Source organism: Pectobacterium sp. HCp5_1 (genome assembly GCF_032905925.1).
In the GTDB taxonomy this organism is placed as follows: domain Bacteria; phylum Pseudomonadota; class Gammaproteobacteria; order Enterobacterales; family Enterobacteriaceae; genus Pectobacterium; species Pectobacterium brasiliense_A.
Genome location: NZ_JAUMIO010000016.1, coordinates 57,672 through 105,156 on the forward strand (window position 1 = coordinate 57,672; position 47,485 = coordinate 105,156).

The following is a 47,485-nucleotide window of genomic DNA, read 5'->3' on the forward strand; positions in this document are numbered from 1 at the left end:
TGGTTTACATGCTGTATTCATCACCCCGAATAAAGAGATGCGCCTGCTGCGCGACCATACCCGCTCGGCGATTGTTGTTCATCGGCGCGGTCAGGATTCGAACATGGCCTCGCTGAGCTGGGAAGAGCTTGAACAGCACTACCAGCGAAGGGAGAACGTGTAGAATGTATTCTCCTGATGAGCTGCGTAAAAAGCTTGCCCGACAGTGGGACAATGCAAAACTCCGGACTGAACGCTTACTTCCACCCGGTAGCTGGCCGCTCTGTCTGTCCATTGGTAAACCTTCCGCCAGGCTATTCGCAGAGCAAACTCAGTGCGTTTTGCAGCATGTGCAGTTATGGCGGCAAGTCGTGGTTGGGCGCGTGGATTGGGAAGATGTCAGTTATCGGGCGAGCGACAGAGCGGTATCACTGCCGTTACGCTGGATCTTGAATAGCCCTTCTGAGTGGATCAAGGCGGCGGCGGAGCCGGCGGTGAGCCGGGAGTTTCGCTTGCTGGAGGAAATTATCGAACATGTCGATCCCATTTTTCATCCGCTGTTAGTCAGTCATCGTTCTTTCTGGCGGCATAAAGATCCGCAGGACATCATCAGTGCTGCCAGGCTGGCCTGCCGATTAACACCTGGCTGTGCAAAAGGGCTGCCGTTAAGGCTACTTTCCGGACAAGGAGTGGATACCAAATTTATCGAGAATAATATTTCGTTATTAACCCGACTGTTGGACGTGCGTTTTTCAGGCGAAGCCAGCGAGCAGGGATTAACGACCTTTCTTGGTGCTTTCGATGAGTCCAGCCACTGGGTTCTGGTCGTGCCGCTATCGCCCGGCTTGCTTCCTTTTAAAAAATGCCGGGTGACGACGGCCGAACTGGCGGAAACGATATTGACCGCGTCACGTGTACTGGTGATTGAAAATGAGCAGTGCCTGCATCAACTCCCTGTGTTATCTGACACTATCGCAATTTTAGGGTGCGGTCTTGACGTGCAATGGTTATCTAGCTCGGCTCTGGATGAAAAACATATTGCTTACTGGGGGGATATGGATAGCTGGGGGCTGCTGATGCTGGCGAGAGCCAGACGCTGCCGTCCGACGCTTGATGCTCTGCTTATGAACCGTGAACTGTTTGAGCAATATGCCAGCCATAGTGCAGTTACGGAACTGGTAAAAGCACAGGAAGCAATACCTGATGGCTTGCTTAATGAAGAGGCCGATTTTTATCGCTACTTAACCCGCCTACCGCGTGGTCGTCTGGAACAGGAATTTTTGCCTGCGGGGATAGTTGAAGAGGCGCTGGTCATGTGGCGGAAAGGATTATAAATAAGGTTGAAAGATCCGTCAGTACCCTTAGCAACCTACCGGATATTTGGTAAATGCAGTATCATATAGCCGAATATTTCTCAGCCAGAGGAACCCCTATGCCTTTGCAAATAAAGGACATTATAGATCTGCAAACCCTTGTTGAATCGGAACAGGTAGAGTTCAAGCTGGCAGGGGGGAAAGACGGCAAAGGCGAGTTACCGAAAGACTTCTGGCCTACCTATTCTGCAATGGCGAATGGTCGGGGCGGCTGGGTGGTTCTGGGCGTAAAAGAGCAGGCAGGCAAGTTCACTCCCGTTGGCGTTATCGATCCTGACAAGATAAAAACTGATCTGTTTAATCAGTTAAACGATCGAGATCGGGTCAGTGCGAATGTGCTGAGATCAGAAAACGATGTGCAACAGGTCTCTTTGCTGGGAACGGACGTTCTGGCGATCCATATTCCACAGGCGATGCGCAAACAAAAGCCGGTTCACCTGAAAAAGTCCCCATTTGGTAACACCTATCAACGTCTGCACGAAGGCGATCGCGTTTGTGATGATATGACAGTCAAGCGGATGCTTGCAGAGCAGATCCACGACAGCCGCGATAATGAAGTGCTTTCCGAACACTATACTTTTCAGGATGATATCGATCCGGACAGCCTGAAAGTCTATCGTAATCTGCTATCGGCAAATAACCCGCAGCATCCTTATCTGGCCTGTGAGCCGTTTGAACTATTTAAAATGGTTGGTGGATGGCGTAAAGACAGGGAAACTGGAAAAGAGGGCATCACGCTGGCTGGCGTTCTCATGTTTGGTAAATGGGATGCGATTATTGCCGCAGCGCCCAACTACATGGTGGATTACCAGGAGCGCCCCGAGGCTAAAACGGAGCTGCGTTGGGTTGATCGGGTATGTCCGGACGGAACATGGTCAGGGAACTTGTTTGATTTTTATCGCAAGGTATACCAAAAGCTGGTCGCCGATCTGAAAGTCCCGTTTACCCTTGAAGGGGGTCAGCGCAAAACGGATACGCCAGTACATATCGCGCTGCGTGAAGCGCTGGTCAACACGCTGGTCCATGCTGATTTTACCGATCGGGTTTCTATTCTGATCGTCAAACGTCCCGACATGTTTGGCTTTCGCAATCCTGGCTCGATGCGTCTGCCGCTGGAGGATGTGATTGCGGGCGGCGTCAGTGATTGCCGCAACAGGTTGCTACACCAGATGTTTTTGCTGATTGGTCTGGGTGAGAAAGCAGGTTCAGGGATGCCGAAGATTTTCAGCGGCTGGAAATCGGCTAACTGGCGAACTCCCAAGCTTTGGGAAAAAACATTTCCTGCACAGACGCTATTAGAGCTTTCTACGGCCAGCCTGATCCCGCAGCATGTTCTGGATGATTTGCATCAGCGGTTTGGTGAAACCTTCGATCAGCTTGGTGATTTTGAACAGGTGATTGTTGCAACGGCGGCGATTGAAGGCTGGGTCAACCATGAACGCGCTTGCCAGTTAACAACACTGCACTCCCGCGAAGTCACGCTGACACTTCCCCGACTGGAAAGTAAAGGTTTTCTGGCCGCTGGGGGTGAGCAGAAAAGCAAATATTATACCTTGCCCGGCGTATCGGTCATGACGCCGGATGAAGTTTTCTCGTTGGGTGCGGTTGTGAGCTCCACACATAACGAGAGGAACTCCGCATATAACGAGCAGAGGTCCACACATAACGAGGGTAACCCCACACATAACGAGCAGAGGTCCACACATAACGAGGGTAACTCCACATATAACGAGAAGAGGTCCACACATAACGAGAATAGCTCCACATATAACGCCGGGGACGATCAGCCCGCGTCCCGGGATGAGTATGGACGTTTGCTCAACCGTTTTATCGATCGACCTTATATTGATGATGTTGAAAATCTTACTGATGCTTTCCGGGATTCGTTGTTTGCTCTGGCTGCGGTTCCCCGTGAAAGGCTGCGTCTGGGGGATAAAGCGCTGATGAAGAGTGTGATCCTGAATGTGTGTCAGGGGCAGTATATTTCCGTTGCTGCGCTGGGACAGATCCTTAGCCGTAACCCTAACGCGCTGCGTCAGCAATACTTGAAACCGCTGGTGGATCAAGGGGAACTGAAACTGGCGTTTCCGCAGTATAAGAATGATCCGAAGCAGGGGTATAGTGCTGTTTGAAAAATTGATATGTAATGCCTTTAATAAGAGCTTATGGATATGGGTGAATTTGATTACGCAAAACAGGCTTAGCATTTGGTGATGACTTAAAAGCGTTATTTCGAAAAGATATCCTCTTTTGAGGAAACGCTTATGACAGTCACTATCGACGTTTCCTGCCGATATTGCTAACAAACAGAACTCGTTCGTAAGCATGGAACAGGAAAAGCAGGATTCCCCGATACTACTGCCAACATTGCCGCCGTACCTTTCAGATTAACTACTGCTACAACGCCCATAAGCCTGGAACAAAAGAAAAGATTGTCGATATGGCGATGAATGGCTCCGGAGTTAGAGACACCGGACGAGTGCTGAAAATTAGTATGAACACCGTCATGAGCACATTAAAAAACTCACGCTGAAACAAGTAACAAGCAGAGCCATCGTCTATGGCGATCTTACTCTGATTTGTGAACTGGATGAACAATGGTCATTTTTGGGGAATAAAAAAATAGCAGCACTGGCTTTGGTATGCATTTGATACAAAAAAGAAAACGGGTTGTTACTCATGCACTTGGCCCTCGCACGGATGAGACGTGCCGTAAGCTTCTCGATTTGTTGGCCCCTTTTCATATTGGCTTTTTCACCACTGATGATTGGGGCAGTTACGCATGAGAAATAGAGTCAGAGAAACACCTGACAGGTAAGGTATTCACACAGCGAATTGAACGGCATAACCTTAATTTACGAATTCATATTAAACGTCTGGCGAGGAAAACAACCTGCTTTTCACGCTCATTTGAAATACATGAAAAAGTCATCGGAACTTACATTGAAAAACATCATTACAACGCATTTGCGTCATGACCCATTTGCCATATTATTAGTTTGATTTTCAAAATTATTATATGGATTGATTTATTTTCCAAAATGAACTATTTCGCCGTTATGCAATTTTAAAATTATTTCAGCAAAATCATCATCAACCGTATAAAAATAACATTCCGGCACATTAAGCACCTTAGCAAACGCGCACATCATCTCAAATGTTGGGCGGTGTATACCGCTTTCATATTGGGATATTCGTGATCGTGCGGTGGCTTCTTCAATGCCAGCCAGTACGCCTAGCTTTTCTTGAGTGAGATTTGCTCGTAGGCGAGCAGTTTTAAGGCGAATGGGCAGCATAATGACACCATCAATAAGGATATTGATAGCATGTTTAGCACTACTTTACATGTGGATTGCTTAGACTTCCTGAACAATAGAGGAGGCGATTTATTTGCATTCGTTAAGAATGACCCTGATGTTTAAGGTAAAGAGCTAGCACCATCTCAGCAAAATCATCGTTAACGGTGTAAAAGTAGCATTCCGGCACATTAAGCACCTTTGCAAATGCGCACATCATTTCAAACGTCGGACGATGTATTCCTCCTTCATACTGAGACACGCGAGAACGCGCAGTTTCTTCCTCAATGCCTGCAAGAACTCCTAATTTTTCCTGAGTTAGGTGAGCACGTAGTCGCGCTGTTTTGAGACGAGCAGGAAGCATTCATTACACCATCAATGATCATACATTGACTTAGTGTTTAGCATTACTTAACATTGTGGTTGTTTAGAGTTGCTGAACAAAGCGTATTTAATGTGAAGCCATAGAATAAGGATCATGGAGATGATTGATAAGGATTGGCATCCAGCAGACATTATTGCTGGCTTGAGGAAGAAAGGCACAACGCTGGCGGCGGTTTCAAGGGCATCAGGACTCGCGTCTTCAACACTTGCTAACGCGTTGACAAGACATTGGCCGAAAGGTGAGAGATTAATTGCTTGTGCATTGGGAAAGCAGCCGGAGGAGATCTGGCCGTCACGCTATCAAGGTATGAACCCGAATCATGGGGAAGGAGAGGCTGGATAGCACGCTCGCAGAGAACCGAACCCCGTTCAGAACCCAATCCCCAAAAGCAAAAAACCAGCCGTTAGGCTGGTTTCTTTAAATTAGTGGTGCCCGGACTCGGAATCGAACCAAGGACACGAGGATTTTCAATCCTCTGCTCTACCGACTGAGCTATCCGGGCAACGGGGCGCATTAAACCTTAATCCCGTATGATCGTCAACCCTATTTAGGGAAAAGCTGTTCAACTGCTTAACTTTACGGCAATCTGATCGGGTAGGCGTCGATTTTGCACAAATCTTCCAGAATTGATGCCTATGAACGGGTAATGCTGATAGCGAAAAGAGGGGAGCGAGATGGCGAACGACTGGCTTGAGCTACGTCAGCATGCAGATACGGGAATTGAGACGATCAAGGCGCATTTTGAGGGGCACGCCTACGATCCGCACTGGCACGACAGCTACCTCGTGGGAGTGACGCTTTCCGGTACGCAGCAGTTTCACTGTCGCCGTGAGCGACACCGGAGTCGTCCGGGGGACGCTTTCTTGCTGGAGCCGGGTGAAATCCACGATGGTGATGCGCCGGTAGATGGCGGGTTTACCTATCTGACGTTTTACCTCGACGAGAAATGGCTGACCAATGCGTTGCACGGCTTATATGCTTCCACGCCAGGAAGTTACTCGCTTCATTTTGCGCAGACACTCACGCGTGATCCACAGCTGGTTCGTTCTATTGGCGACACGTTCGCCACGCTTCACAACGATGAAATGAAAATTGTGCAGCAGAGCGCCATGGATAACCTGCTCTCACAGATCACTGCACATTGTCACTGGCGAAAAAGGTTACCCTCGCAGCTGCAAAGCACGGCGGTGGCCCATCGCGCACGCGATTATCTTTATGCGCATCTGGGCGAAAATATCGGTCTGTCTGACCTCGCGCGGGAGACGGGCACCGATCGCTTCACGCTGACACGTTGCTTTAAACGTGAATTTCATCTGGCACCGCACGCTTGGTTGATCCAACTGCGTTTGGCGAAAGCGCGGCAGCGATTGGCATGCGGCGATCAGCCTGCCGACGTGGCTGCGAGCTTAGGTTTCTCCGATCAAAGCCATCTTGGCCGTTGGTTTCAACGGGCGTATCGGATCTCGCCCGCCCATTACCGTCGGTTGTGCACAAACCTTCCAGACGTTTCCAGAAAATAGCGGCACAGTCAGGGCTCTTAAAAAAGGAGTGACCTGTGAGTTTGATGCCGTTTCTGTTGTTTGCATTTGTCGCCTCGATAACGCCGGGGCCAACGAATATCCTGATTTTAACCAACAGCCAGCGCCATGGCGTGAGAAACACGCTACCTGCGGTGGTTGGCGCCTGCGTGGCAGCAAGCGCCATCGTCCTGATTTCCGGTGCCGGCGCAGGGGAGATGCTGCGTCAGTATCCGGTGGTTCGTCAGGTGATGAGCTGGGCGGGTGTGCTGTGGCTAAGCTGGATGAGCTGGCAGTTATTCAGGGCACCTGCGGCTAATCTCTCTGGTGAATCGCACAACCGTTTTACGGCTCGCGCAGCGGCGTTGTTACAGGTGATTAACCCGAAAACGTGGATGATGGCATTGGCCGTCGTGAGCTTGTTCGCCCCTGCGGGGGAGCATGCGTTGCGGGATATATCGATAATGGCGCTGTGGTTTTTGATTATCTCGATGGCCTGTCTGGTGTGCTGGGCAGGGCTGGGGAAGGCCGTGAACAGGGTGTTTCGCACCACCGTTGCAATGGTGCGCTTTCAGCGCCTGATGGCGCTGTGTCTGTTCGTTTCCGCTTGGGCAGGTATGTTCGCTTAGGTCAACGCGCCGTTTTTGCGGCACAGCGCAAAGCGTAAAACATCTTCTGCCAGCCGCTGCGCGGTGGCGATGCTGGCGGCCTGATGCTTGACCAGCAGGTTGCTCAGGCAGCCTTCCAGAATCAATTCCATCTGCTGTGCCACCATCTCAGGATCGTCGGTTTCCAGCTCTTCCAGCAAATCGCGGGTGTACTGGTAAGACGCCAGCTTCTGCTGTTCCGCAATCTGGTGGATAGGGTGATTGATATCAGGAAAGAAGCTGCACGCCGCAATAAACAAGCAGCCCGGATAACGCTGTTTGTTCACCGACTCGTGCAGTACCTGATAGCGTGCCAGCAGCTTTTGCTCGATGCTTTTCTCGTCGTCCAAGAGAAGCTGACGACGCCAGGTATCGACCTGCTGGCTATGGTGACGTAGGCCGTCGTACAGCAGTGCTTCCCGATCCGGCCAGAATGGCGTCAGTTCCTCTACCGGAACGCCTAGCCTCTCCGCCAGCATATCCAGCGTCGTCATGGCAAAGCCGTGCTGCTCCAGCAGAGTAAGCGCATGTTCAAGAACATCTTCCCGTTGCATTAGGTCTCCTCCAGAAGCACATATAACGTGTCGTTTATGGGCTGAACTTCTGTAAATGTGCCTGAAATTGTTCAGCATTCATAAAACCGGTGACGCGCGAACCGGGGATCTCTTTCCCCTGAGCGTCAAAGAATACGATGGTCGGCAGCCCTAAAACCTGTAGCTTTTTCAGCAGCGCGTTTTGTTCTTCGCGGTTAGCGGTGACGTCCGCCTGTAGCAGCGTGATGCGCGACAGATGGTGCTGCACCGCCGGGTCGCTGAACGTGTATTTCTCGAACTCTTTGCAGGCAACGCACCAGTCAGCGTAAAGATCGAGCATAACAGGCTGAGCGCTCTTTGCCAGCGAACTGTTGAGCTCGGCAATATTGGCGACAGGGGCGAAGTTCAGTGCTGAGGTATGAGCTTGCGCCACGCCAGCCGGAGGAAATACCCAGTCTTGCAGCGGCTTGGCGCTGATCACCACCCCTGCCAGCAGCAGTAGCTGTACGCCACGCATCCAACCTTTGCTGCTGCGCAGCGTCAGCATGAGCGCCCAGCCAAAGAAGGCGATACCCAGTGCGCTCCACAGCCGCATTCCCCACGTCTCGCCCAGAATGCGTTCAAGCAGGAAGACGGGGAGCGCCAGAATAATGAAACCAAACGCTTCCTTAACGTACTGCATCCACGGGCCGCTGCGCGGCAGCAGTTTGTTGCCGAACAGCGTGACCAGAATGAGCGGTAAACCCATGCCCAGCGCGTAGAGATAAAGCGTGCCGCCGCCTGCCAGCATGTTGCCGCTCTGGGCGATGTAAAGCAGGATGGCGCTGAGCGGCGCGGTGGTACAGGGGGAACAAATTAACCCAGCCAGTGCGCCCATGCAGAATACGCCAGTGACGGAACCACCTTGCTGACGGTTGCTCCACTCTGTCAGTCGGGTTTGTACTGAGGACGGGAGCTGGAGCGTATACAGGCCAAACATGGACAGCGCGAGTGCGGCAAACATCACCGACAGGCCAATCAGAATGTAGGGATGTTGGAGCGCTGCCTGAAAGCGTAATCCGGCGGCGGCGACAACCAGCCCGAGCAGCGTGTAGGTCAGCGCCATGCCCTGAACGTAGGTCATTGACAGCAGTAGCGTTCGACGCGGCGTCAGCTGTTCTTTTCTGCCCAGCACCAGGCTGGCAATCAGTGGGTACATCGGCAGGACGCAAGGTGTGAAGGCGACGCCGATACCAATCAACAGCGCCCACCACGGCGAGAACGGCATCGGCGTAGTCTGTGGCGGTGGCGTTTGGGCTGATGCGGTATTCGATGTGTCTGTGCCTGCGTTAGCCAGCACCTGACTGAGAGGAACGACGCGCGTTTCCGGCGGATAGCAGAAACCCGCATCGGCGCAGCCTTGATAGGTGACTTTAACGGTCGCGCCGCTCTCGGCTTGTTGAATGGGAACCGTTAGCGCCAGCCGATCCCGCAGGATAAAGACCTGACCGAAGAACTCGTCGTTATGGCTTTCGCCCTGTGGCAGCTCCACCTTGCCAAGCGTGGCACCGTTCCCTTCGATCTTGATTTGTGCGCGGTACAGGTAGTAATCGGGATGGATATCCCAGCGCAGATTGAGCTGGTTATCCTGCTGCTGAAACTCAAAGGCGAAAGCGCCATCGACTGGCAGAAAGCGTGACGTCGTGCTGTTGCCAAACAGTTTCTGACCGAAAGAAGAGGCGGCTACACTGGGTGTGCCGAAAGCCGTCCATAACAGGAAAATCAGCGTAAAGATGCGTTGAGCCATGTCAGATAATCGCTATCGCCCCCGGATACCGGCAGAACTAATAGCTCCGGCGTATCGTAAGGGTGTTGTTGTTTCAGGTGAGTCAGCAGGGCTTGCTGATGTGAGGTATCGCTTTTTATCAGCATTTGTACTTCTGATTGCTGTTCGAGCTTGCCTTCCCAGTAGTAGAGCGAACGTGCGCCGGGCAGCAGAGTGACGCAGGCGGCGAGCCGCGTTTCCAACAGCGAGTCGGCAAGCCGTTGCGCGCAGGCGTCGTCAGGTGCGGTACACAATATGACGACAGCATCGCAAAGCGGGCGGTCAGACATCACATCCTCCGTGTCAGATGAACAAATTCCAGACAACCAGAGCCACACTATACCTTGCTTTATTGTTTGAAGGGAATGTGGCGGATCGACGAGTTAAGCCGATCCGCGAGGGCTGCCTGAAAGGCAAGCTTTAGATCAGGATGCTGCCGAGGATGAAACCAAATATCACCGACAGCGTAATCGCCATCACGCCCGGAATCAGGAAGGAGTGGTTAAACACAAACTTGCCGATGCGCGTTGAGCCGGTGTCGTCCATCTCCACGGCGGCTAACAGCGTCGGGTAGGTTGGTAGTACGAACAGGGCGGAAACGGCAGCAAAAGATGCCACGGCCGTGACCGGAGAGACGCCCAGCAGCAGCGCAGCAGGCATCAGTGCTTTTGCCGTTGCCGCCTGCGAGTAAAGCAGCGTGGCGGCGAAGAACAGCACGACGGCCAGCATCCACGGGTAGCTTTGCAGCAGTGCACCAGCGGTATCCTGAATATCGGAAATGTGCGCTTTAACAAAGGTATCGCCCAGCCAGGCCACGCCCATCACGCAGATACAGGCGCTCATGCCGGACTTAAACGTGCTGGCAGAGAGGATGCGCGCGGTGTCGATTTTGCAGGTGATGCAAATCAGCGTGGCGATCGTCAGCATAAAGACCACAATCGCTTCGTTACGTGGCAGAACCGGATTCTGAATCAGCCCAACCGTGCCGCTGATCGCCGTGGCATACAGCACGACAGCGACGATGCCGATCAGAAACAGCATCACGGAAAGTTTGGCACCCGGTTTGATCTCATGCTGGCTATTACCGCGCAGCGTGGTTTCGCCTTTTTTCAGACGTTCCTGATAAATCGGATCGTCTTTCAGCTCTTTGCCCAGGAAGTTGGTCACAATTGCCGTCAGCAGGATTGCGGCGAGCGTGGTCGGAATACAAATACCCAACAGCAGCAGATAGCTGACGCCGTGTGGCTCAAGAATACCGGCGACAAACACCACCGCCGCCGAGATCGGCGACGCGGTAATCGCGATTTGCGAGGCAACGACGGCGATAGAGAGCGGACGAGAAGGACGAATGCCCTGCTCTTTGGCGACTTCGGCGATAACCGGCAGGGTGGAAAACGCGGTGTGTCCGGTTCCGGCCAGAATCGTCATGAAGTAGGTGACCAGCGGCGCGAGAAAGGTGACGTATTTCGGATGCTTACGCAGCAGTTTCTCCGCCAGACTGACCAGATAATCCATTCCGCCCGCCACCTGCATTGCGGCGATGGCGGCGATAACGGCCATGATAATTTCAATGACATCAAAAGGGATTACGCCGGGCTTTATCTGAAACCCCAGCGTAAGAACAAGCACTCCCAGGCCACCGGCGAAACCAATGCCGATGCCTCCCAGTCGTGCCCCCAAATAGATGGCGAGCAGAACGATCAGTAACTCAAGACCAAGCATGACTATGCTCCTTAATTAATAATAAAAATTTCATAACTTATTCTTATGGCTGTATGCAGCAAAAAATAAAGGCACGGCGTTCTTCGTGAACGGACGTGCCTGTGGGTATTAGATGCCGGTGTTAGGGAAGCTCGTTTTCATCGGTGTAGCGTTTGGCTTTGTACGCCGGATGCATCAGGTTCTGGATGGAGAAAATGTCATCCAGTTCGGCTTCCGTCAGCAGGCCGCGCTCCAGGACAACTTCACGCACGCTTTTCCCCGTTTCCGCGCAGATTCTGCCGACGATATCACCGTTGTGGTGGCCTATGAACGGGTTCAGGTACGTTACAATTCCGATGGAATTGAAGACATAGGCTTCACAGACGCTCTTATTGGCGGTGATGCCGTTGACGCATTTCTCCAGCAGGTTGTAGCAGGCGTTGGTCAGAATGTGGGTCGATTCAAACATCGCCTGACCGATGACCGGCTCCATCACGTTTAGCTGTAATTGCCCGGCTTCTGACGCCATCGTGACGCAGGTGTCGTTACCGATGACCTTGAAGCACACCTGATTGACGACTTCCGGCACGACCGGATTCACTTTGGCGGGCATAATCGAGGAACCCGCTTGTAGCTCCGGCAGATTGATTTCATTCAGGCCTGCACGAGGGCCGGAAGAGAGCAGACGCAGGTCATTACAGATCTTTGACAGCTTCACGGCCAGACGCTTCAGCGAACTGTGTACCATCACATAGGCACCGCAGTCTGACGTGGCTTCGATTAAATCTTCTGCTGGCACACAGGGCAGGCCGCTGACTTCCGCCAGACGCTGCACCGCCAGTTGCTGATAGCCGTCTGGCGTGTTCAGGCGCGTACCGATTGCGGTCGCGCCCAGATTGACTTCAAGCAGCAGTTCCGACGTGCGCAGCAGGTTTTTGATTTCTTCCTGCAACAGCACGTTAAACGCATGAAATTCCTGGCCGAGCGTCATCGGTACGGCGTCCTGCAACTGGGTGCGGCCCATTTTCAGCACGTCTTCAAATTCTTTGGCTTTGCGCTCGAACCCATCGCTCAACTTCGCTATCGCCTCCGTCAGCTTCAGGACGGACGCGTAGACTGCGATACGAAATCCAGTAGGGTAGGCGTCATTGGTGGACTGGCATTTGTTCAGGTGATCGTTGGGGTTCAGGTACTGGTATTCGCCTTTCTGGTGGCCCATCAGCTCCAGACCAATATTGGCTAATACTTCGTTGGTATTCATATTGACCGACGTGCCAGCGCCCCCTTGATAGACATCGACCGGGAACTGATCCATGCATTTGCCGTTATTCAGCACTTCATCACAGGCGCGGATGATGACGTCGGCGATTTTTTTCGGGATAGTTTGCAGCTCTCTGTTCGCTAGCGCTGCGGCTTTCTTCACCATGACCATACCGCGCACGAACTCGGGTATGTCGCTGATTTTATTGTTACTGATATAGAAGTTTTCGACAGCGCGCAGCGTGTGAACGCCATAATACGCGTCTGCGGGAACTTCTCGGGTGCCTAACAGGTCTTCTTCAATACGGATGTTTTCTGACATGAGCGTGCCTATCCTGTTGTGCGACTAGTGATGCAATTAGACGTTGTGGGCTGGTGTGTCGGGCGGCGTTATCTCGAAAAGCCAAAAGCCATTATCTCGAAAAACAATGTGGTCTCGGATAAAGCGTCTTATCGCGGCAATAGTCTCGGGATGTTTGACCAACCAGGAATCCATTGCCGTGAGGATATGTCGTTACGACAGCGAAAAACAGGTGTTTAGATCACTATACTGGCGTTCTCTACCACGACGGTAAATGAACTGTGACTGTAGTCACGAGTCACTATTTTAGAACAATAATCGTAGGGCGGCGGCTTGAAAATGCGCAAAGCCGTACCCATTTCAGTAAATCATGATGTGTCGGATCGCAGAGCAGGCGCGCATTTTACCTAATCCATTGGTAGTAAATCCGATGGGTGGTAAAGCGTACTGGGTTTTCAATAGCGATGGCTTAACACGTTCTTATTAACAGACGTTTTTATTAAAACAGTACGCGTAAAACACACAGGAGTACCGGGTGCGCTGGTTACCGTTATTACTTATTTTTCTTTTGGCTTACATCGAGATATCGCTGTTTATTCAGGTGGCTGAGGTGCTTGGCGTCGCCATGACGCTGCTGCTGGTTGTCTTCACGTCCTGCGTGGGCGTCTCGTTGGTGCGTAATCAGGGGATGAAAACGCTGGTGCAGATGCAGCAGAAAATGGCGGCAGGTGAAAGCCCTGCGGCCGAGATGGTAAAAAGCGTTTCACTGGTGCTGGCGGGCTTCCTGCTCCTGATTCCGGGCTTCCTGACTGACTTTCTGGGGCTGCTGTTACTCCTGCCGCCGGTACAGAAAAGGCTGACGCTCAAGCTGATGCCTCACTTGCATGTCTGGCGTTCTGGTTCTGGATCGGGCCCCGGTGCGTCGTCTTCCGGCGGTAACACCTTTGAAGGTGAATATCAGCGCAAGGATGGCGGGCGCGCAAATATTGAACACCGTGACGATAGTGACAACCGTTAACGTCAAGACGAATTGAAAAGCAGGTAAGGATTATCATATTGATAATCCTTATTTTTTATCAGATGTCAGCGACAGGCCGACACCTAACGCAAAAAAAATGAATTTTTTCCCTTGAAGGGCGGTGAAACGCCCCCACTTAGAACACCACAAGGCCGATTATGAAAAGCATAATCGTTATGAAACATAGTTGTTATGAAGACATAGTCGGCGTTTATCCTAAACCGATATGGACTTTCTCAAAGGAGAGCTATCAATGAATATTCGTCCATTGCATGACCGCGTGATCGTCAAGCGCAAAGAAGTTGAGTCAAAATCTGCTGGCGGTATCGTACTGACTGGTTCCGCTGCTGGTAAATCTACCCGCGGTGAAGTGCTGGCCGTAGGTCACGGACGTATCCTGGAAAATGGCGAAGTGAAGCCGCTGGATGTGAAAGTTGGCGACATCGTTATTTTCAATGATGGCTATGGCGTGAAAGCAGAGAAGATTGATAACGAAGAAGTGTTGATCATGTCTGAAAGCGACATTCTGGCAATTGTTGAAGCGTAATTGCGCGTAATCATCTGAACTGAAAGAATTTGAGGGAAATAGACCATGGCAGCTAAAGACGTAAAATTCGGTAATGACGCTCGCGTGAAAATGCTGCGCGGCGTAAATGTACTGGCTGATGCAGTGAAGGTTACCCTGGGCCCGAAAGGCCGTAATGTCGTGTTGGATAAATCCTTCGGTGCACCGACCATTACTAAAGACGGCGTATCTGTTGCGCGTGAAATCGAGCTGGAAGACAAGTTCGAGAACATGGGGGCACAGATGGTGAAAGAAGTTGCCTCTAAAGCGAATGACGCAGCAGGCGACGGCACCACGACCGCAACCGTATTGGCGCAGGCTATCATCACTGAAGGCCTGAAAGCTGTTGCAGCGGGCATGAACCCGATGGATCTGAAGCGCGGTATCGATAAAGCCGTTATCGCCGCTGTTGAAGAGCTGAAAGCACTGTCTGTACCGTGCTCTGACTCTAAAGCTATCGCTCAGGTTGGTACCATCTCTGCTAACTCCGACGAAACCGTAGGCAAAATGATTGCCGAAGCCATGGACAAAGTCGGTAAAGAAGGTGTGATCACCGTTGAAGAAGGTACCGGTCTGCAAGACGAGCTGGACGTGGTTGAAGGTATGCAGTTCGACCGTGGCTACCTGTCTCCGTACTTCATCAACAAGCCGGAAACCGGTGCTGTAGAACTGGAAAGCCCGTTCATCCTGCTTGCTGACAAAAAAATCTCCAACATCCGCGAAATGCTGCCAGTACTGGAAGCGGTAGCGAAAGCCGGCAAACCGCTGGTTATCGTTGCTGAAGATGTTGAAGGCGAAGCGCTGGCAACGCTGGTGGTTAACACCATGCGTGGCATCGTTAAAGTGGCTGCGGTGAAAGCGCCGGGCTTCGGCGACCGTCGTAAAGCAATGCTGCAAGATATCGCGACGCTGACTGGCGGTACCGTTATCTCTGAAGAGATCGGTCTGGAGCTGGAAAAAGCGACGCTGGAAGATCTGGGTCAGGCAAAACGCGTTGTGATCAACAAAGACACCACTACCATCATCGATGGCACGGGTGAAGAAGCTGCGATCCAGGGCCGTGTTGCTCAGATCCGTCAGCAGGTTGAAGAAGCAACGTCTGATTACGACAAAGAAAAACTGCAAGAGCGTGTGGCTAAACTGGCTGGCGGCGTAGCCGTTATCAAAGTTGGCGCAGCAACTGAAGTTGAAATGAAAGAGAAGAAAGCACGCGTTGAAGATGCCCTGGCTGCGACTCGCGCCGCGGTAGAAGAAGGCGTGGTTGCGGGTGGTGGTGTTGCGCTGGTTCGCGTTGCAGCTAAACTGGCTTCTCTGACTGCTCAAAACGAAGACCAGAACGTGGGTATCAAAGTTGCGCTGCGCGCGATGGAAGCGCCACTGCGTCAGATCGTTTCCAACGCTGGCGAAGAGCCATCTGTGGTTGCGAACAGCGTTAAAGCAGGCGAAGGTAACTACGGTTACAACGCAGCAACTGAAGAATACGGCAACATGATCGACTTCGGTATCCTGGATCCAACCAAAGTCACCCGTTCTGCGCTGCAGTTCGCGGCTTCCGTTGCTGGTCTGATGATCACCACCGAATGTATGGTTACCGACCTGCCGAAAAGCGATGCACCTGACTTAGGTGGCGCTGGTGGTATGGGCGGCATGGGTGGTATGGGCGGCATGATGTAATGTGACATCTTGTTGCCGGAAGCCATTTTCTGGTGACAGGAGTCAGGTTACAGAAGCTCGTCTTTCTGTCCTTCAAAGAGCACTATCTGGTCGCGAGACTGGGTGGTGCTTTTTTTATGCGCTGCATTGCTGAAATGTTGCCGTATCGTTGATGAATGCGTTTATCGCGTGTTATCGGGGGAAGCATTCTGCGCTACAATGGCGAAGTTACTTTATTTACGAATACCTTTTTATTCAAAACAACCCTGTTCGGAGTAGGGACAATGTCTGACGATGCGTCTACGCTTCTGCGCTCTATTTCCTGGTTTACTGAGCCCCCTTCGGTATTACCTGAGCACATTGGTGACTGGCTGATGGAAACCGGCTCCATGACGCGGCGACTTGAAAAATATTGTGCCCAACTGAAGACCATCCTGTGCAGTGAGAAATTCATTACGCCACAGGCGCTGGGCGAAGAACGCGAACAGCTGCCGTACAGTGAACGTTACTGGCTGCGTGAAGTGGTGCTGTATGGTGACGATCGTCCCTGGCTTTTTGGCCGTACCATTGTTCCGCAACAGACGCTCGACGGCACGGATTCAGCCCTGACGAAAATAGGCAATCAGCCGCTAGGCCGCTACCTGTTTGGGCAAAAGGCGCTGACGCGTGACTATATTCATACCGGATGCAGTGAAGGCTTATGGGCGCGGCGTTCCCGCCTGTGTGTCTCGTGTTATCCGTTACTGTTGACCGAGCTTTTCTTACCGGAATCACCGATTTATTTCAGCCGGTGATGAAGGTTGGCAGGTAATTTGAGGAGATAAATCCTTGGAAAGAAGTGTTACAGCAGGGAAATGGCTGGCTTATTGTCGCTTGATGCGAATTGATAAACCGATAGGTTCTCTGTTGCTGCTGTGGCCAACGCTATGGGCGCTGTGGCTAGCGGGAGGTGGGGCACCTGCACCGTGGACGCTGTTTGTTTTTGTCGCTGGCGTTTTCTTGATGCGTGCGGCGGGCTGCGTCATCAATGATTATGCCGATCGCCATTTTGACGGCCATGTAAAACGTACCGCTTCTCGCCCATTGCCCAGCGGTGAGGTGAGTGAACGAGCGGCCAAAATATTGTTTGTCGTGCTGGTCTTGCTGGCGTTTGGCTTGGTGCTGACACTGAATAAGATGACGATCTGGCTGTCCGTTGCGGGGCTGGTTCTGGCGTGGGTCTACCCGTTCATGAAACGGGTCAGCCATCTTCCTCAGTTTGTGCTGGGCGCGGCGTTTGGCTGGTCAATCCCGATGGCTTACGCGGCGGTGAGTGAAAGCCTGCCAGCGAGCTGCTGGATGATGTTTGTCGCGTATATTTGCTGGACGGTCGCCTACGATACCCAATATGCGATGGTGGATCGTGATGACGACCTGAAGATCGGCGTGAAATCTACCGCGATCCTATTTGGCCGGTTTGACAATATCATCATTGGGTTGCTGCAGTTCAGTATGCTGGCGTTGCTGCTGATTTTAGGAAAGATCAGCGGATTGGGAACCCCCTACTACATTTCGCTGCTGGTGGCTGCGGGGATGTTTGTTTACCAGCAAATCCTGACCGCTGGGCGCGAGCGTGATGCCTGTTTCAAAGCCTTTCACAATAATAAATACGCGGGTATGGCGATATTTATTGGCGTACTGTTTGGCCTATAGGGCTAACCGACAGAGACAAAAAAAAGCAGCGATTTCTCGCTGCTTTTTTTATGGTGGAATGCTCAGAAGTGTTTGTCATGCCATATGTATTCACGGCTTGATGGCGGTATGTTATCCGCCATTTTCCCGTGACTGTCCGGTTAATCCTGCTTTGTTTCTTCGACCTTTTCTACCGGCTGACTACTGGTTTCCACCTGACTATTGGTTTCAACCCGACTGGCGGCTTCCATCTCAGCGGATGAGCTGGCGCTTTCAATGGTCAACCGAACTTCCGGGGTGATCAGATCGCCGAGGATATTGTAGATTGCCACGATATCGCCTTGTGCCGCTTCCGCACTGTCGGTGATATATCCTTCTGTACGTAAGGTCGCGACCAGCGTTGAGAACACCGCTTTATCAAAGAATTCCGGCGCGTTGATACCGTGCAGGACGGACAGACGCTGTGCCATGTTCCGGCTTTCTTTCTCCAGCGTTCCACGGTTGATCCCTGGGTTCGCACACAGTAAAGACAGCGTGATTGCATAGCGTTGCAGCGTTTCACGCACGCCTGCTGACAGCAGTTGCAGCGTACGGATGCGTGGCGGATTGATGGCTAATTGACCGTCACGGCTGCACAGCAGCTCTTGTCGAATCAGTTCATTAGCCAGCGTCTCCAGCACGTCCGGCAACTGCTCTTTGGAATAGTGCAGGAACAGCTCGGCTTGTAGCAGCGGATAGATCAGCGCGATCTGTCGTACTACTTCGGCAAGCGTAATCCGGCGATGGTGGATGACGATGCTGGCGATCAGCGACGGCAAGACCAACAGGTGCTGGATGTTATTGCGGTAGTACGTCATCAGTACCGCCTGCTCGCGCGGCAGAATGATGATATCGCCAATGCTATCCTTCTCGACTTCAAACTTGTTCATGCCCAGCGCGTGTTCCAGCAGTTCATCCGCTGTCTTCTTCGGTGCCGTAATATCTTTGTGATAAGGCACCTGGCGCAGCAACTGGAGGTAGCAATCCAGCTGTTCGTGCATTTGTTCACGCGTCAGCGAGCGCTGGCGCGAGGCTAATAAAGCCGTAGAGCACAGGTTCATCGCGTTTGCTGCCGCAGAATTGTTGATGCGCACCATGATATCCATAGAGATATCCTGCACCGTCGGCGTTAGCCAACTCGGGCGCTGTGCCTCGATGGGATCGATCGCGTCACGCCACTGCGGAACATGCTGGTTCAGGTAGGTTGTCAGCGGGAGGGGCTCACCGAAGTTCACGTACCCTTGGCCGAGATTACGCAGTTTGCGTAAACCGCGCACCATCTGCATAAAGCCTTCTTTTTCCTTCACCGCACCGCGCAGCTCTTTCGCATAGGTGCCGACTTCCATCACATGCTCGTAACCGACATAAATCGGTACCAGCGTGATAGGGCGTGTGCCGCCTCTCAGCATGGCCTGAATGGTCATCGCCAGCGTACCGGTTTTCGGCTCTAACAGACGGCCCGTGCGTGAACGTCCGCCTTCCATAAAGTATTCAACCGAATAACCGCGGGCAAACAGCTCACCCAGATATTCACGGAAAATCGTGGAATACAGTTTGTTGCCTTTGAAGGTACGGCGAATAAAGAACGCGCCAAGACGGCGGAAGATCGGTCCTGCTGGCCAGAAATTCAGGTTGATGCCGGCGGCGATGTGTGGAGGCACTAAGCCTTGATGGTACAGGACGTAGGATAGCAGCAGATAATCCATGTGGCTGCGGTGGCAGGGCACATAGACAATACCGTGACCATCCTGCGCCAGTTGGCGAACGCGTTCGGCGTTGTGGACGTTAATCCCTTGATAAAGGCGGTTCCACGTCCAGCTTAATACGCGATCCGACAGACGCACGGCTTCGTAGGAGAAGTCAGCGGCGATTTCTTCCATCAGCGCAATAGCGTTCTGCTGCGCTTTCTCAGTAGAAATCTTCTTACTGCGCGCCTCATCGTCCACGGCTTTCTTGATCGCTTTGGAATCCAGCAGCTTGTTAAATAGCTCCTGACGCACCGGCAAACGTGGTCCAACTGCCGCCAAACGTTGGCGGGAGAAGTGCATACGTGCGACACGCGCCAGTTTGTGGGCTATGGTTTTGTCAGTACCATGCTCGGTCGCCATATAGCGTAGCGACACCGGGCTGGAGAAGCGGACAAAGCTGTCGCGGCCTAGCCACAGGACGGCGAAGAATTTCTCGATACCGTTGAGCAAGCGCAGGTGTGGTGCGGCCTGAGCGTGGCCTTCCCGACCCGGAGAACGCCCAAACATCACAGAAACCGGCACCATCTGTACGTCTAAATCTGGATTGGCACGATGCAAATCCAGGTAGTCGTGGAACAGCTTGACGGATTTCTGTTTGGGAACGTAATAGCGGAAGACGCGCGGCCCGTCATTAATAAAGACGTGGCTAGGCAGTTCGACGCCATTGAATTCGAACGACTGCGAGGGATCGGGTAGCCCCAATGCCAGGCATTTCGCTCGTAGCGTCAAGAGATCCGCCTGAGAGTTATAAGGCAGAACATAGAGTATAGGACGTGAGGGATCTAACCCCAGCTCGACCACCGGATCTGCGGGAATAACTTTGCTCTTCACCAGCAGTTTCAGTGGGAGATTCAATAATTTATAGTAAATTTTACGCCAACCTGACATAACAACATGGAGCCTCTTGTTAGCAATGCGCCGCAAGGATACCAGAAACTGCGCCGGAGATCTGTGGTGATGAGACAACGTAAGCGCGTTAAAATGCGAACTATTTTGCGTAATAATGGAGGATAAATGAATAAAGCAACGGGGATGACCCGGATTATTAAGGCGACCGGTTATTCCTTTAAGGGGCTGAAGCAGGCGTGGCAGCATGAGGCGGCATTTCGTCAGGAAACGATACTGACCCTTGTCGGCGTCATTATCGCGTGTTTACTGCCGGTTACACTGGTCGAAAAACTGCTGCTGATTGGGTCTGTGGTACTGATTATGCTGTTTGAGCTGGCCAATAGCGCCATTGAAGCCGTGGTCGATCGCATTGGTCTCGAGCACCACGAATTATCCGGTCGGGCGAAAGATATTGGCTCGGCGGCTGTCTTTGTTGCCATCTTGTTAGCCGCTGTCGTCTGGGGCAGCATCCTCTGGCAACATTTTGCCTGACGGCGCGCATAAATGAGTAAAAGTCAGGAGCTTTACCGATATCTCCATTCCCAATTGTGGCTTACCTGTATATACTCACAGCAAGACTGTATAAACAACCAGGGGGCGGAATGAAAGTATTAACAGCAAGGCAGCAGCAGGTTTATGACCTGATCCGCGATCATATTGCGCAGACCGGAATGCCGCCAACGCGCGCGGAAATTGCTCAACAGCTGGGGTTTCGCTCTCCCAATGCGGCTGAAGAACATCTGAAAGCGCTGGCGCGTAAAGGCGTGATTGAGATTGTATCGGGCGCGTCTCGCGGTATTCGTCTACTGATGGAAGAAGAGACGGGTATTCCTTTGGTTGGTCGCGTGGCCGCAGGTGAACCGCTGTTGGCACAGGAACATATCGAGTGTCACTATCAGGTTGACCCTGCGATGTTCAAACCCAGCGCTGATTTCTTGCTGCGGGTGAGCGGTATGTCGATGAAAGATATCGGTATTATGGATGGTGATTTACTGGCCGTGCATAAAACAGAAGATGTGCGTAACGGTCAGATTGTCGTCGCGCGTATTGACGATGAAGTGACGGTGAAGCGCTTGAAAAAGCAGGGCAATACGGTACACCTCCTCGCTGAAAATGAAGAGTTTGCCCCGATTGTTGTCGATTTACGTCAGCAAAGCTTTTCGATAGAAGGCTTGGCGGTTGGCGTGATTCGTAACAGCGACTGGAGCTAACCATTCGCAGAGATGCACTGCTCGTCTGTCTGGGTCAGTGCATCATGTTCAGTCTGTTAATCTGCCAACCATATATATTTAGTTACATTTCGCGCGCGTTTTCTACGATCCCCATTACCCTTCTGTTTTTTCACTGCTTTTTTGGGTGATATTCCCTTTCTCAACGTTCATTCCAGTCACAGATTCCTGATTTTCCATGTTAAATGAAATATTCGACTATAATTTTTATCAAGGTAAGCATTTTTATCTTGATTGATCGTTTGCCGATTGATCATTAGCCATCACATTTAGATAGCCCGGTAATCAAGGGAGACAGTGGCGAAGAGCACCGTCATGGTTCACATAGTTATGATGCTGCTTACTGAATAAAACTATTTATCTAAAACTGACGCATGAGTCGTTAGTCACGATTCGTTTATGCGCAATGCACCTAAGGTACGGAGATTCTTATGAATAAAGACCAAGCCAGCGGTAACTGGAAACAGTTTAAAGGTAAAGCGAAAGAGCAATGGGGCAAATTAACGGATGACGATCTGACGGTCATCGAAGGTAAACGTGACCAACTGGTGGGGAGAATCCAGGAGCGCTACGGGTACGCAAAAGAAGCGGCAGAGAAAGAAGTGAAACACTGGGAAGAGCACCACAAATATCACTGGTAGCTATCACGGGTAACAAAGGTGATGTCTCTCTCCACAGAAAAAACGATAGCCCTTGGGCTATCGTTTTTTAATCGGGACGCTATGGTCGTGATCGCAATGATCCGGCTGCTTGCATGATGCAACTTCCTGACAGCCTCCGCATAACCCGTGTGCTTCCACCACGCTGTGACGCAGCGTAAATCCCGACTGTTGCGCCAGACTACGAAGCGTTTCTTCCACACCTTCGGTTTGACGTTCTGTGACTTGCCCACAGCGGTCGCAGATGAAAAGGGCGGACGTGTGGCTGTGGTCTTCGATATGGTGACACAGCACATAGCTGTTGTTGGATTCGACGCGATGAATGAAGCCTTGTTCCAGCAGAAAATCCAGCGCGCGATAGACAGTCGGTGGTTTCGCCTGAGGTTCAGAAACGCGCAGCAGATCCAGCAGGTCATAAGCGCTGATAGCACCGGACTGCTGTGCCATAAGGCGTAAAACCTCTAACCGCTGCGGCGTGAGACGCACAGCGCGCTGCTGACAAATCTGTTCAGCCTGGGCAAGAAGTTTGTCCTGTTTGGTTGAATCCATTGTCATATCACCCTGACGCATTGAGGAACAAGACGGATATCTTACCACGACTGAATAAAAACGCCGAACTGGCGGCGTTTTCCTGCGAAAACCACTTCATGTAAAAACAACGAACAGAAGTCCCTGCAAAAACAACGAACAGAAGCGTTACACGACCAGATCGATGAGCAGTGCCCGCAAAGGCGACTCTGCCTGTAGCGTCAACGCTGTTTCTTCCTTAATAAAGGCTCCGTCGCCGCAGTGCAGTGTTTCACTGTTCTGATTGCCTTTTACCGCCATTGAACCGTGAATTAGCTGGAGGTATGCCTGATTCCCCTGTAGCGCGATCGTGCTTTGCTCATTCTGCTGGAGATCGACATGATGAACCCAAACCTGCTGGCGCAGTTGCAGGCTGTTGTGTTCACCTTCCGGTGAGGCAAGCAGTGTATGGTTTACTGAACTCAACCCCATGCGCTGCAATGGGCTGTTCTCGCGAGTCTGGCAGGCATTCAGCCATAATTGCAGCCGTGTCAGCGGCTTGTTGGCATTGGTATTATGTTCGCTATAGCTGACGTTTGGCTGTGTGGAGAGCAGCAGCACATCTCCGGCTTTGGCCCGAATGTGGCCGCCGTTGCTGTCGCGGTATTCCGCCTCGCCCTGAAGAATAATGTTCAGAATATCAACCCGTGGGTAGGTTCGCGGCTGGAATGATGCCCCCGGTGCCAATACTTCCTGATTGAGCACGCGCAGAGACGCGTAGCCCAGCAGCTGTGGGTCAAAATAGTGACCAAAAGAGAAGGTATAGCGCGCCTGCAACCAGCCATAGTCGGCCTGACCGCATTGCCCTGCTGCTCTTCGTGTGATCATAATTGTTATCCCCCCAGAGAATTATTTATTGAACTGATAGTAATTGTGTGGACGTTGGATTGTTAGCTAGTTAATCTGGTGGGTATGTTCAAAATTCCTGAATGAGTACGAAGATGGCGAAAGAACGAGCATTGACGCTGGAAGCTTTGAGGGTGATGGATGCGATCGATCGCCGTGGCAGCTTTGCCGCTGCGGCAGACGAGTTGGGTAGGGTGCCTTCGGCACTGAGTTATACCATGCAGAAACTGGAAGAAGAGTTAGATGTGGTGCTGTTCGATCGTTCTGGACATCGTACTAAATTCACGAATGTCGGGCGGATGCTGCTGGAACGCGGACGTATCCTGCTGGAAGCTGCAGATAAACTCACGACGGATGCAGAAGCGCTGGCGCGCGGTTGGGAAACGCATCTGACGATTGTGACGGAAGCGCTAATTCCTACTCAGCGACTTTTCCCGTTAATCGATAAACTGGCGCTTAAAGCCAATACGCAGGTATCGATTCTGACGGAAGTGCTGGCAGGGGCGTGGGAGCGTCTTGAGCAAGGGCGCGCCGATATTGTGATTGCGCCAGACATGCATTTTCGTGCGTCTTCCGAAATGAATACCCGCAAACTGTACACGATGAATAATGTTTATGTCGCCAGCCCAGATCATCCGATTCATCAAGAGCCTGAACCGCTGTCGGATGCCACTCGGGTGAAATACCGTGGGATTGCGATGGCAGATACCGCGCGTGAACGCCCGGTACTGACCGTGCAACTGTTGGATAAACAGCAACGTCTGACGGTGAGTTCACTGGATGATAAACGGCGTGCGCTGCTGGCGGGATTAGGCGTCGCGACCATGCCTTATCCGATGGTTGCGCAAGATATTGCCGAAGGGCGTTTGCTGGTGATCGGGCCTGAGCACCAGATGGAAAGCCAGATCATTATGGCCTGGCGGCGAGACAGCATGGGCGAGGCAAAGTCCTGGTTCCTGCGTGAAATTCCGAAACTGTTGAACCAGCCCTAAATCCCGCACTTTTTGCGGCAAGGTGTGGTTCCGCACCTTGCCGCTCTATTTCGCTACTGCTTAGCGAAACTCGACAAAACCCTAGTATAAATCGACAAACGTCTTATCGCGCTGGTGAGGTTGGTTCAGATCTTGCTCTGGACCCAGCGAAATCACGCCATGTGGATTAATCGTGCCGTGGCTACGATAGTAGTGGTGACGAATGTGCGCCATATCGACGGTATCAGCGATGCCAGGCATCTGATAAATATCACGCAGAAAACCGAACAGATTTGGATAATCGCTCAGGCGATATTTATCGCATTTAAAATGCGTGTGATAGACCGGATCGAAACGAATCAACGTCGTCCACAGCCGCAGGTCGGCTTCGGTTAACTGCTCACCCGTCAGATAGCGCTGTTTTGCCAGAATGCTTTCCAGATCGGAGAGCGCAGCGAAAACGGCGGTGGCAGATTCATCATAGGCTGACTGGCTTGTCGCAAAACCGGCTTTGTACACACCGTTATTGACCTTGTCGTAAATCCAGCCGTTCAATTCGTCAATCTGAGCACGTAGCGCTTCTGGGTAATAATCTCCCGCCGTTGCTCCCACGCCATCAAAAGCGCTATTCAGCATGCGGATGATATCGGCAGATTCGTTACTGACAATGGTGTGCTGCTCAGTATCCCACAGGACAGGTACGGTCACTCGACCGCTGTAGTCTGGCATGGCGTGCAGGTAGAGCTGGTAGAGGAATTCGTGCTGATAGAGTGAGTCACCCGTCGCGGCTTCAAAATCGGTACCGAACGTCCAGCCATGATCGAGCATGAGGGGATGAACCACCGAAACGGCGATGTGATCTTCTAACCCTTTCAACTGTCGCATGAGCAGCGTGCGGTGCGCCCACGGGCAGGCAAGCGAAACATAGAGATGATAACGGCCGGACTGGGCAGGAAAGCCACCTTTGCCGGTTAGGCCGGGTGCGCCATCGGGCGTTACCCAGTTGCGGAATGCGGACTCTGAACGCTTAAAATGGCCGCCGGTAGATTTGGTTTCATACCAGGTATCGTGCCATACGCCGTCAACCAGTTGTCCCATAAATCCTCCCGTTAGTGCGTGATGATAAAACAACGGCAAGCCTTGTATGCTTGCCGTCTCATTCGGTATTCGACTATTAAGTGTAGTACAGGCCGGAAAAGGCTCGTCTTACCACTTTTTGCCCAGCAGGCGGTCGATACTGAATGCGCCTGGGCCTGTTACAGCCAGCAGGAGGTAGCCGCCAGCGATGGTCAGGTTTTTCATGAACATCAGTTGGTTCATGCCTTCCGCAAAGTTAGAGTGGAAAATCAGTGCAGTCAGCAGCGTAAAGCCCGCAGTGAACAGCGCGACGGTACGCGTCAGCAGACCGAACAGAACTGCCAGACCACCACCCAGTTCCAGCAGAATGGTCAGCGGCAGCAGGAAGGACGGCACGCCCATCGCCTGCATATATTGTTGTGTGCCTGCATAGGCATCACCCAGCTTACCGTAACCTGCAACGATAAACAGAATTGGCATTAAGATACGTGCAACCAGCAGTGCAGTACTTTCTAAATTTTTCATCATCTCTCCAATTAATTTTGTTGTGGGCTATGTTGCCCTGTTTTGTTTGTTGTAGCAGGTGTGGTCTGAAAACTTGGCCCGCCATCAGGTTATGGGCAGATAGTATAGAGAGATGATTTGCGCTTCCAGCGAGTATAATTGTTGCTTTATTTCAGAAAAATTGATGTTCAGTGAACTATGCAAGAACGCGCGGTAATGACATGAGCGCGTTAGGTAACAGTCAGATGAAAAATGTCTTATAGATAAGGCAGATAAGCCGAGGCAACAGGAAGGATTACGGACGTGGTTCAAACGTTTTGCGGACGAGTCTGATTGTGCCCCACAGCCCGACGAGGCGGCGTCCCCAGCGAATCATGCGGCTGGGATGGCGCACGCCATAGAGCGCCACGAGGCTGGAACCCACGATCCAGTATTTACGCCACTGCATCAGGCTTTGCCAGCCGCGATCGTAACGGGCGGTGGTATCCAGCCAGTGCTTCTTACCTGCCGATAAATCCAGCCGCTGCTGCTGTATCTGGCGCAGTAGCTGGGTTTTTTCTCTGTCTCGCTGTTGACGCTGGTTCATTTGGAATCGTCCTCCAGCAGCGATCTGTCGGTCGCCAGCTCCTTACGCGTCGCTTTGAGCAAACTGGAACGACGTACCTTCACGAGTGTCCATATACCGCCTATCAGTGCCAGCCCGAGCAATGTGGCGGTAATACACCCCAGCGCAAAGAGGCGATATTGCGGATCGATGCCCCAGATGAGCAGCGCGATCAGGCTCATCATGCCAAAAGCGGCAAAAAGCAGCGTCAGGCCGACCATAATCAGCAACTGAATTAGATTGGCTTTCTCTTCCTCTAATTCAATGACGGCCAGTCGAACGCGGCTTTCCACCATACTGACAATAATGGAGATGATGCGCTGAGCAGAAGCCATGACCCCGCTTGCGGGGCCTTGTTGTGATTTATCCGTCATAGCAATCCGCTAATTAGCGACGAGACAGCAGGACGCCAAGCACGACACCGACTGCTGCGCCAATGCCGACACCGGTCCACGGATTCTGGCGTACATAATCGTCCGCAGATTCAACCGCTTCTTTGGTTTGGGAAGCGATGCGCTCACCGGTATCGCTCAGGCGACTGCGGGTTTCTTTCAGCGCGCTTTCTGCCTTATTGCGCAGCTTGTCGAGTTCCGCTTTAGATTTATCGCTGGAGGTGCTTAATACTTCTTCCAGCGTGTCCGCTAGTGATTTCAATTCGGCGCGTAGGTACTCAGAATTTTGATCTTTAGCCATATTAATAACCCTTCATGTTATAAACCTGAACGTTAACTATAGCTTAAGCTGAGATTTATGCTGCCCTAAACGGTACGGACAATTCTGATAACTCGCTGTAAATTTTAGCGATTTGGTTTTTGAATACAAAATGAACAGTGGACGTGTGTTTTTTAGGGCACTGTGGTGATGGGCTATTGCGATGTACCACGTTCTGCGGCGCGCAATTCCTGCTCGGCTTCAGCGAGCTTTCTTTCGCGCTTGAGGATCTTCTCGGCGTCATCCCCTTTCTGGCGGCTTTCGTTCAGTTCCTGCTGCCGTTCAGCGACGTCTTTGCGTTTTTCCGCAATGGCTTCCTGACGTTTCTCTGCTAATCCGGCATCCGTGCAGTGGGTTTTCACGCCGTCCAATGCCTTCTCTAACCCGTTGATGCGATTCTGATTGCCATGCTTACGCGCTTCATCGATTTGGCGCTGAATCTCTTGCGCTTTCTGCTGACAGGTCTCTACCTGGTTGGCGGTATTCGCCAATGCATGGCCGGAAAGCAGGACGGATAAGGCAATAATGGATGGAGATAGTTTCATCTTCGTTACCCCAGTTTGGATTGTTTCTGTGTCAGTTTCTGCTGCCAGAACGGTGTCGGGGTTGTCACTTGCTGCGCGGTTATCGTGACTTTAGGTAGAGACAAACGCAGGACATCTCTGGCAGCGATACTCTGTTCTGGCGAGGCAAGACGGACGATCAGGCTATCTTGCTCTGGTGTAATGCTTTTGATCGCAATCCCTTTTTCATTGAGACGCTGATACACGTAAAAGCCATCTGGCAACGCTGCACCATCATAAGGCTTGATGTGTAGCATCGCATCGTCCTGGGAGCGGCGTAGTGACTGGGACTGCGTCAATGCAATCATCGGTAGAGCAAGCAATAGCAGTATGCGACCTGCTTTCCTGGAGAAGAGCTTAGAGAATAACCCGCTGATTGACACGGTTAGCTCCCTTTTTCAGCGTTATCTGCTTTAGCGTCACGTTTTTTACGCCACAGGACAAAAAGCGATCCAAACAGGCCGATAAACAGCAGCACCAGCGGCAACATCATCAGGCAGAACATCAGCTCGTCTTCATATTTCAGGAAGACCGTTGTTTTTCCTAAGGCGAAGCCCAGCGTAACCAGAATAAATACCCACAGGAACCCGCTCATCCAGTTAAAGAACTGAAAGCGCGCGTTATTCAGGCCAGACAAGCCTGCGATGGTAGGGAGTAACGTTCTGACAAAAGCCAGAAAACGGCCAACTAAAAGTGCGGACAAACCATGACGGTGGAAGAGTTGGTGGGCGCGTTGGTGATAGTGCGCGGGCAAATGTGATAGCCAGCCCTGAACCACTCCCGTATTGCCAAGCCACCTCCCTTGAATATAGCTGGCCCAACAGCCGAGGCTGGCGGCCGTCGTCAGGAGAAATATCGTAAAAGGGTAATTCATTGTGCCTTTGGCAACGAGGACGCCGACTAAAATGAGCAGGCTATCGCCGGGCAGGAAAGCTGCGGGGAGCAGGCCATTTTCCAGAAAGATAATCAGAAACAGTAATATGTAGATGGTCCATACCAGCTTCGGGTCGGCTAAAATATCGAAATCCTGATGCCAGAGTGCGTTTAACAGTTCTTTGATTAATTCCATCCGGTATTCCTAATACTGCTGTTGCATTTTAGCCTTGGCGACAATCACGCTTCTGGACATGATAAGAGTGAATACAGTGTTAATCCCGTCATACGTCAAGTTGCCTGAAACTCGACGTATTTAGGGTATATCAGGGCACAGGATTATGATTTTTTGATGATCTCTGTTTTTCTGCCTGATAGTGGAGCTGGCGTCTGACTTGATGCTCGCTTTTCGCTGCGAACTCGATAAACAGGCTGCTTGGGGATTGTTTGGTCTTGGCAGACTTTGCATCCAAAGCGACGAATTAAGCGTAAGAAAGACGCGTTAACTGTAACAAAATAGGTGTTACTGAGACAGAAAAATATTACGACAACTGGGGCGGTTTGGGGGGATTTTTCGAAGAAGAGTCGGGATTTCTGCGATATTTTACACTCGCTGACAGAAATCAACGTTTTCTGACTTTTTCCCTTTGGTTCAAAATTTTCCCCCTTCGCTAAAAACAAGGGGGAGGATGCCTATTTAGGGCTTGCCCGTGTGGATCTGGTCAAGGTGGACGACCGGATTCTCGGCGAACATATAGCGGTCGACGTTAAACTCGAAATCATCCGTCGTGGCGCGAAATAGCATCTGTTTGGTATTTTCCAGATGTTGCCACATCGCGAGTTTGGCCGCGTAAGGATCTTTGCGAATCAGTGCCTTAAGGATGCGATCGTGTTCTTCGCACCAGCTTTCAATCGACTTGTCGTCAATGTGCTCATGCAGTTTGCGCCAGTAAGGATTATGAATCCGTTGGCTCCACATTTTCTCGACGATGGTTGCCATCGCGGAGTTCTGTGTTGCCAGCGCGACCTGAACGTGGAATTTGAGATCCCACTGAGAATCACGAAAGCGATCTTCTTGCCGCGCGTATTCCTGAATTTCCATCAGTTGGATGATGTCCTGACGGGTCACCTGCGTGGCCGCAAATTCGGCAATGTTGCTTTCAATAAGCTGGCGGGCCTGAAGCAGCTCAAATGGACCCGCCGCGACAAATTCACTATCGCCGCTATTAATGAACGGATTCTTCTGCTGGTTGGAAATAACGTGAATGCCTGAACCCTTGCGTACTTCAACGTACCCTTCGACTTCCAGCATAATAATCGCTTCACGTACCACGGTGCGGCTGACGTTCATTTCTTCTGAAATATAGCGTTCTGCCGGTAATTTTTCGCCAACCTGGTACATACCGCTTTCGATGCGTTGTTTTAATTCTGCGGCTAACTGCTGGTATAGCCGGCGGGGTTCAGTGAGTGCCATGATGATGTCTACTCTCGATAGATGACGGTCCATGTGCCACGTCAGGGCCTGAGTGTCTATCTCGTTAATCTTTCAGGGATGATTTGTTATACCACTTAATCATAGCAGCAACCAATGTTGTGGTCACAGTTATCGCGGTGTGTTATCGGAGGGAGGTGGCTCACCCAGTCGCAGATCATACCGGATGAGCCAGGATAATGCAGGGATTTATCAGTGCTGGTTGGCTTCTTTCAGCGTTTCCGCCGCGGCGGCGACTTCTGAGGCAGGTTGGTTTTTCAACACTGTCCAGATGACGATAGCACCTAGCAGATCGAAGACGGCCAGTGCAGCAAACAGCGGGCTGAAGCCCAGCGTATCGGCCAGCGCACCGACAACCAGTGCAAACATGGTACTTGCCATCCAGGCTGCCATCCCGGTTAAACCGTTCGCGGTAGCCACTTCATTACGACCAAATACGTCAGATGACAGGGTAATCAGCGCGCCGGACAACGACTGGTGCGCGAAACCGCCGACGCACAGCAGGGCGATGGCGACGTAAGGGCTAGAGAACAGCCCGATCATGCCCGGTGCGATCATCAGTACTGCGCCCATCGTGACCACCAGCTTGCGGGAGACGATCAGGTTCACTTTGAAATATTTCTGGAACAGCATCGGCAGATAACCACCCAGAATGCAGCCGATATCGGCGAACAGCATCGGCATCCAGGCGAACATGGCGATTTCTTTCAGGTTAAAGCCGTAGGCTTTAAACATGAACAGCGGGATCCACGCATTGAATGTTCCCCAGGCAGGTTCAGCCAGAAAACGCGGCAGCGCGATGCCCCAAAACTGACGGTTACGCAGGATCTGCCAGGCGGACATTTTCTTCGCGTTATTGGTTTGGTGCTGCGCTTCTTGCCCGCTAAGAATGTAGTCACGCTCTTCGTCGCTGAGTTTCTTCTGATCTTTCGGGTGCTTATAGAAGATAAGCCAGCAGATGGCCCAGGTCATGCTCAGCGCACCGGTAATGATAAAAGCCATTTCCCAGCTGTGTGCCACTATCGCCCACACGACCAGCGGTGGTGCGATCATGGCGCCGATGGATGACCCCACGTTAAAGTAACCCACTGCAACAGAACGCTCTTTTGCCGGGAACCATTCGCTACTGGCTTTCAGGCCAGCAGGGATCATGGCCGCTTCTGCCATACCGACCGCGCCACGGGCGATCGCCAACCCCCCCCAGCTATTTGCCAGCGCGGTGCCCATACAGAAGATCGCCCACAGAATGGCGAACATGGCATAGCCAATTTTTGTGCCAAGCAAATCCAATACATAGCCGGCGATGGGCTGCATAATGGTATAACAAGCTGAGTAGGCAGCAACGATGTAAGAATACTGCTGTGTAGTGATGTGCAACTGATCCTGTAGCGTCGGTGCGGCGACAGAAATTGCATTACGCGTCAGATATCCCAGCACGGTGCCAATGGTCACCAGGCCGATCATATACCAGCGTAATCCTTTGATTTTACGCATTTACTTTCTCTCCGAGTCAATAAAAACACAGTGATGGCTCTTGAGTGGCGTCACGGTGTGATGTGTCTTGTGATGTTGTGCGACACGTTTTGTTGTTGTGCTGAACAGGAAAACCCTTCTCTTTGTGAGATAGCGATTGAATCCCTGCTTAAGGCAGCGCTACAATAATTTGTCATACAACTTTAAAAGTTGAGTGATATCACAAAACCATTATTTTTATATGGAATAGCGGATTCCTCGCTTAAACCGAGAGAGACAGGCCTTTTACGGCGATAAATGCTGAGTTATTGTACGGTTTGTTACATTTTTGCGATCATGACCTCACAAATACTGTGAGATATCGAGCATAATTGGTGTGATATCTTTTAACGGTCAACTAATTTGGTGCACAAGAAGCACGGTAAGGAAGAGAACATGCCCCAGTTTCTGAGTGAAGATTTTCTGTTAGACAGTGAATTTGCCCGTCGTCTTTATCATGAGTATGCCGTCGACCAACCGATATTTGACTATCACTGCCATTTGCCGCCTGAGCAGATCGCGGAAAACTATCGCTTCAAAAATTTGTATGACATCTGGCTGAAAGGCGATCACTACAAGTGGCGTGCGATGCGCACCAACGGCGTGCCTGAGCGTTTGTGTACCGGTGATGCCAGCGATTGGGAAAAATTTGAAGCCTGGGCTGCTACCGTGCCGCACACTATCGGCAACCCGCTCTACCACTGGACACATCTGGAACTGCGTCGTCCATTCGGCATCACCGGCACGCTGTTGTCGCCGAGCACGGCAAAAGACATTTGGGATCGCTGTAATGCCATGCTGGAGCGCGATGACTTTACCGCGCGCGGCATCATGCAGCAGATGAACGTGAAAATGGTGGGGACGACAGACGATCCGATTGACGATCTGCGCCATCATAAAACCGTTGCTCAGGATTCAAGCTTCTCTATCAAAGTGTTGCCGAGCTGGCGTCCGGATAAAGCGTTCAACATTGAGCTGGCAACCTTCAACGACTACATGGCGAAACTGGGTGAAGTCTCCGATACCGACATTCGTCGTTTCAGCGATCTGCAAACGGCGCTGACCAAGCGTCTGGATCACTTCGCCGCGCACGGCTGTAAAGTGTCTGACCACGCGCTGGATGTGGTGATGTTTGCCGAAGCGGATGACGCCACGCTGGATAGCATTCTGGCGCGTCGCCTTGCTGGCGAAACGCTGAGTGAACATGAAGTGGCACAGTTCAAGACCGGCGTACTGGTCTGGCTGGGGGCGGAATATGCGCGTCGCGGCTGGGTTCAGCAGTACCACATTGGCGCACTGCGCAACAACAACCTGCGTCAGTTCAAACTGCTGGGGCCGGATGTAGGCTTCGATTCCATCAATGACCGTCCGCTGGCGCAGGAACTGTCTCGTCTGCTCAGCAAGCAGAATGAAGAAAACCTGCTGCCGAAAACCATCCTTTACTGCCTGAATCCGCGCGATAACGAAGTGCTCGGCACCATGATCGGTAACTTCCAGGGCGAAGGGATGCCGGGCAAGATGCAATTCGGTTCCGGCTGGTGGTTCAACGATCAGAAGGACGGCATGCAACGTCAAATGACTCAGCTCGCACAGCTTGGTCTGCTGAGCCGCTTCGTCGGTATGCTGACCGATAGCCGTAGCTTCCTGTCTTACACCCGCCATGAATATTTCCGCCGCATTCTGTGCCAGATGATTGGCCGCTGGGTGGAAGATGGCGAAGCGCCAGCCGACCTGCCGTTGCTGGGCGAAATGGTGAAAAACATCTGTTTCGATAACGCTAAAAACTATTTTGCCATCGAGCTGTAATTCCACCGCATCGGTGTGAGTTGCACGAGGGACGCGGCAGTAAGATTCCTAAAGGGGATTACGCCGCGGCTCTCGGTGTCTCGGTCTTTTGTCATCGGCACCGGTGGTGATTCGGTGCGGGTGAATATGAATATAGGGCAAGGATGACGGTGATCGGTCGTGCCCTAAATGTGAGATTCGTCCTAAGGTAGCCTGTTAATGCAAACGTTAAATCGTCGTAACTTCCCCGGTCGTCAACACCCGGATCGGGTCATCCAGTTTGGTGAAGGTAACTTCCTGCGTGCCTTCGTTGACTGGCAGTTGGATTTGCTGAATGAGCACACCGATCTGGATGCGGGGATTGTCGTGGTTCGCCCGATTGATTCCGATTTCCCGCCCGCGCTGGACACGCAGGATGGGCTGTACACCACGATTATCCGTGGCCTGAACGAGCAGGGTGAGGCGGTTCGCGAACCCCGTCTGATTCGTTCGGTAAACCGTGAAATTAATGTGTACCGTCAGTTCGATGAGTATCTGGCGCTGGCGCACGATCCGAATATCCGCTTCGTTTTCTCTAATACCACCGAAGCCGGTATCAGCTATCACGCAGAAGATCGCCTCAGCGACGCACCGCCTGTCAGCTTCCCGGCGAAATTAACCCGTCTGCTGTATGAGCGCTTCTGTCACTTTGACGGCGCAGCGGATAAAGGCTGGGTGCTGTTGCCGTGCGAGCTGATTGATTACAACGGCGTGGCGCTGAAAGAGCTGGTGCTGCGCTATGCCGCACAGTGGAAACTGACGCCAACGTTTACCGCCTGGCTGAACGATCACAACACCTTCTGCTCGACGCTGGTGGACCGCATTGTGACGGGTTACCCGCGTGCCGAAGTGGAAGCGCTACAGCAGGAAATGGGCTATCAGGATACGTTTTGGGATACGGCGGAACACTTCTACCTGTTCGTGATTCAAGGGCCACAGTGGCTGGCGGAAGAATTGCGTCTGAACAAGCTGGATCTGAACGTTCGTATCGTTGATGACATCAAGCCGTACAAAGAACGTAAAGTCGCCATTCTCAACGGTGCCCATACCGCGCTGGTGCCGGTGGCATTCCTGGCGGGTCTGGATACCGTTGGCGAATCGATGAATGATGCCCTGATTGGCAAATTCGTAGAAAAGACCATTGCTGAAGAGATTGTGCCGGTATTGGATTTGCCGCATGACGAATTGACGTCGTTTGCTCAGGCCGTGCTCAGCCGCTTCCGTAACCCGTTCATTCAGCATCAGCTGTTATCTATCTCGCTGAATGGCATGACCAAATTCCGCACCCGTATTCTGCCGCAGTTGCTGACCTACCGTGAGCGTCACGGTGAACTGCCTGCTCGCTTGACGTTTGCGCTGGCGGCCTTGATTGCCTTCTATCGCGGCGAGCGCGGCGGTGAAGGCGATGCGTTACAAACCTATCCATTGCAGGACGATGCACACTGGCTGGAGCGTTATTCCACGCTGTGGGCGGGCGTAAAAGAGAACACCGTCAGCCTGGCTGAGCTGGTGAATGTTGTGCTGCGCGATGCCGATCACTGGGAACAGGATTTAACACAGGTTCCTGGCCTGGCTGCGCAGGTGACTGAACAGTTACAAACCATCGTTGAGCGCGGTATGCGCGCAGCTGTGGAAGGTTATTGCTAATCAGCAAGAAGGGTTATCCATGCAAAGTATTATAAAAATTCATTCTCTGGACAATGTGGCTGTCGCCCTGCGTGATGTTGAGCAAGGCGAAACGGTGTCGGTGGATAGCCATACGGTGACACTTCAGCAACCTGTCGTGCGCGGACATAAGTTCGCGCTGGAAACCATCGCACCGGGAGAAATGATTACCAAGTATGGCCTGCCGATCGGCCATGCGTTGGTGTCTATTGCTCCCGGAGAACACATCCATTCTCAGAATGCGAAAACCAATCTGAGCGATCTGGATGAATATCAGTATCAACCTGAGTTCCTCGAACTGCCGCCACAGATGGGCGATCGGGATGTGCAGCTCTATCGTCGCAAAAATGGCGATGTGGGTATCCGTAATGAGCTGTGGATCCTGCCAACCGTTGGCTGCGTGAATGGGATTGCACGTCAGATTCAGCAGCGTTTCCTGAAAGAAACTAACGATGCGGAAGGGATCGACGGCGTTTACTTGTTCAGCCATACCTTTGGCTGCTCACAGCTCGGTCAGGATCACGAGAACACCCGTACAATGCTGCAAAACATGGTGCGTCATCCGAATGCGGGGGCGGTTCTGGTGATCGGTCTGGGCTGTGAGAACAATCAGGTTGATGCATTCCGCACGACGCTGGGTGATTTTGATTCCGATCGCGTGACGTTCATGGTGTGCCAGCAGCAGGATGATGAAGTTGAAGCGGGTCTGGAACGGTTGCATACGCTGTATGAGGCGATGCGCCATGACAAACGCGAGCCAGGTAAGCTGAGCGAGCTGAAGTTTGGTCTGGAATGCGGCGGTTCCGATGGGCTGTCTGGTATTACTGCCAACCCGCTGTTAGGTCGTTTCTCTGACTATCTGATCGCTAACGGCGGCACCACTGTGCTGACCGAAGTGCCGGAAATGTTCGGTGCGGAACGTATTCTGATGAGCCGCTGCCGTGACGAAGCCACGTTTGAGAAAACCGTCCACATGGTGAACGACTTCAAACAGTACTTCATCGCACATGACCAGCCGATTTACGAGAACCCCTCGCCGGGTAACAAGGCGGGCGGGATCACCACGCTGGAAGAGAAATCACTGGGCTGTACGCAAAAGGCCGGACAGAGCAAAGTGGTGGACGTGCTGAAATATGGTGAGCGCTTACATACCCCAGGGCTCAACCTGCTCAGCGCACCGGGGAATGATGCCGTCGCAACCAGCGCGCTGGCGGGTGCCGGTTGCCATATGGTGCTGTTCAGTACCGGACGCGGCACACCTTACGGCGGATTTGTTCCTACCGTAAAACTGGCGACCAACAGCGAGCTGGCGAAGAAGAAACCGCACTGGATTGATTTCGATGCGGGGCGTCTGATTCACGACATGCCGATGGACGAACTGCTGAGCCAGTTTGTCGAGCTGATTGTCGAGATTGCTGACGGCAAGCCGACGAAGAATGAAGTGAACGACTTCCGCGAATTAGCCATATTTAAGAGCGGCGTGACGTTGTAAATATTATTCATTCCAATTAAAATAAAACGGTGTTTCATTATTTATAATGACGCCGTTTTTTTTCGCCACAACTTTTTAGAGGCAGGGATCATGACACATTATTGGATTGCCCAGTCTGTTGGTGTACTGGCATTTCTGGTCGGTATCACTATGTTTTTCAACCGTAACGATCAAAAATTCAAAATACAGCTCTCGGCATACAGCGCCGTTATTGGCCTACATTTCTTCCTGATGGGGGCAAATGCGGCAGGTGCCAGCGCATTGTTGAACTCGGCACGTACGCTAATCTCATTGAAAACGCACAACATCCTCGTGATGTTTGTCTTTATCTCACTGACGCTGCTCTTTGGTTTGTCGGGCATGAACCATGCAATGGAACTGCTGCCGATAGCGGGCACGGTCGCCAGTACCTGGGCGTTGTTCCGTACGTCTGGGTTGACGACGCGCTGCGTGATGTGGTGCTCAACCGCCTGCTGGGTCGCGCATAATATTTGGCTGGGCTCGATTGGTGGGTCGCTGATTGAAGGCAGTTTCCTGCTGATGAACGGCTTTAACATCATCCGCTTCTGGCGCATGCAGCAGCGCGGCATCGACCCTTTCAGCGTAGAGAATAAAGCGTAATTTCAGGCGTTTCTCCTAATCTAACGCCGTTCGTTTTGACGCGAACGGCGTTAGAGGAAAGAGGATAATTAATCCCTAATCCGTTACAGCAGATTCAAACGTTCTTTTTCCGCCAGTTTGGCATCTTCTGCCTGACAGACCGCAGCGGTAAAAATCACGTCCGTCGACGAGTTTAATGCCGTTTCTGCGGAGTCCTGCAATACGCCGATGATGAAGCCAACCGCAACCACCTGCATGGCGATATCGTTGGAGATACCGAACATGCTGCACGCCAGTGGAATCAATAGCAGTGAACCACCCGCCACACCCGATGCGCCACAGGCACAGATAGATGCCACCACGCTCAGTAATAATGCGGTAGCGATATCCACTTCAATCCCTAGTGTATGAACGGCTGCCAGCGCCAGTACCGTAATGGTAATCGCCGCGCCGGCCATATTGATGGTAGCGCCCAACGGTATAGCCACGGAATAGCTATCTTCATTTAGGTTCAGCTTACGACACAGTTCCATATTGACCGGAATATTGGCGGCGGAGCTGCGGGTAAAGAAGGCGGTTACGCCGCTCTCGCGCAGGCAGCGCAGCACCAGCGGATAAGGGTTGCTGCGAATCTTCCAGTAGACGATCAGTGGGTTGATCACCAGGGCAACCAGCAACATACCACCGATCAACACCATCAGCAGGTGGGCGTAGCCCCACAGTGCACCGAAGCCGGTTTCCGCCAACGTTGAGGCGACCAGACCAAAGATCCCCAACGGTGCGAAGCGGATCACGACACGCACGATAGCTGTTACTGCATGAGATGCATCGCTGATCAGGTTCTTTGTGGAAGCTGACCCATGACGGAAAGCTAACCCCAGACCTACAGCCCACACCAGAATACCGATGTAGTTGGCATTGAGCAGAGCGTGAATCGGGTTAGCGACAACACTCATCAACAGGCCTTTTAATACTTCGACAATCCCTGACGGTGGCGTGATGTCAGTAGCTTGCGCACTCAGTGCTAGCGTAGAGGGAAACGTGATACTCAACACGACGGCAATGAAGGCCGCAGAGAAGGTGCCAATGAGGTAAAGAACCAGAATGGGACGGATATTGGTTTTCTGCCCTTGTTGGTGGTTGGCGATAGATGCCATGACCAGCATGAATACCAGAATGGGGGCGACGGCTTTCAATGCGCCGACGAACAGCGTTCCCAATAAGCCAGCCGCCAGTGCAGCCTGCGTAGACAGCGAAGCCAGAATAATACCAGCCGCAAGCCCCAGAAGAATCTGTTTAACCAGGCTGCCGTGGGTAATGTACTGCAAAAAACGAGAGTGTTGAGTTGCCATAATTTTGACGGGATAACCGTTCCGCTAAGTGGTTGTTTGTACGGAGTTGGCACCTCTGACGTGTGTCGGGTGACTTTTTCTTTCCGTAACGATATGTGTTTGCGCGTATCAGTATATGAAAATTTGTTCTTGAGAAAAGCAATGATGTGGTTTTTTATGACGGATATCCTTGTCCGTCACCCTTCGGGCCGTTGCTACGCCGTAAAAAAACGCCGGGAGCGTTTTTTTACGGCGTAACGCTGATTTTTGCGTAGTGCACGTGCAGGAATGATTGAATGAAGAAAGGGTGGGACGAGATGAGGAAGTCCTCTCCGCACAGCCGAAGCCGTGCAGAGAGGTGAAAAGCAGGATTAACGCTCGGCGCGTTTGTTCACCCAGACGTTGATTAGCATGGTGATGACCAGAATGCTGGCAACGACGCTCAGAGAAACGGCCACCGGAATATGGAAAATGTCGATGAGCATCATCTTAGTACCGATGAAGATCAGGATGACGGCCAGACCATATTTCAACAGCGAGAAGCGTTCAGCCACGCCAGCCAGCAGGAAGTACATCGCACGCAGGCCCAGAATAGCGAACAGGTTCGACGTCAGCACGATAAAGGGATCGGTCGTGACGGCGAAAATAGCTGGGATACTGTCTACGGCGAAAATCACGTCGCTGATTTCAACCATAATCAGCACTAGAAACAGCGGCGTGGCATACAGGATGCCATTGCGACGGACGAAGAATTTTTCATTCTCGATGCTATCCGTCATGCGCAGACGACTGCGTAGCCAGCGCACCAGCGGCTTGTCGCCGATCGCTCCGCCATCTTCTTTCGCCAGCGCCATTTTAAGGCCGGTGAACAGCAGGAATGCACCGAACACGTAGAGCAGCCACTGGAACTGCGTGACCAGCCAACTGCCGCCAAACACCATCAGCGTTCTGAGAACGATGGCACCCAGCACGCCGTAAATCAGCACGCGACGTTGGTATTGCGGGGGAACGGTGAAGTAGCCGAAAAGCATCAGCCAGACGAAGACGTTATCGACGGCAAGCGCTTTCTCGATCAAATAACCGGTCAGGAAGGCCAGCGACTGGGCGTTGGCCACCTCGCGACCCATCGTGCCATCCAGATACCACCAGAAACCGGCGTTGAACAGCAGAGAGAGTGTGACCCAGATGATAGACCAGACGGCAGCCTGTTTGAACGTCATTACCGTCGACCCTTTGCGCCCTTGATAGAGCAGGTCGATGGCCAGCATCACTATAACAATGGCAGCGAAGCTGCCCCATAACCATGGCGTGCCGATGGTGTGCATAGCAAGATCCTTAAATAGAAACAAAAACGGCCAACATCGGAAGGACGCTGGCCGCTTGTTATTAAAGCTGCAGATGCACCTCGCCTTCCGGCAAGGTCTCACTTACAACATTAATGAAGCTGTTTCATCAAGGTTGCCCGGTAACCGGATGCGTAAAGCATCGTAATGACGATTGACCGGCGGAAAAGTTACTCCCCTTTGCCTGATAGAAGATAGGTGAAAAGATGATCTTGGTCAAATAATTATCGCTGCCTTACTCCGCATTTCCCGGCGTCGCGGCGTCGGCAGGAAATACGACACCCGTTTGGCGGCGAATTTCCGTCAGCAGCCCCGCGACGGTACGCGAGCGTGCCTGTTCCGCATGGTTAATGTCGTTATCGTTGACCAGCGTGGCAAAGACCTCGGCTTCGTACAGCATGCTGTTGATATGCTGCGGCTGGCTGAGATCAACCTGCTTGCCTTCACGCGGGATGAATTTCACGTTCTGGCATTCGGACACTTTTTCAATCACCAGCGACCCGTCTTCCCCCTGAATTTCGCTGGGGATAGCGGAGTGGCTGACTTTGGAGTGGACGATGGTCACATCGAAATCGCCGTAATTCAGGATGATGCTGCCATGTGCGTCTACGCCACTTTCCAGCAGTGTCGCGCTGGCCTGCGTGGTACACGGCTCTCCCCACAGCGCCACGGAGAACGCCAGGCAGTAGTAGCCGATATCCATGATGGAACCGTTGGAGAACGCCGGATTGAACGTGTTGGGGTTCTCACCTGCCAGATAGAGCGGGTAGCGTGAGGAATATTGGCAGTAATTCAGCACCACTTTACGCAGTCTGCCGACTTTTGGCAGCGCCTGCTGGATCACGCTAAAGTTGGGTAGGCTGGCAGTTTTGAAGGCTTCAAAGAGTACGACCTGATTTTCTCTGGCACAGGCGATCATTTGTTCGACTTCATAGCGGTTGGAAGCCAGCGGTTTTTCGCAGATGACGTGCTTGCCGTGGCTCAGGAAAAGCAGCGCCTGTTCGCAATGCAGGGAATTAGGACTAGCCAGATACACGGCGTCGATAAGATCGGATTTCGCCATGGCTTCCAGTGAATCAAACAGCGTATCCACCATGTAATCGGCTTGAAACGGCTGCGCTTTTTCTGCCGTACGTGAATAGATAGCGGTGAGCTTCAGTTTGCCGGTTTCATGGGCGGCATCAACAAACTGACGGGTGATCCAACTGGTTCCTACAATGGCGAAGCGAATCATAAGCGTTTGGTATCCTGAAGGCATTTGTGATGACTATGGAGATTATCACGGTGAAATGACAAGGCAACGTCAATCATTTCCGGTTCTGGCAGAGAAAAGCATTTACTGACGGGCTATTTTAAGGGATAAACAGCGCAAATTTTATGATGCAGGAGAGGCTAATGAGCCAACTCGAATTGGAAACGTGCAACCTGACGTTGGTGCGTTACCCTCAGGTCGCTGAAAACTCGGCGCTACAGGCGTGGGATGCCGCAGATGAATATCTGCTGCGTGAACTGGCTAGCATGGAAATCGCGCCGGGCCCGCGCCTGATTTTCAATGATACGTTTGGTGCGCTGGCCTGCGGTTTACAGGCACAATCGCCCGTCAGTATCAGCGACTCTTACCTGAGCCAACTGGCGACGCGACATAATCTGGAACTGAACGGTTATGCTGTCGATGCGGTAACCCTGTTGGATAGCATGGCGGAACTACCGGATGCGCCCGCGCTGGTGGTGATAAAAATCCCCAAAACGATCGCGCTGCTGGAACACCAGTTGAGAATGTTGCGCAAGGTCGTTACGCCGCAAACACGTATCATCGCCGGGGCGAAAGCACGGGATATTCATACCTCTACGCTGCAACTGTTTGAACGCGTGATGGGGCCGACGAAAACCTCGCTGGCCTGGAAAAAGGCGCGTCTGGTTCACTGTGAGTGGGCGGAATTAAAAGTCAGTGAGCAGCCACTTAGTACTGAGTGGGAGCTGGATGGTTACGGCTATCGCATTCAAAACCTGGCTAACGTGTATTCGCGTAATGGGCTGGATATCGGTGCCCGTTTCTTTATGCAGCATTTGCCGGAACAGATAGACGGTAAGATCATCGATCTCGGCTGTGGCAACGGCGTCATTGGGTTGGCGGCGCTAGAAGCCAACCCAGAAGCCACCGTCGGCTTCTTTGATGAATCCTACATGGCGGTGGCATCGAGCCAGACGAACGTTGAAGTCAACCGCCCGCAGGATGTTGAGCGCTGTAGCTTCGTGGTGAACCACGGATTGGCTCGCGTTAAGCGCGATACGTTACAGGCCGTATTGTGTAATCCGCCATTCCACCAGCAGCAGGCCGTGACGGACGAAATTGCCTGGCAGATGTTTATGGATGCCCGCCGCTGCCTTCAGGTCGGTGGAGAACTGCGCATTGTGGGGAATCGCCATCTGGATTATTTCCACAAGCTGAAGCGCCTATTCGGTAACTGTGAAACCCTCGCCAGTAACACGAAATTCGCGGTACTGCGCGCGGTGAAAACGGGGTCGTCCCGCTAAGCGGCTCCTGCTTCGTGAGGCTAACTCAGCTTCACGAAGCGGAATCTGTTTCGCAAAACTGACTTTTCTCCACGAGCTCAATGTGTCCCACGAGCTACAATATTAACGCCAGCCGGGTAGCCTGTTCGATCGCTCTGCGTGCGTCTAATTCCTGCGCCACATCGGCACCGCCAATCAGATGAACGTGACATCCGGCAGCGAGTAAGGGGTCATACAGTTTACGATTAGGTTCCTGACCGGCACAGATAATGATGTTATCCACTGGCAGACAGCGCATTTGCTGGTCGTGGATAATGTGCAACCCCTCATCATCAATATGATGATATTCCACGCCGCCCAGCATCGTCACGCCGTGGCGCAGCAGCGTGGTGCGATGTATCCAGCCTGTTGTTTTCCCCAGATTTTCACCGGGCTTGCCGGTTTTCCGCTGTAATAACGTAATGTCCCGCTGGTGGGGAAGCCCGTCAGGCTGTTGAGGTAGCAGGCCGCCCCGATGCCGCAACTGCTTATCGATGCCCCATTCCACATAAAAGTCGTCATGTCCTGCCTGAGAAGACTGGGGATTAAGACGATGATTGCCATTGTGCTCGTTGTTAAGGAGATAGTGCGCGGTATCGAAACCGATACCGCCTGCGCCGATAATGGCAACCCGCTTGCCGACCGGCTTTTTGTCGCGCAGCACGTCCAGATAGCTCAACACGCTAGGGTGATCGATACCTGCAATCGCGGGAATACGCGGCACGATGCCACAGGCCAGAATCACGTCATCAAAACCGAGTAAATCAGCGGCGGTTGCCTGCGTGCTCAGGCGCAGCGTGACGCCGAGTAGCGCTAACTGCCGACGATAGTAGCGCAGCGTTTCATAAAATTCGGCCTTGCCGGGGATCTGTTTGGCAATATTGAACTGGCCGCCAATATAGGAAGACGATTCGAACAGCGTGATCTGATGGCCGCGTGCGGCGGCGTTGACGGCAAAAGCCATACCAGCAGGCCCCGCACCGACTACCGCAAAGCGTTTACCGACTCTGGCGGGCTGGATAGGCAGTTCGGTTTCGTGGCAGGCGCGCGGGTTGACCAGGCAGGACGTGACCTTGCCGGCAAAAATCTGATCGAGGCAGGCCTGATTACAGCCGATACAGGTATTGATTTCATCTGCACGTCCCGACTGCGCTTTTGCCACCAGTTCCGCATCGGCGAGAAAAGGACGCGCCATCGACACCATGTCAGCACAGCCTTCGGCTAAAAGCTGTTCTGCGACGCCGGGATCGTTGATGCGGTTGGTGGTAATCAGCGGGATGCGGACTTTCCCCATCAGCTTCTGCGTTACCCAGCCGAAGGCTCCGCGTGGCACCAGTGTGGCGATAGTCGGAATCCGCGCTTCATGCCAGCCGATACCAGTATTGATGAGGGTGGCGCCTGCCTGCTCAATTGCCTGCGCCAGTTGCACAATTTCTTGCCAGCTTGAACCTTCTTCTATCAGGTCGAGCATCGATAAACGGTAAATCAGGATGAAGTCCGGCCCCGTTCGTTCCCGCACGGCGCGAACAATCTCAAGTGCGAAGCGGCTACGGCGCTGGAAATCGCCGCCCCATTCATCATCGCGATGGTTGGTATGCGTGACCAGAAACTGATTAATCAGGTAGCCTTCCGATCCCATAATTTCCACGCCGTCGTAACCCGCCTGCTGCGCCAGCGCGGCGCAACGGCCAAAGTCGTCGATGGTTTGCACAATATCCTGCGTGCTCATTTCTCGTGGTGCAAAGCGGTTAATCGGTGCCTGAATGGCTGATGGTGCGACCGGATCGGGTTGATAGCTGTAGCGTCCGGCGTGGAGAATTTGCAGCGCGATTTTCCCGCCCGCGTCGTGTACCGCCTGCGTCAGCACCTGATGATGTGCGAGCTGCGCCTCGTCATGCAGAGTTGCGCCGCCTTTGGCAACGGCACCTTTGGCGTTTGGCGCAATGCCGCCTGTAACAATCAGGCCTACACCGCCCTGCGCCCGCTCACGGTAAAATGCCGCCAGCCTTTCGGTGCCGTCCGGGTGTTCTTCCAGACCGGTATGCATGGATCCCATCACCACGCGGTTCTTTAACGTCGTGAAGCCAAGATCGAGTGGGGAAAGCAGCGTGGGGTAGGCAGTCATTGCACTCTCCGGTGAGTTAACTGGTCTGATGAGTTATGGTGTTCAATCTAGCTGTAATTGAGAGAGTTGTGAAATTTATGTTTATTTATTGTGATTGATGTCATTGCGAACCTTGTGGAGAAGCGCGAGCAGACAAGGGATCGTGCACTGGAGTGTTTGTTGTCGGGAGCGTGTGACATTATAATCCGCGAGTTTATTGGGCAAAGGTATCGTTATGCGGGTGGAAGAGTTGGAATATCGGCTGGATAGCGCGCTTCGGGCGTTAGAGCAAAGCGTTCAACGTCAGCAACAGACGTTGCGGCAGGAACATCAGTCCCTCCAGCAGCAGTTGCTTCAGGCGAAAGAGCGTGACGCTTACCTTTGTGCGCAGATTGAACGGCTCTCTGCACAGCTGAGCTCAATGGATAGCTCGCCGGAGCGTAATCCGCTGATTCAGAAAATGAAGGTTGTTCATGCCCATCTTGATGTGTTGGCACAAGAAGCCAGCGCCTTTAGGCGTTCACTGCGGTAACGCGTTAACGCAATCCTTCCGCTTTCTTACACAATTCCTCCTCATTCTCCATAATTGCCGCAAATGTGGAGCCGACACTTGCAGAGATTTACCCTTGCTCTAATTAACTGAAGGTGTCGGGCCTATACTTTCTCTCGTAGCACGGCACTCGCCGTCGACAAGTCAATTCAGAGAGAGGAATAGAATATGCGTAAACTCACTGCAATGCTGGTTGCTTCTTCTTTGGCATTGGGCGCGGCAGGTATCGCGCATGCTAATGACGCACCGAAAGGTCCCGGCCCGGAACACAAGATGATGATGAAAGAAGGGCGGGAGCATCGTGGCATGATGGGGCCGGATGCGATGTTTAAGGAGCTGAATTTGACGGAAGCGCAGAAGCAGCAAATTAAAGACATCATGAAAGAGTCCCGCGAGAAAATGCACAAAGCGATGCAGGACGATCGTCGTGATATGCATAGCCTGGTTGCATCCGATACGTTTGATGCCGCAAAAGCACAGGCACAACTGGATAAAGCCGACGCCGCGCACAAGGCCAGAATGCTTAACGGACTGGAAACCAAGAACAAAATTTACAACGTTCTGACGCCAGAGCAGAAAAAGCAGTACAACGACAATTTTGAAAAACGGCTGACTCAACCGCCAAAACCTGACGGCAAGCCAGTTCCTGCGGAATAACGCATCGGTAAGATAACGAACTCAGTCAACAAGACCACCGGATTGATGTATTACCTCATGGGTAATGCCTCGGTCCGGTGGTTTTTTATTTATTTTCCCGCCGCCATCGCACTGTGAGTAGGGAAATAATTAATGCTATTCTCACGCGGAGACAGCAGGTGAAATGATCGGATAGCGGGCGGTAAAGGACAGATGAATCACGATTTGACGTTAAAAACTATAAAGTTCATGCCGCTGCTGTTTCTAACTACTCTTATCGTGAGCTGTATGGGATTTCGGTTTCGGGTGTTGGATGAGCTGTCGCTGTTTTGGCCAGCCAACATTCTGGTATTTTGCCTCATGATCAGTTTCAGAGCCAGAAAAGGGACGATAACAGGTAAAACGCTCTTTATCTGTAGCGGTTTTTTGGTGAGTTATGTCGCGATGCTGTCGGCTGCGTTACTGATGGACAATAACTCACCGTTAAAAACCAAGGTGCTGTTATGTTTGTGCAATATGGTTTTTGTGGTGACAGCCTGGTGCGCGTTTTGCCTGATGTGTCGGTTTACCGGAAAGTGGTCGACATTTGAGAAATTCACCAAGTATTACGTCTATATTATTTTCGCTTCGACGTTTGTCGGCGCGTTCTTATCCGGCGTGGCGTATGGGGTTTATGCGTATGTCTACGATACGGGAAACCGCTATGCCGAGTTTATGGACTGGTTCAGTGAGCAACTCGGAACCGGTATTATCCTCGCGTTCTTTTTCCTGCGGGGTAAAGACATCCTGCGCGCGTTACGGAATATTCCGCTGTGTCCTAAGAACATCAGAGAAAATATCTTTCCCTTTCTGGTCTTCATCATTTTCTTATTAGTGAGCCTCTTGTTCCTGGATGCCAGCCTGATTACGCTATCCGTTATTCCACTCACGCTGTGTGCGTTCAATTACTCTTTTCCGATCATGTCGTTGCTCTGTGCGATTACCGGCGTGATACTGAATTATCTCTATATTAATCAGGTCGGTATACTCATCGACTCGAATTCCGAAGCGTACATTAATTCGTTCCTCACTACGGCGCGGCTGAATATCGCGATGTTGATTATGGCGATGTTAAGCGTCTCTCATTTTGTCTCGATGAACCGGCGGTTGATTAAAATCATCGAAAGCAGCAGCCTGAAGGATGCGCTCACCAACACTTTCAATCGTCGCGCTTTTCTCAGCATGTTGAATGGGCGGCAGGGCGTGCTGATGAATAAGAAAAAGCGCCCGTTAACGTTGTAATGCCGATCAGTTAAGGATCGGTTGACCGATCCAGTGGCTGTGTAAAAATCCGGAAATGCTCACCCGTTTCCGGATTTTTTTATGCACATTGGACAGGCTCTTGATCTGGTATCCCGTTAC

The 47,485-nt window shown here is 52.1% G+C and carries 47 protein-coding genes, 1 tRNA gene and 1 pseudogene (1 of these 49 running past the window's edge); 24 read left to right on the plus strand and 25 right to left on the minus strand.

Annotated features, from left to right (window positions below; translation table 11 throughout):
* From Q3A88_RS12610 to Q3A88_RS12625, 4 genes and pseudogenes are all read left to right on the plus strand, one after another.
* Positions 1 to 163, plus strand: partial view of an SbcC/MukB-like Walker B domain-containing protein gene (locus Q3A88_RS12610; protein ID WP_307824124.1) — the final stretch only. The gene continues 1,184 nt to the left of window position 1, outside the view; only the last 163 of its 1,347 coding nucleotides appear in the window; its start codon lies off the left edge, out of view; its stop codon occupies positions 161 to 163.
* Position 164: 1 nt separating this feature from the next.
* Entirely contained in the window at positions 165 to 1,313 is a 1,149-nt protein-coding gene (locus Q3A88_RS12615; protein ID WP_110163427.1) for a DUF3322 domain-containing protein, read from the plus strand.
* A gap of 98 nt (positions 1,314 to 1,411) precedes the next feature.
* Positions 1,412 to 3,484, plus strand: coding sequence for an RNA-binding domain-containing protein (locus tag Q3A88_RS12620; RefSeq protein WP_317178028.1), 2,073 nt, complete (start codon positions 1,412 to 1,414; stop codon positions 3,482 to 3,484).
* Between the two features lie 132 nt (positions 3,485 to 3,616).
* A pseudogene (locus Q3A88_RS12625) lies at positions 3,617 to 4,330 on the plus strand (IS1 family transposase).
* A 51-nt stretch (positions 4,331 to 4,381) separates the two neighbouring features.
* On the opposite strand, the gene Q3A88_RS12630 reads toward Q3A88_RS12625, so the two are convergent.
* Together Q3A88_RS12630 and Q3A88_RS12635 are read right to left on the minus strand one after the other, a co-directional pair.
* A complete protein-coding gene (locus tag Q3A88_RS12630) occupies positions 4,382 to 4,648 on the minus strand; it encodes a helix-turn-helix domain-containing protein (RefSeq protein ID WP_110163429.1) in 267 nt (88 codons plus the stop codon).
* A 103-nt stretch (positions 4,649 to 4,751) separates the two neighbouring features.
* Complete coding sequence (locus tag Q3A88_RS12635; protein ID WP_110163430.1) at positions 4,752 to 5,012, minus strand: helix-turn-helix domain-containing protein; 261 nt, start codon at positions 5,010 to 5,012, stop codon at positions 4,752 to 4,754.
* Between the two features lie 120 nt (positions 5,013 to 5,132).
* Here Q3A88_RS12635 and Q3A88_RS12640 point away from each other — a divergent pair, with 120 nt between their 5' ends.
* Entirely contained in the window at positions 5,133 to 5,375 is a 243-nt protein-coding gene (locus Q3A88_RS12640) for a helix-turn-helix domain-containing protein (protein WP_040033442.1), read from the plus strand.
* 84 nt (positions 5,376 to 5,459) lie between these two features.
* Here the strand turns inward: Q3A88_RS12640 and Q3A88_RS12645 are convergent.
* Positions 5,460 to 5,535: transfer RNA gene (locus Q3A88_RS12645), tRNA-Phe, on the minus strand.
* A 172-nt stretch (positions 5,536 to 5,707) separates the two neighbouring features.
* Here Q3A88_RS12645 and Q3A88_RS12650 point away from each other — a divergent pair.
* Positions 5,708 to 6,553 (plus strand): AraC family transcriptional regulator, encoded by an 846-nt coding sequence (locus Q3A88_RS12650; RefSeq protein WP_317178029.1) that lies wholly within the window; start codon positions 5,708 to 5,710, stop codon positions 6,551 to 6,553.
* 35 nt (positions 6,554 to 6,588) lie between these two features.
* Positions 6,589 to 7,179 carry a LysE family translocator gene (locus tag Q3A88_RS12655; protein ID WP_317178030.1) on the plus strand — a complete coding sequence of 197 codons (591 nt, stop codon included), beginning with the start codon at positions 6,589 to 6,591 and terminating at the stop codon, positions 7,177 to 7,179.
* Here Q3A88_RS12655 and Q3A88_RS12660 read toward each other — a convergent pair.
* The 5 genes from Q3A88_RS12660 to aspA form a co-directional block, all read right to left on the minus strand.
* On the minus strand, positions 7,176 to 7,751 hold the full coding sequence (locus Q3A88_RS12660; protein ID WP_014914059.1) for a transcriptional regulator: 576 nt from the start codon (positions 7,749 to 7,751) through the stop codon (positions 7,176 to 7,178). The two genes, Q3A88_RS12655 and Q3A88_RS12660, sit on opposite strands and share 4 nt — an antisense overlap.
* A 34-nt stretch (positions 7,752 to 7,785) precedes the next feature.
* Positions 7,786 to 9,516, minus strand: coding sequence for a protein-disulfide reductase DsbD (locus Q3A88_RS12665; protein ID WP_317178031.1), 1,731 nt, complete (start codon positions 9,514 to 9,516; stop codon positions 7,786 to 7,788).
* Positions 9,492 to 9,824, minus strand: coding sequence for a divalent cation tolerance protein CutA (gene cutA / locus Q3A88_RS12670; RefSeq protein WP_010286405.1), 333 nt, complete (start codon positions 9,822 to 9,824; stop codon positions 9,492 to 9,494). Before cutA ends, Q3A88_RS12665 begins: the two co-directional genes overlap by 25 nt.
* A 130-nt stretch (positions 9,825 to 9,954) precedes the next feature.
* Positions 9,955 to 11,256 carry an anaerobic C4-dicarboxylate transporter gene (locus Q3A88_RS12675; protein WP_010286407.1) on the minus strand — a complete coding sequence of 434 codons (1,302 nt, stop codon included), beginning with the start codon at positions 11,254 to 11,256 and terminating at the stop codon, positions 9,955 to 9,957.
* 121 nt (positions 11,257 to 11,377) lie between these two features.
* Complete coding sequence (gene aspA / locus Q3A88_RS12680) at positions 11,378 to 12,817, minus strand: aspartate ammonia-lyase (RefSeq protein ID WP_014914062.1); 1,440 nt, start codon at positions 12,815 to 12,817, stop codon at positions 11,378 to 11,380.
* 514 nt (positions 12,818 to 13,331) lie between these two features.
* Between aspA and Q3A88_RS12685 the strand changes: the two genes are divergently transcribed.
* From Q3A88_RS12685 to ubiA, 5 genes are all read left to right on the plus strand, one after another.
* Positions 13,332 to 13,814 (plus strand): FxsA family protein, encoded by a 483-nt coding sequence (locus tag Q3A88_RS12685; protein ID WP_317178032.1) that lies wholly within the window; start codon positions 13,332 to 13,334, stop codon positions 13,812 to 13,814.
* Positions 13,815 to 14,067: 253 nt separating this feature from the next.
* Entirely contained in the window at positions 14,068 to 14,361 is a 294-nt protein-coding gene (locus tag Q3A88_RS12690; RefSeq protein ID WP_005971295.1) for a co-chaperone GroES, read from the plus strand.
* A gap of 45 nt (positions 14,362 to 14,406) precedes the next feature.
* On the plus strand, positions 14,407 to 16,053 hold the full coding sequence (gene groL, locus Q3A88_RS12695; protein WP_010282899.1) for a chaperonin GroEL: 1,647 nt from the start codon (positions 14,407 to 14,409) through the stop codon (positions 16,051 to 16,053).
* Between the two features lie 263 nt (positions 16,054 to 16,316).
* A complete protein-coding gene (gene ubiC, locus Q3A88_RS12700; protein WP_317178033.1) occupies positions 16,317 to 16,826 on the plus strand; it encodes a chorismate lyase in 510 nt (169 codons plus the stop codon).
* A 34-nt stretch (positions 16,827 to 16,860) separates the two neighbouring features.
* Positions 16,861 to 17,724 carry a 4-hydroxybenzoate octaprenyltransferase gene (gene ubiA, locus Q3A88_RS12705; protein WP_317178034.1) on the plus strand — a complete coding sequence of 288 codons (864 nt, stop codon included), beginning with the start codon at positions 16,861 to 16,863 and terminating at the stop codon, positions 17,722 to 17,724.
* 140 nt (positions 17,725 to 17,864) lie between these two features.
* Here ubiA and plsB read toward each other — a convergent pair whose 3' ends face one another.
* Entirely contained in the window at positions 17,865 to 20,378 is a 2,514-nt protein-coding gene (gene plsB / locus Q3A88_RS12710; RefSeq protein ID WP_317178035.1) for a glycerol-3-phosphate 1-O-acyltransferase PlsB, read from the minus strand.
* Between the two features lie 126 nt (positions 20,379 to 20,504).
* On the opposite strand from plsB, the gene Q3A88_RS12715 reads away from it, so the two are divergent.
* The 3 genes from Q3A88_RS12715 (at position 20,505) to Q3A88_RS12725 (ending at position 22,248) form a co-directional block, all read left to right on the plus strand.
* The gene (locus Q3A88_RS12715) at positions 20,505 to 20,870 is read left to right on the plus strand and encodes a diacylglycerol kinase (RefSeq protein ID WP_039282393.1); all 366 of its coding nucleotides are present in this window, start codon (positions 20,505 to 20,507) and stop codon (positions 20,868 to 20,870) included.
* Between the two features lie 110 nt (positions 20,871 to 20,980).
* On the plus strand, positions 20,981 to 21,589 hold the full coding sequence (lexA, locus tag Q3A88_RS12720; protein ID WP_010282910.1) for a transcriptional repressor LexA: 609 nt from the start codon (positions 20,981 to 20,983) through the stop codon (positions 21,587 to 21,589).
* A gap of 449 nt (positions 21,590 to 22,038) precedes the next feature.
* Positions 22,039 to 22,248 (plus strand): CsbD family protein, encoded by a 210-nt coding sequence (locus Q3A88_RS12725; protein WP_010298839.1) that lies wholly within the window; start codon positions 22,039 to 22,041, stop codon positions 22,246 to 22,248.
* Between the two features lie 57 nt (positions 22,249 to 22,305).
* On the opposite strand, the gene zur is transcribed toward Q3A88_RS12725, so the two are convergent.
* Both zur and Q3A88_RS12735 read right to left on the minus strand, forming a co-directional pair.
* Positions 22,306 to 22,815, minus strand: coding sequence for a zinc uptake transcriptional repressor Zur (zur, locus tag Q3A88_RS12730; protein WP_039496818.1), 510 nt, complete (start codon positions 22,813 to 22,815; stop codon positions 22,306 to 22,308).
* A gap of 147 nt (positions 22,816 to 22,962) precedes the next feature.
* Positions 22,963 to 23,661: a pirin family protein gene (locus Q3A88_RS12735; RefSeq protein WP_110163447.1), complete on the minus strand. Its 699-nt coding sequence runs from the start codon at positions 23,659 to 23,661 to the stop codon at positions 22,963 to 22,965.
* A 113-nt stretch (positions 23,662 to 23,774) separates the two neighbouring features.
* Between Q3A88_RS12735 and Q3A88_RS12740 the strand changes: the two genes are divergently transcribed.
* Positions 23,775 to 24,671 (plus strand): LysR family transcriptional regulator, encoded by an 897-nt coding sequence (locus tag Q3A88_RS12740; protein ID WP_100017622.1) that lies wholly within the window; start codon positions 23,775 to 23,777, stop codon positions 24,669 to 24,671.
* An 81-nt stretch (positions 24,672 to 24,752) separates the two neighbouring features.
* On the opposite strand, the gene Q3A88_RS12745 is transcribed toward Q3A88_RS12740, so the two are convergent.
* The 10 genes from Q3A88_RS12745 to Q3A88_RS12790 form a co-directional block, all read right to left on the minus strand.
* Positions 24,753 to 25,748, minus strand: coding sequence for a glutathione S-transferase family protein (locus Q3A88_RS12745; protein WP_039461661.1), 996 nt, complete (start codon positions 25,746 to 25,748; stop codon positions 24,753 to 24,755).
* A gap of 108 nt (positions 25,749 to 25,856) precedes the next feature.
* Positions 25,857 to 26,252, minus strand: a complete 396-nt coding sequence (locus Q3A88_RS12750; RefSeq protein WP_010282928.1) for a DoxX family protein — start codon at positions 26,250 to 26,252, stop codon at positions 25,857 to 25,859.
* Positions 26,253 to 26,526: 274 nt separating this feature from the next.
* Positions 26,527 to 26,817 carry a YqjK-like family protein gene (locus Q3A88_RS12755; RefSeq protein WP_317178036.1) on the minus strand — a complete coding sequence of 97 codons (291 nt, stop codon included), beginning with the start codon at positions 26,815 to 26,817 and terminating at the stop codon, positions 26,527 to 26,529.
* Positions 26,814 to 27,209, minus strand: coding sequence for a phage holin family protein (locus Q3A88_RS12760; RefSeq protein ID WP_317178037.1), 396 nt, complete (start codon positions 27,207 to 27,209; stop codon positions 26,814 to 26,816). The genes Q3A88_RS12755 and Q3A88_RS12760 overlap by 4 nt, the downstream gene beginning before the upstream one ends.
* Before the next feature lie 13 nt (positions 27,210 to 27,222).
* Complete coding sequence (locus tag Q3A88_RS12765; RefSeq protein WP_005971326.1) at positions 27,223 to 27,528, minus strand: YqjD family protein; 306 nt, start codon at positions 27,526 to 27,528, stop codon at positions 27,223 to 27,225.
* 173 nt (positions 27,529 to 27,701) lie between these two features.
* On the minus strand, positions 27,702 to 28,091 hold the full coding sequence (locus Q3A88_RS12770) for a DUF1090 domain-containing protein (RefSeq protein WP_317178038.1): 390 nt from the start codon (positions 28,089 to 28,091) through the stop codon (positions 27,702 to 27,704).
* A gap of 5 nt (positions 28,092 to 28,096) precedes the next feature.
* A complete protein-coding gene (gene mzrA / locus Q3A88_RS12775) occupies positions 28,097 to 28,492 on the minus strand; it encodes an EnvZ/OmpR regulon moderator MzrA (RefSeq protein WP_039504343.1) in 396 nt (131 codons plus the stop codon).
* A 2-nt stretch (positions 28,493 to 28,494) separates the two neighbouring features.
* Positions 28,495 to 29,178, minus strand: a complete 684-nt coding sequence (locus tag Q3A88_RS12780; protein ID WP_014914076.1) for a DedA family protein — start codon at positions 29,176 to 29,178, stop codon at positions 28,495 to 28,497.
* Between the two features lie 501 nt (positions 29,179 to 29,679).
* On the minus strand, positions 29,680 to 30,456 hold the full coding sequence (gene exuR, locus Q3A88_RS12785) for a transcriptional regulator ExuR (protein ID WP_110163451.1): 777 nt from the start codon (positions 30,454 to 30,456) through the stop codon (positions 29,680 to 29,682).
* 210 nt (positions 30,457 to 30,666) lie between these two features.
* Positions 30,667 to 31,968: an MFS transporter gene (locus tag Q3A88_RS12790; RefSeq protein WP_110163452.1), complete on the minus strand. Its 1,302-nt coding sequence runs from the start codon at positions 31,966 to 31,968 to the stop codon at positions 30,667 to 30,669.
* A 414-nt stretch (positions 31,969 to 32,382) separates the two neighbouring features.
* On the opposite strand from Q3A88_RS12790, the gene uxaC reads away from it, so the two are divergent.
* The 4 genes from uxaC to Q3A88_RS12810 all read left to right on the plus strand — a co-directional run bounded on the left by uxaC (position 32,383) and on the right by Q3A88_RS12810 (position 37,588).
* The gene (uxaC, locus tag Q3A88_RS12795; protein ID WP_039504345.1) at positions 32,383 to 33,792 is read left to right on the plus strand and encodes a glucuronate isomerase; all 1,410 of its coding nucleotides are present in this window, start codon (positions 32,383 to 32,385) and stop codon (positions 33,790 to 33,792) included.
* A 198-nt stretch (positions 33,793 to 33,990) separates the two neighbouring features.
* Entirely contained in the window at positions 33,991 to 35,457 is a 1,467-nt protein-coding gene (locus Q3A88_RS12800; RefSeq protein WP_110163453.1) for a tagaturonate reductase, read from the plus strand.
* A 19-nt stretch (positions 35,458 to 35,476) separates the two neighbouring features.
* Positions 35,477 to 36,967 carry a UxaA family hydrolase gene (locus Q3A88_RS12805; RefSeq protein WP_110163454.1) on the plus strand — a complete coding sequence of 497 codons (1,491 nt, stop codon included), beginning with the start codon at positions 35,477 to 35,479 and terminating at the stop codon, positions 36,965 to 36,967.
* 90 nt (positions 36,968 to 37,057) lie between these two features.
* Positions 37,058 to 37,588, plus strand: coding sequence for a YgjV family protein (locus Q3A88_RS12810; RefSeq protein WP_014914081.1), 531 nt, complete (start codon positions 37,058 to 37,060; stop codon positions 37,586 to 37,588).
* Between the two features lie 83 nt (positions 37,589 to 37,671).
* On the opposite strand, the gene sstT is transcribed toward Q3A88_RS12810, so the two are convergent.
* From sstT to Q3A88_RS12825, 3 genes are all read right to left on the minus strand, one after another.
* Entirely contained in the window at positions 37,672 to 38,919 is a 1,248-nt protein-coding gene (gene sstT, locus Q3A88_RS12815; RefSeq protein WP_110163456.1) for a serine/threonine transporter SstT, read from the minus strand.
* A 350-nt stretch (positions 38,920 to 39,269) separates the two neighbouring features.
* The gene (locus Q3A88_RS12820) at positions 39,270 to 40,223 is read right to left on the minus strand and encodes a TerC family protein (RefSeq protein ID WP_317178039.1); all 954 of its coding nucleotides are present in this window, start codon (positions 40,221 to 40,223) and stop codon (positions 39,270 to 39,272) included.
* A 253-nt stretch (positions 40,224 to 40,476) separates the two neighbouring features.
* Positions 40,477 to 41,475 (minus strand): Gfo/Idh/MocA family oxidoreductase, encoded by a 999-nt coding sequence (locus Q3A88_RS12825; protein WP_317178040.1) that lies wholly within the window; start codon positions 41,473 to 41,475, stop codon positions 40,477 to 40,479.
* Between the two features lie 161 nt (positions 41,476 to 41,636).
* On the opposite strand from Q3A88_RS12825, the gene rlmG reads away from it, so the two are divergent.
* Entirely contained in the window at positions 41,637 to 42,776 is a 1,140-nt protein-coding gene (rlmG, locus tag Q3A88_RS12830; protein ID WP_110163458.1) for a 23S rRNA (guanine(1835)-N(2))-methyltransferase RlmG, read from the plus strand.
* A 94-nt stretch (positions 42,777 to 42,870) separates the two neighbouring features.
* On the opposite strand, the gene Q3A88_RS12835 is transcribed toward rlmG, so the two are convergent.
* On the minus strand, positions 42,871 to 44,919 hold the full coding sequence (locus Q3A88_RS12835) for an NADPH-dependent 2,4-dienoyl-CoA reductase (protein ID WP_110163459.1): 2,049 nt from the start codon (positions 44,917 to 44,919) through the stop codon (positions 42,871 to 42,873).
* A gap of 214 nt (positions 44,920 to 45,133) precedes the next feature.
* Between Q3A88_RS12835 and Q3A88_RS12840 the strand changes: the two genes are divergently transcribed.
* From Q3A88_RS12840 to Q3A88_RS12850, 3 genes are all read left to right on the plus strand, one after another.
* Positions 45,134 to 45,430: a hypothetical protein gene (locus Q3A88_RS12840; RefSeq protein WP_317178041.1), complete on the plus strand. Its 297-nt coding sequence runs from the start codon at positions 45,134 to 45,136 to the stop codon at positions 45,428 to 45,430.
* A 186-nt stretch (positions 45,431 to 45,616) separates the two neighbouring features.
* Positions 45,617 to 46,105: an ATP-independent periplasmic protein-refolding chaperone Spy gene (gene spy, locus Q3A88_RS12845; RefSeq protein WP_014914087.1), complete on the plus strand. Its 489-nt coding sequence runs from the start codon at positions 45,617 to 45,619 to the stop codon at positions 46,103 to 46,105.
* Positions 46,106 to 46,372: 267 nt separating this feature from the next.
* On the plus strand, positions 46,373 to 47,365 hold the full coding sequence (locus tag Q3A88_RS12850) for a hypothetical protein (protein WP_410522761.1): 993 nt from the start codon (positions 46,373 to 46,375) through the stop codon (positions 47,363 to 47,365).
* Positions 47,366 to 47,485 lie beyond the last annotated feature (120 nt).

Excerpts from the sequence above, each read along its gene's own strand:
- uxaC (WP_039504345.1), top strand. The coding sequence starts at position 32,383 with ATGCCCCAGTTTCTGAGTGAAGATTTTCTGTTAGACAGTGAATTTGCC.
- Q3A88_RS12765 (WP_005971326.1), bottom strand. The coding sequence starts at position 27,528 with ATGGCTAAAGATCAAAATTCTGAGTACCTACGCGCCGAATTGAAATCA.
- Q3A88_RS12835 (WP_110163459.1), bottom strand. The coding sequence starts at position 44,919 with ATGACTGCCTACCCCACGCTGCTTTCCCCACTCGATCTTGGCTTCACG.
- Q3A88_RS12745 (WP_039461661.1), bottom strand. The coding sequence starts at position 25,748 with ATGGGACAACTGGTTGACGGCGTATGGCACGATACCTGGTATGAAACC.
- Q3A88_RS12810 (WP_014914081.1), top strand. The coding sequence starts at position 37,058 with ATGACACATTATTGGATTGCCCAGTCTGTTGGTGTACTGGCATTTCTG.
- Q3A88_RS12615 (WP_110163427.1), top strand. The coding sequence starts at position 165 with ATGTATTCTCCTGATGAGCTGCGTAAAAAGCTTGCCCGACAGTGGGAC.
- zur (WP_039496818.1), bottom strand. The coding sequence starts at position 22,815 with ATGGATTCAACCAAACAGGACAAACTTCTTGCCCAGGCTGAACAGATT.
- Q3A88_RS12805 (WP_110163454.1), top strand. The coding sequence starts at position 35,477 with ATGCAAAGTATTATAAAAATTCATTCTCTGGACAATGTGGCTGTCGCC.
- Q3A88_RS12790 (WP_110163452.1), bottom strand. The coding sequence starts at position 31,968 with ATGCGTAAAATCAAAGGATTACGCTGGTATATGATCGGCCTGGTGACC.
- Q3A88_RS12780 (WP_014914076.1), bottom strand. The coding sequence starts at position 29,178 with ATGGAATTAATCAAAGAACTGTTAAACGCACTCTGGCATCAGGATTTC.
- Q3A88_RS12635 (WP_110163430.1), bottom strand. The coding sequence starts at position 5,012 with ATGCTTCCTGCTCGTCTCAAAACAGCGCGACTACGTGCTCACCTAACT.
- groL (WP_010282899.1), top strand. The coding sequence starts at position 14,407 with ATGGCAGCTAAAGACGTAAAATTCGGTAATGACGCTCGCGTGAAAATG.
- Q3A88_RS12640 (WP_040033442.1), top strand. The coding sequence starts at position 5,133 with ATGATTGATAAGGATTGGCATCCAGCAGACATTATTGCTGGCTTGAGG.
- Q3A88_RS12825 (WP_317178040.1), bottom strand. The coding sequence starts at position 41,475 with ATGATTCGCTTCGCCATTGTAGGAACCAGTTGGATCACCCGTCAGTTT.
- Q3A88_RS12650 (WP_317178029.1), top strand. The coding sequence starts at position 5,708 with ATGGCGAACGACTGGCTTGAGCTACGTCAGCATGCAGATACGGGAATT.
- Q3A88_RS12660 (WP_014914059.1), bottom strand. The coding sequence starts at position 7,751 with ATGCAACGGGAAGATGTTCTTGAACATGCGCTTACTCTGCTGGAGCAG.
- Q3A88_RS12840 (WP_317178041.1), top strand. The coding sequence starts at position 45,134 with ATGCGGGTGGAAGAGTTGGAATATCGGCTGGATAGCGCGCTTCGGGCG.
- sstT (WP_110163456.1), bottom strand. The coding sequence starts at position 38,919 with ATGGCAACTCAACACTCTCGTTTTTTGCAGTACATTACCCACGGCAGC.
- Q3A88_RS12690 (WP_005971295.1), top strand. The coding sequence starts at position 14,068 with ATGAATATTCGTCCATTGCATGACCGCGTGATCGTCAAGCGCAAAGAA.
- Q3A88_RS12750 (WP_010282928.1), bottom strand. The coding sequence starts at position 26,252 with ATGAAAAATTTAGAAAGTACTGCACTGCTGGTTGCACGTATCTTAATG.
- aspA (WP_014914062.1), bottom strand. The coding sequence starts at position 12,817 with ATGTCAGAAAACATCCGTATTGAAGAAGACCTGTTAGGCACCCGAGAA.
- Q3A88_RS12760 (WP_317178037.1), bottom strand. The coding sequence starts at position 27,209 with ATGACGGATAAATCACAACAAGGCCCCGCAAGCGGGGTCATGGCTTCT.
- Q3A88_RS12755 (WP_317178036.1), bottom strand. The coding sequence starts at position 26,817 with ATGAACCAGCGTCAACAGCGAGACAGAGAAAAAACCCAGCTACTGCGC.
- Q3A88_RS12675 (WP_010286407.1), bottom strand. The coding sequence starts at position 11,256 with ATGCTTGGTCTTGAGTTACTGATCGTTCTGCTCGCCATCTATTTGGGG.
- Q3A88_RS12820 (WP_317178039.1), bottom strand. The coding sequence starts at position 40,223 with ATGCACACCATCGGCACGCCATGGTTATGGGGCAGCTTCGCTGCCATT.
- Q3A88_RS12800 (WP_110163453.1), top strand. The coding sequence starts at position 33,991 with ATGCAAACGTTAAATCGTCGTAACTTCCCCGGTCGTCAACACCCGGAT.
- Q3A88_RS12665 (WP_317178031.1), bottom strand. The coding sequence starts at position 9,516 with ATGGCTCAACGCATCTTTACGCTGATTTTCCTGTTATGGACGGCTTTC.
- exuR (WP_110163451.1), bottom strand. The coding sequence starts at position 30,456 with ATGGCACTCACTGAACCCCGCCGGCTATACCAGCAGTTAGCCGCAGAA.
- plsB (WP_317178035.1), bottom strand. The coding sequence starts at position 20,378 with ATGTCAGGTTGGCGTAAAATTTACTATAAATTATTGAATCTCCCACTG.
- Q3A88_RS12715 (WP_039282393.1), top strand. The coding sequence starts at position 20,505 with ATGAATAAAGCAACGGGGATGACCCGGATTATTAAGGCGACCGGTTAT.
- Q3A88_RS12770 (WP_317178038.1), bottom strand. The coding sequence starts at position 28,091 with ATGAAACTATCTCCATCCATTATTGCCTTATCCGTCCTGCTTTCCGGC.
- lexA (WP_010282910.1), top strand. The coding sequence starts at position 20,981 with ATGAAAGTATTAACAGCAAGGCAGCAGCAGGTTTATGACCTGATCCGC.
- Q3A88_RS12850 (WP_410522761.1), top strand. The coding sequence starts at position 46,373 with ATGGGATTTCGGTTTCGGGTGTTGGATGAGCTGTCGCTGTTTTGGCCA.
- Q3A88_RS12725 (WP_010298839.1), top strand. The coding sequence starts at position 22,039 with ATGAATAAAGACCAAGCCAGCGGTAACTGGAAACAGTTTAAAGGTAAA.
- spy (WP_014914087.1), top strand. The coding sequence starts at position 45,617 with ATGCGTAAACTCACTGCAATGCTGGTTGCTTCTTCTTTGGCATTGGGC.
- rlmG (WP_110163458.1), top strand. The coding sequence starts at position 41,637 with ATGAGCCAACTCGAATTGGAAACGTGCAACCTGACGTTGGTGCGTTAC.
- Q3A88_RS12735 (WP_110163447.1), bottom strand. The coding sequence starts at position 23,661 with ATGATCACACGAAGAGCAGCAGGGCAATGCGGTCAGGCCGACTATGGC.
- Q3A88_RS12620 (WP_317178028.1), top strand. The coding sequence starts at position 1,412 with ATGCCTTTGCAAATAAAGGACATTATAGATCTGCAAACCCTTGTTGAA.
- ubiC (WP_317178033.1), top strand. The coding sequence starts at position 16,317 with ATGTCTGACGATGCGTCTACGCTTCTGCGCTCTATTTCCTGGTTTACT.
- cutA (WP_010286405.1), bottom strand. The coding sequence starts at position 9,824 with ATGTCTGACCGCCCGCTTTGCGATGCTGTCGTCATATTGTGTACCGCA.
- Q3A88_RS12740 (WP_100017622.1), top strand. The coding sequence starts at position 23,775 with ATGGCGAAAGAACGAGCATTGACGCTGGAAGCTTTGAGGGTGATGGAT.
- Q3A88_RS12630 (WP_110163429.1), bottom strand. The coding sequence starts at position 4,648 with ATGCTGCCCATTCGCCTTAAAACTGCTCGCCTACGAGCAAATCTCACT.